This window comes from Floricoccus tropicus, assembly GCF_001832905.1.
GTDB classification, from domain to species: domain Bacteria; phylum Bacillota; class Bacilli; order Lactobacillales; family Streptococcaceae; genus Floricoccus; species Floricoccus tropicus.
Map to the genome: position 1 here is coordinate 1 of NZ_MKIR01000022.1, position 57,671 is coordinate 57,671.

General features: G+C 33.1%; 57 protein-coding genes (1 of these 57 running past the window's edge). 47 read left to right on the forward strand and 10 right to left on the reverse strand.

Translation table 11 applies throughout. The annotated features are described in order from the left end of the window. Positions 1-136: 136 nt before the first annotated feature. The 3 genes from BG261_RS06690 (at position 137) to BG261_RS06700 (ending at position 2,879) form a co-directional block, all read left to right on the forward strand. Positions 137-1,174: a glycosyltransferase family 4 protein gene (locus tag BG261_RS06690; RefSeq protein ID WP_070792487.1), complete on the forward strand. Its 1,038-nt coding sequence runs from the start codon at positions 137-139 to the stop codon at positions 1,172-1,174. Positions 1,175-1,185: 11 nt separating this feature from the next. After that, the gene (locus BG261_RS06695) at positions 1,186-2,520 is read left to right on the forward strand and encodes a glycosyltransferase family 4 protein (protein ID WP_070792489.1); all 1,335 of its coding nucleotides are present in this window, start codon (positions 1,186-1,188) and stop codon (positions 2,518-2,520) included. A gap of 134 nt (positions 2,521-2,654) precedes the next feature. Beyond that, on the forward strand, positions 2,655-2,879 hold the full coding sequence (locus BG261_RS06700; protein WP_070787461.1) for a YkuJ family protein: 225 nt from the start codon (positions 2,655-2,657) through the stop codon (positions 2,877-2,879). 25 nt (positions 2,880-2,904) lie between these two features. Here BG261_RS06700 and BG261_RS06705 read toward each other — a convergent pair whose 3' ends face one another. After that, on the reverse strand, positions 2,905-3,210 hold the full coding sequence (locus BG261_RS06705; protein WP_070792492.1) for a GIY-YIG nuclease family protein: 306 nt from the start codon (positions 3,208-3,210) through the stop codon (positions 2,905-2,907). Beyond that, positions 3,197-3,949 carry a tRNA1(Val) (adenine(37)-N6)-methyltransferase gene (locus BG261_RS06710; protein ID WP_070792494.1) on the reverse strand — a complete coding sequence of 251 codons (753 nt, stop codon included), beginning with the start codon at positions 3,947-3,949 and terminating at the stop codon, positions 3,197-3,199. Before BG261_RS06710 ends, BG261_RS06705 begins: the two co-directional genes overlap by 14 nt. 146 nt (positions 3,950-4,095) lie before the next feature. Here BG261_RS06710 and BG261_RS06715 point away from each other — a divergent pair, with 146 nt between their 5' ends. The 10 genes from BG261_RS06715 (at position 4,096) to BG261_RS06755 (ending at position 11,565) form a co-directional block, all read left to right on the forward strand. After that, on the forward strand, positions 4,096-4,722 hold the full coding sequence (locus BG261_RS06715; protein ID WP_070792495.1) for a lysophospholipid acyltransferase family protein: 627 nt from the start codon (positions 4,096-4,098) through the stop codon (positions 4,720-4,722). A 118-nt stretch (positions 4,723-4,840) separates the two neighbouring features. Then, a complete protein-coding gene (gene dnaJ, locus BG261_RS06720; RefSeq protein ID WP_070792497.1) occupies positions 4,841-6,013 on the forward strand; it encodes a molecular chaperone DnaJ in 1,173 nt (390 codons plus the stop codon). 117 nt (positions 6,014-6,130) lie between these two features. Beyond that, complete coding sequence (locus BG261_RS06725) at positions 6,131-6,658, forward strand: YqeG family HAD IIIA-type phosphatase (protein ID WP_070792500.1); 528 nt, start codon at positions 6,131-6,133, stop codon at positions 6,656-6,658. Continuing rightward, positions 6,640-6,963: a histidine phosphatase family protein gene (locus BG261_RS11685; RefSeq protein WP_083318292.1), complete on the forward strand. Its 324-nt coding sequence runs from the start codon at positions 6,640-6,642 to the stop codon at positions 6,961-6,963. The genes BG261_RS06725 and BG261_RS11685 overlap by 19 nt, the downstream gene beginning before the upstream one ends. After that, complete coding sequence (locus BG261_RS11690; RefSeq protein WP_083318293.1) at positions 6,939-7,139, forward strand: histidine phosphatase family protein; 201 nt, start codon at positions 6,939-6,941, stop codon at positions 7,137-7,139. Before BG261_RS11685 ends, BG261_RS11690 begins: the two co-directional genes overlap by 25 nt. A 250-nt stretch (positions 7,140-7,389) precedes the next feature. Then, entirely contained in the window at positions 7,390-8,085 is a 696-nt protein-coding gene (locus BG261_RS06735; RefSeq protein ID WP_070792502.1) for a lantibiotic protection ABC transporter ATP-binding subunit, read from the forward strand. After that, on the forward strand, positions 8,085-8,837 hold the full coding sequence (locus tag BG261_RS06740) for a lantibiotic immunity ABC transporter MutE/EpiE family permease subunit (RefSeq protein ID WP_070792504.1): 753 nt from the start codon (positions 8,085-8,087) through the stop codon (positions 8,835-8,837). The genes BG261_RS06735 and BG261_RS06740 overlap by 1 nt, the downstream gene beginning before the upstream one ends. Beyond that, positions 8,830-9,561, forward strand: a complete 732-nt coding sequence (locus BG261_RS06745; RefSeq protein WP_070792506.1) for an ABC-2 family transporter permease — start codon at positions 8,830-8,832, stop codon at positions 9,559-9,561. Before BG261_RS06740 ends, BG261_RS06745 begins: the two co-directional genes overlap by 8 nt. 1 nt (position 9,562) lies before the next feature. Further along, the gene (locus BG261_RS06750; protein WP_070792509.1) at positions 9,563-10,231 is read left to right on the forward strand and encodes a response regulator transcription factor; all 669 of its coding nucleotides are present in this window, start codon (positions 9,563-9,565) and stop codon (positions 10,229-10,231) included. After that, positions 10,210-11,565, forward strand: a complete 1,356-nt coding sequence (locus BG261_RS06755) for a sensor histidine kinase (RefSeq protein WP_070792510.1) — start codon at positions 10,210-10,212, stop codon at positions 11,563-11,565. Before BG261_RS06750 ends, BG261_RS06755 begins: the two co-directional genes overlap by 22 nt. A gap of 67 nt (positions 11,566-11,632) precedes the next feature. Here the strand turns inward: BG261_RS06755 and BG261_RS06760 are convergent, their stop codons facing one another. Beyond that, positions 11,633-13,117 carry an aminotransferase-like domain-containing protein gene (locus BG261_RS06760; RefSeq protein ID WP_233278909.1) on the reverse strand — a complete coding sequence of 495 codons (1,485 nt, stop codon included), beginning with the start codon at positions 13,115-13,117 and terminating at the stop codon, positions 11,633-11,635. A gap of 46 nt (positions 13,118-13,163) precedes the next feature. On the opposite strand from BG261_RS06760, the gene thiD reads away from it, so the two are divergent. The 19 genes from thiD to BG261_RS06855 all read left to right on the forward strand — a co-directional run bounded on the left by thiD (position 13,164) and on the right by BG261_RS06855 (position 31,768). Beyond that, entirely contained in the window at positions 13,164-13,976 is an 813-nt protein-coding gene (gene thiD, locus BG261_RS06765) for a bifunctional hydroxymethylpyrimidine kinase/phosphomethylpyrimidine kinase (RefSeq protein ID WP_070792514.1), read from the forward strand. 12 nt (positions 13,977-13,988) lie between these two features. Continuing rightward, positions 13,989-14,537, forward strand: a complete 549-nt coding sequence (locus BG261_RS06770; protein WP_070792516.1) for an ECF transporter S component — start codon at positions 13,989-13,991, stop codon at positions 14,535-14,537. Between the two features lie 145 nt (positions 14,538-14,682). Continuing rightward, the gene (argD, locus tag BG261_RS06775; RefSeq protein WP_070792518.1) at positions 14,683-15,816 is read left to right on the forward strand and encodes an acetylornithine transaminase; all 1,134 of its coding nucleotides are present in this window, start codon (positions 14,683-14,685) and stop codon (positions 15,814-15,816) included. A gap of 55 nt (positions 15,817-15,871) precedes the next feature. Continuing rightward, positions 15,872-16,924, forward strand: a complete 1,053-nt coding sequence (gene argC, locus BG261_RS06780) for an N-acetyl-gamma-glutamyl-phosphate reductase (RefSeq protein ID WP_070792520.1) — start codon at positions 15,872-15,874, stop codon at positions 16,922-16,924. Between the two features lie 21 nt (positions 16,925-16,945). Further along, positions 16,946-18,139 carry a bifunctional ornithine acetyltransferase/N-acetylglutamate synthase gene (argJ, locus tag BG261_RS06785; protein WP_070792522.1) on the forward strand — a complete coding sequence of 398 codons (1,194 nt, stop codon included), beginning with the start codon at positions 16,946-16,948 and terminating at the stop codon, positions 18,137-18,139. Between the two features lie 23 nt (positions 18,140-18,162). Further along, entirely contained in the window at positions 18,163-18,900 is a 738-nt protein-coding gene (argB, locus tag BG261_RS06790) for an acetylglutamate kinase (protein WP_070792524.1), read from the forward strand. Positions 18,901-18,916: 16 nt separating this feature from the next. Beyond that, positions 18,917-19,924: an ornithine carbamoyltransferase gene (gene argF, locus BG261_RS06795; RefSeq protein WP_070792526.1), complete on the forward strand. Its 1,008-nt coding sequence runs from the start codon at positions 18,917-18,919 to the stop codon at positions 19,922-19,924. A gap of 403 nt (positions 19,925-20,327) precedes the next feature. Further along, the gene (locus tag BG261_RS06800; protein ID WP_070792528.1) at positions 20,328-21,632 is read left to right on the forward strand and encodes a sensor histidine kinase; all 1,305 of its coding nucleotides are present in this window, start codon (positions 20,328-20,330) and stop codon (positions 21,630-21,632) included. Continuing rightward, positions 21,632-22,366, forward strand: coding sequence for a LytR/AlgR family response regulator transcription factor (locus BG261_RS06805; protein ID WP_070792530.1), 735 nt, complete (start codon positions 21,632-21,634; stop codon positions 22,364-22,366). The genes BG261_RS06800 and BG261_RS06805 overlap by 1 nt, the downstream gene beginning before the upstream one ends. A 194-nt stretch (positions 22,367-22,560) precedes the next feature. Next, a complete protein-coding gene (locus BG261_RS06810) occupies positions 22,561-24,171 on the forward strand; it encodes an ATP-binding cassette domain-containing protein (protein ID WP_070792532.1) in 1,611 nt (536 codons plus the stop codon). Between the two features lie 4 nt (positions 24,172-24,175). Further along, positions 24,176-25,165: an ArsR/SmtB family transcription factor gene (locus tag BG261_RS06815; RefSeq protein ID WP_070792534.1), complete on the forward strand. Its 990-nt coding sequence runs from the start codon at positions 24,176-24,178 to the stop codon at positions 25,163-25,165. Between the two features lie 120 nt (positions 25,166-25,285). Continuing rightward, positions 25,286-26,392 carry a ribosome biogenesis GTPase YqeH gene (gene yqeH / locus BG261_RS06820; protein ID WP_070792706.1) on the forward strand — a complete coding sequence of 369 codons (1,107 nt, stop codon included), beginning with the start codon at positions 25,286-25,288 and terminating at the stop codon, positions 26,390-26,392. A gap of 381 nt (positions 26,393-26,773) precedes the next feature. After that, complete coding sequence (yhbY, locus tag BG261_RS06825; RefSeq protein WP_070787483.1) at positions 26,774-27,082, forward strand: ribosome assembly RNA-binding protein YhbY; 309 nt, start codon at positions 26,774-26,776, stop codon at positions 27,080-27,082. 22 nt (positions 27,083-27,104) lie between these two features. Then, entirely contained in the window at positions 27,105-27,707 is a 603-nt protein-coding gene (locus tag BG261_RS06830) for a nicotinate-nucleotide adenylyltransferase (RefSeq protein WP_070792535.1), read from the forward strand. Beyond that, the gene (gene yqeK / locus BG261_RS06835; protein WP_070792537.1) at positions 27,700-28,290 is read left to right on the forward strand and encodes a bis(5'-nucleosyl)-tetraphosphatase (symmetrical) YqeK; all 591 of its coding nucleotides are present in this window, start codon (positions 27,700-27,702) and stop codon (positions 28,288-28,290) included. Before BG261_RS06830 ends, yqeK begins: the two co-directional genes overlap by 8 nt. 6 nt (positions 28,291-28,296) lie before the next feature. Continuing rightward, the gene (locus BG261_RS06840; protein ID WP_070792539.1) at positions 28,297-29,328 is read left to right on the forward strand and encodes an alpha/beta hydrolase family protein; all 1,032 of its coding nucleotides are present in this window, start codon (positions 28,297-28,299) and stop codon (positions 29,326-29,328) included. Positions 29,329-29,348: 20 nt separating this feature from the next. After that, on the forward strand, positions 29,349-29,708 hold the full coding sequence (gene rsfS / locus BG261_RS06845; protein ID WP_070792540.1) for a ribosome silencing factor: 360 nt from the start codon (positions 29,349-29,351) through the stop codon (positions 29,706-29,708). Between the two features lie 9 nt (positions 29,709-29,717). Continuing rightward, positions 29,718-30,455 carry a class I SAM-dependent DNA methyltransferase gene (locus tag BG261_RS06850; RefSeq protein WP_070792543.1) on the forward strand — a complete coding sequence of 246 codons (738 nt, stop codon included), beginning with the start codon at positions 29,718-29,720 and terminating at the stop codon, positions 30,453-30,455. Positions 30,456-30,634: 179 nt separating this feature from the next. Continuing rightward, on the forward strand, positions 30,635-31,768 hold the full coding sequence (locus BG261_RS06855) for a nucleotidyltransferase (RefSeq protein WP_070792546.1): 1,134 nt from the start codon (positions 30,635-30,637) through the stop codon (positions 31,766-31,768). Positions 31,769-31,793: 25 nt separating this feature from the next. On the opposite strand, the gene BG261_RS06860 is transcribed toward BG261_RS06855, so the two are convergent. Beyond that, a complete protein-coding gene (locus BG261_RS06860) occupies positions 31,794-32,432 on the reverse strand; it encodes a hypothetical protein (protein ID WP_070792547.1) in 639 nt (212 codons plus the stop codon). Between the two features lie 164 nt (positions 32,433-32,596). Here BG261_RS06860 and BG261_RS06865 point away from each other — a divergent pair, with 164 nt between their 5' ends. The 3 genes from BG261_RS06865 (at position 32,597) to BG261_RS06875 (ending at position 36,186) form a co-directional block, all read left to right on the forward strand. Next, positions 32,597-33,310, forward strand: a complete 714-nt coding sequence (locus BG261_RS06865; protein WP_070787491.1) for a YebC/PmpR family DNA-binding transcriptional regulator — start codon at positions 32,597-32,599, stop codon at positions 33,308-33,310. Positions 33,311-33,477: 167 nt separating this feature from the next. Further along, complete coding sequence (locus tag BG261_RS06870) at positions 33,478-34,098, forward strand: helix-turn-helix domain-containing protein (RefSeq protein ID WP_070792549.1); 621 nt, start codon at positions 33,478-33,480, stop codon at positions 34,096-34,098. Positions 34,099-34,215: 117 nt separating this feature from the next. Further along, positions 34,216-36,186, forward strand: coding sequence for a glycoside hydrolase family 65 protein (locus tag BG261_RS06875; RefSeq protein WP_070792552.1), 1,971 nt, complete (start codon positions 34,216-34,218; stop codon positions 36,184-36,186). Positions 36,187-36,422: 236 nt separating this feature from the next. Here BG261_RS06875 and BG261_RS06880 read toward each other — a convergent pair whose 3' ends face one another. From BG261_RS06880 to BG261_RS06890, 3 genes are all read right to left on the reverse strand, one after another. Then, complete coding sequence (locus BG261_RS06880) at positions 36,423-37,262, reverse strand: sugar ABC transporter permease (protein ID WP_070792554.1); 840 nt, start codon at positions 37,260-37,262, stop codon at positions 36,423-36,425. Positions 37,263-37,264: 2 nt separating this feature from the next. Further along, complete coding sequence (locus BG261_RS06885) at positions 37,265-38,587, reverse strand: carbohydrate ABC transporter permease (protein ID WP_233278910.1); 1,323 nt, start codon at positions 38,585-38,587, stop codon at positions 37,265-37,267. 101 nt (positions 38,588-38,688) lie between these two features. Beyond that, the gene (locus tag BG261_RS06890) at positions 38,689-39,951 is read right to left on the reverse strand and encodes an extracellular solute-binding protein (RefSeq protein WP_070792556.1); all 1,263 of its coding nucleotides are present in this window, start codon (positions 39,949-39,951) and stop codon (positions 38,689-38,691) included. Between the two features lie 445 nt (positions 39,952-40,396). Between BG261_RS06890 and BG261_RS06895 the strand changes: the two genes are divergently transcribed. From BG261_RS06895 to BG261_RS06910, 4 genes are all read left to right on the forward strand, one after another. Beyond that, positions 40,397-42,049, forward strand: a complete 1,653-nt coding sequence (locus tag BG261_RS06895) for a glycoside hydrolase family 13 protein (protein ID WP_070792558.1) — start codon at positions 40,397-40,399, stop codon at positions 42,047-42,049. A 347-nt stretch (positions 42,050-42,396) separates the two neighbouring features. After that, positions 42,397-43,656, forward strand: coding sequence for an efflux RND transporter periplasmic adaptor subunit (locus BG261_RS06900; protein WP_070792560.1), 1,260 nt, complete (start codon positions 42,397-42,399; stop codon positions 43,654-43,656). Positions 43,657-43,666: 10 nt separating this feature from the next. Then, positions 43,667-44,374 carry an ABC transporter ATP-binding protein gene (locus tag BG261_RS06905; RefSeq protein WP_070792563.1) on the forward strand — a complete coding sequence of 236 codons (708 nt, stop codon included), beginning with the start codon at positions 43,667-43,669 and terminating at the stop codon, positions 44,372-44,374. Next, positions 44,371-45,603 (forward strand): ABC transporter permease, encoded by a 1,233-nt coding sequence (locus tag BG261_RS06910; RefSeq protein WP_070792565.1) that lies wholly within the window; start codon positions 44,371-44,373, stop codon positions 45,601-45,603. Before BG261_RS06905 ends, BG261_RS06910 begins: the two co-directional genes overlap by 4 nt. A gap of 129 nt (positions 45,604-45,732) precedes the next feature. Here the strand turns inward: BG261_RS06910 and spxB are convergent, their stop codons facing one another. Then, positions 45,733-47,583, reverse strand: a complete 1,851-nt coding sequence (spxB, locus tag BG261_RS06915; protein ID WP_070792567.1) for a pyruvate oxidase — start codon at positions 47,581-47,583, stop codon at positions 45,733-45,735. A 204-nt stretch (positions 47,584-47,787) separates the two neighbouring features. Then, complete coding sequence (locus BG261_RS06920) at positions 47,788-48,963, reverse strand: MFS transporter (protein ID WP_070792569.1); 1,176 nt, start codon at positions 48,961-48,963, stop codon at positions 47,788-47,790. A gap of 127 nt (positions 48,964-49,090) precedes the next feature. Here BG261_RS06920 and BG261_RS06925 point away from each other — a divergent pair, with 127 nt between their 5' ends. The 4 genes from BG261_RS06925 to BG261_RS06940 all read left to right on the forward strand — a co-directional run bounded on the left by BG261_RS06925 (position 49,091) and on the right by BG261_RS06940 (position 51,588). Beyond that, positions 49,091-49,450, forward strand: coding sequence for a winged helix-turn-helix transcriptional regulator (locus BG261_RS06925; RefSeq protein ID WP_070787502.1), 360 nt, complete (start codon positions 49,091-49,093; stop codon positions 49,448-49,450). A 78-nt stretch (positions 49,451-49,528) separates the two neighbouring features. Next, positions 49,529-49,705 carry a 30S ribosomal protein S21 gene (gene rpsU / locus BG261_RS06930; RefSeq protein WP_002884573.1) on the forward strand — a complete coding sequence of 59 codons (177 nt, stop codon included), beginning with the start codon at positions 49,529-49,531 and terminating at the stop codon, positions 49,703-49,705. Positions 49,706-49,904: 199 nt separating this feature from the next. Next, positions 49,905-50,672: a helix-turn-helix domain-containing protein gene (locus BG261_RS06935; protein ID WP_070792571.1), complete on the forward strand. Its 768-nt coding sequence runs from the start codon at positions 49,905-49,907 to the stop codon at positions 50,670-50,672. A 175-nt stretch (positions 50,673-50,847) separates the two neighbouring features. Then, positions 50,848-51,588, forward strand: coding sequence for a helix-turn-helix domain-containing protein (locus BG261_RS06940; RefSeq protein ID WP_070792574.1), 741 nt, complete (start codon positions 50,848-50,850; stop codon positions 51,586-51,588). Positions 51,589-51,672: 84 nt separating this feature from the next. Here the strand turns inward: BG261_RS06940 and argS are convergent, their stop codons facing one another. Next, positions 51,673-53,364, reverse strand: coding sequence for an arginine--tRNA ligase (argS, locus tag BG261_RS06945; protein ID WP_070792576.1), 1,692 nt, complete (start codon positions 53,362-53,364; stop codon positions 51,673-51,675). Between the two features lie 168 nt (positions 53,365-53,532). Between argS and argR the strand changes: the two genes are divergently transcribed. The 4 genes from argR to BG261_RS06965 form a co-directional block, all read left to right on the forward strand. After that, complete coding sequence (gene argR / locus BG261_RS06950) at positions 53,533-53,985, forward strand: arginine repressor (protein WP_070792578.1); 453 nt, start codon at positions 53,533-53,535, stop codon at positions 53,983-53,985. Continuing rightward, positions 53,978-54,346 (forward strand): YlbF family regulator, encoded by a 369-nt coding sequence (locus BG261_RS06955; protein WP_070792580.1) that lies wholly within the window; start codon positions 53,978-53,980, stop codon positions 54,344-54,346. Before argR ends, BG261_RS06955 begins: the two co-directional genes overlap by 8 nt. Before the next feature lie 2 nt (positions 54,347-54,348). Further along, positions 54,349-56,937 carry a DNA mismatch repair protein MutS gene (mutS, locus tag BG261_RS06960; RefSeq protein WP_070792582.1) on the forward strand — a complete coding sequence of 863 codons (2,589 nt, stop codon included), beginning with the start codon at positions 54,349-54,351 and terminating at the stop codon, positions 56,935-56,937. A gap of 90 nt (positions 56,938-57,027) precedes the next feature. Beyond that, positions 57,028-57,671: the 5' portion of a hypothetical protein gene (locus tag BG261_RS06965; protein ID WP_070792584.1), read on the forward strand. Its footprint extends 289 nt past the window's final position; 644 of the gene's 933 nt are visible here — the first part of the coding sequence; its start codon is at positions 57,028-57,030; its stop codon lies off the right edge, out of view.

The following is a 57,671-nucleotide window of genomic DNA, read 5'->3' on the forward strand; positions in this document are numbered from 1 at the left end:
TCGCAGGTTCGAATCCTGTCTTCCCGATATTCAAAGAGTCTTCTGACTCTTTTTTTGTTATTATTATTAAAGTTTATGGTACAATTATTTTGTAGCAATTATAGATTCAAATCTATAATATTTAGAAAGGATTACTATGTTAGATATAACAATGTTTTCTAAGGCTGATTCAATTAAGGGTCAGGGTGTGGGAAGTGCTTATTTAGAATTAATAAATATGCTTAAAAATCATTTCCCTAATGAATTTAATGTGAAAATTAATAACTATTCGAAGGCTGATATTTCACACTATCATACAATAAATCCAACATACTATTTAACTACTTTTCAAAAAAAGAAACGTGGAGTGAAAGTTGGTTATGTACATTTTTTACCTGATACTTTAGAAGGCAGTATTAACCTCTACTCACCAATACAAAAATATTTTGATAAGTATCTTCTTTCTTTTTATAAAAAAATGGATGAAATTGTGGTTGTGAACCCAAGTTTTATACCTGCTCTTATTGATGCAGGATGCGATGAAAATAAGATTACTTACATTCCAAATTTTGTATCGAGATCATTATTTTATAGAAAAACTAGTGAAGATAATTTATTATTTAGAAAAAAACTTGGTATTGATAACAATAAGTTTATCGTTTTCGGAGTTGGTCAAATTCAAAAGCGTAAAGGAATTGATGATTTTATAAAGTTAGCAATGGATAATCCTGACATCCAATTTATTTGGGCAGGTGGCTTTTCTTTTGGTAAAATAACTGATGGTTATGATGAATATAAAAAGATTTATGATAATCCTCCTAAAAATTTACTTTTTCCAGGAATTTTAGATCGTTCTGAGTTGGTTGATTATTATAATATTGCTGATGTTTTTTTGTTACCTTCTTACAATGAGCTTTTTCCAATGAGCATATTAGAAGCATTTAACTGTGGTACAGCTGTAATGGTCAGAGATTTGGATTTATATAAATCTGTCATTGATGGATATTATATAGGTTGCGAAGATGTTCTTGATATGGATAGAGAAATAAAAAAATTATCTTCTGAACCGGAGGAGATTGATGCCTTATCAAGATTATCAAAAAAGGCATCCGATTATTATTCTGAAGATAATGTAGCCGGTATTTGGTTTGATTATTATACTTCAGTTTATGAAAAGCATAAAAATAACTTATAAGGAGTTTAAATGTGAAAATTGGTATTTTTTCTGATACATATTTTCCGCAAGTTAGTGGAGTTGCAACAAGCATTCGCACTTTAAAAGAACAGCTTGAAGAAATGGGAAATGAGGTCTATTTATTCACAACTACAGACCCACACTCTACAGATGCTGATGATCCGACAATTATAAGGTTACCTAGTGTTCCATTTATTTCGTTTACTGATCGTCGAGTGGTCATGCGTGGACTTTTTAGTACTTATAATATTGCTAAAAAATACGGTATTGAAATTGTGCACATCCAGACGGAGTTTGGTGTTGGTTTTTTAGGAAAATTTGTTGCTTCTCAGCTTGAAATTCCTATTGTTCATACTTTACATACTAAGTACGAGGATTATGTTCACTATATTGCAAAAGGGCATCTGATTCATCCTGGCATGATTAAATATATGATGAGAATGTTTCTTCATAATCTTAATTATATAATCTGCCCTAGTCAGATGGTCTATGATACTGTGAATAGTTACGGGGTCAAAATTCCAAAAAGAATAATTTCTACAGGGATTGATGTTACTAAGTATGATCGTCCAGACATTACGGATGAAATGATTTATGATTTAAGAAGTAAACTTGGTATCAGTGATGATGAAAAAATGCTTCTTAGTTTATCAAGAATTTCATCTGAGAAAAATATTCAAGAAGTTATCTCTGCAATGCCAGAAATTGTTAAAAGTGTCCCTGCTAAGTTAGTAATTGTAGGTGATGGTCCATATCGTCAAAACCTAGAAGAACTAGTTGATGATCTATCACTGAAAGATTATGTACAATTTACTGGTATGATAGATGCTGAAGAGACACCAATATATTATCGAGCTGCAGACTTTTCAATTAGTGCTTCAGTGAGCGAAACACAAGGTTTGACCTATACTGAGAGTATTGCCTCTGGAACTCCAATAATAGCTACTGATAATCCATATTTAGAGAGTGTCGTGAGTGCCCCTGCTTTTGGACATCTATATAAAAGTGATGAAAAATTGTCTGATGCAGTTATTATTGCTGTCAATGATACACCTAAGATGACAAAAGACTTACTTGATGATAAGCTATACAAGATCTCATCTGAATATTTTGGGAAACAAGTATATCAACTTTATATTGATACTATTATATCTTATGATTATAATGATGGTCGTAACTCGAAGGAAGAATCTTTTTCAGAATTAGTTTTGAAGACGCCAATTTCTATGGCAAAAGAAGTTGCAAAGGCACCAAAGCAACTTAGTAAAATGGCAAAGAAAGCTGGAAAATCACTTAAAATATATGGTGATGAAGAAAATGATGATATTGATAGCTCTGAATTGTAAAAATTCAGAGTTTTTTAATAAAAAACTCGTAAAAGCTAGAAAAATAAGCAATTTTTTACCTATCTTGCTGATATTGTTTAATTATTATGGTAAAATTATTAAAGATAAGAATTAATAAATAAGAGGTTTAAGATATGAAATCACATTTAGTGGCAATTATTAGCCGACTAACAGCTATGGCTGAAAGCGAAGGCGAAAAAGAAACACGTAATTTTGAACGTGAAGGTGTAGTTGTTGCCGAAGTAACTTTTGAAAAAGAAACTGAAACATTTACCCTTAAGTATGTTGAAACTAAGGAACTTGCAACTTTTGATAGCATTGACTTAGTAGCGATTGAACTTTTTGAATTACTTTACTAAAAATAAAAACTTTACTAAACAGCGATTACCTCTGTCTTGTAAAGTTTTTTTTATTTATTCCATGTTCAAGTAGGAAATTTTCCTTTTGCTTACGAGTTAATTTATTTTTAAACCAGTACTCTCTTTTTAATGCAGAATTTTTATCTTCAAATCCTTCCGAATATAAAAGTTTTACTGGGAGTCTCGCTTTGGTATATTTAGCACCTTGGCCTTTATTATGGGTCTCTATACGTTTATTAAGATTTGTAGTATATCCTCCATAAAAAGTTCCATCATTGCATAATAGCACATAAAAATAAGCTTTTATATTTGTTGATTTATTGTTTTCCATAATAAATTTCGAAAACTTCTTTCGTATAACTACCATCTGATTCATGTAATATCAGAGGTGCTAGTATTTGTTCACCACCAGGTCTACCATCTTTGATTGCATCTATTAGTAGGATATTTGCGTTCGCACCAGCTTTAGGATAGACGAACTGAATTTTTTTAGGTATTAATCTTCTCTCCCTCATCTTATCAATGATTTCAAAAAATCTATCTGGACGGTGGACCATAGCAAGATGCCCATTACTTTTTAATAATTTCTGTGAAACAGTTAATATTTCATCTAGATTTGTTGAAATTTCATGACGAGCTAATGTGTAGTGCTCATTTTCATTGATATTTGAATCAGGTTCTACTTTGAAATATGGTGGATTACAGAAGAGTAAATCTATACTTGACGGTTTTAGGTATTCTAGCGAATTTTTTAAATCATCATTGATCACGGTAACCTGCTCATCTAATTTATTTAATTGAACTGATCGACTTGCCATATCAGCGAGCCTTCCCTGTATTTCAATTTCATAAATTTTGGCTTGGGTGTTTTTACTAGCAAATAGTCCAACTGCTCCATTTCCTGCACACATATCAACAATAGTAGCGTTCTTTTTAGGGATTCTTGGAAATCTACTTAGAAGAACCGAATCTACTGAGTAACTAAACACATCTTTATTTTGAATTATTTTTACGTCTGAAGAATGAAGCTGATCAATACGTTCACCTTCTTTTAAAATTTGATTTGGCATGAAGCTATTATATCAAATTCTATCTCTAAAAGGTACATATCAAAAATTAATGACTGTAAAAAATATTTTATTGAATAATTTCATATTCGTTGTTTTTACATAAAAAATATTATAAAATAGGCTGACTAGAAAGATGGAGATATTATATGTTTTACGCATTTTTAAGAAATTTAGTAGCATTTTTACTTTATGCGGTGAATGGACGTCCAGAAGTTCATAATTTAGATAAACTACCAGATAAAGAAGAAAATTATATTTTAGTTGCTCCGCACAGAACTCTTTGGGATCCAGTTTATTTGGCTTTTCTTGCTAGACCAAAACAATTTATTTTTATGGCTAAGAAAGAACTATTCAAAAATAAGATCTTTGCTTGGTGGATAAAAAAATGTGGAGCATTTCCAGTAGACCGTGAAAATCCTGGTCCAAGTGCTCTTAAAATTCCAATTAAAGAACTTAAGGAAGGTAATAAATCATTGATTATGTTTCCTTCAGGTACACGCCACTCTGATGAGTTAAAGGGTGGAGTTGTAGCAATTGCCAAGCTATCTAAAGCAAGGATAATTCCTGCTGTTTATCAAGGTCCCTTAACATTTAAAGATTTATTCAAGAGGAAAAAAGTTAAAATGAACTTTGGTGATCCAATCGATATGAGTGATATTAAACGTGCTAATGCTGAAGGAATTGATATCGTAACTAAGAGAATCGATGAAGCTTTCAAAAGCTTGGATTATGATTTAGATCCTAATTATAAGTACATACCAGTGAAAAAATAAAAATATTAGCACTTGATATCTTTGAGTGCTAAATTTTTTGCTTTTAATGGTCAAAAATGGTAAAATATATATATTAAGAATAAATATAATAAAGTGATAGTGTAAAGAGGTAAGATATATGGCAGAAAAACGAGATTATTATGATGTACTAGGAGTTTCTAAGACTGCTAGTGATGATGAATTAAAAAAAGCATACCGTAAACTTTCTAAAAAATACCATCCAGATATCAATAAGGATGATGATGCAGAGGATAAATATAAAGAAATTCAAGAAGCTTATGAAAATCTAAGTGATCCTCAAAAACGTGCTGCATATGACCAGTATGGTTTTGCTGGAGCTAATGGTGGCTTTGGCGGTGGAGCTGGAGGTTTCTCTGGTTTTGACGGTTTTGATGGCTTCTCTAGCGGTGGTTTTAGTGGTGGCTTTGGCGGCTTTGAAGATATTTTCTCTAGTTTCTTTGGTGGAGGAGGCTCTTCTCAAGCAAGTGCAACAGCACCAAGACAAGGGGATGATCTTCAGTACCGTATCAACTTAACATTTGAAGAAGCAGTTTTCGGTGTAGAAAAAGAAATTAAATATAATCGTGAAGAAATCTGTCACACATGTGATGGAAGTGGAGCAAAACCAGGAACTGAAGCAGTAACGTGTCCAAAATGTGGAGGACGCGGTCAAGTACAAGTTGCTAGAGAAACTCCAATCGGACGTGTTATGTCAACACAAACCTGTGATGTTTGTCATGGTACTGGTAAAGAAATCAAAGATCCATGTCCAACATGTCATGGAGAAGGACGTGAAAAAGTTGCCCATACTGTTAAAGTAAAGGTTCCAGCTGGAGTTGAAACTGGTCAACAAATGCGTTTAGCAGGTCAAGGTGATGCCGGAGTTAATGGAGGACCATACGGAGACTTATACGTGATCTTTAATGTTAAGGAAAGCAAGAAATTCCATAGGGAAGGTAGCGAAGTTTATTATGACCTACCTATAAGCTTTATCCAAGCAACATTGGGTGCAGAAGTAGAAGTTCCAACTGTTCATGGTAATGTTAAATTGAAGATACCAGCAGGAACTCAAACAGGTACTAAATTCCGTTTGAGAGGAAAAGGAGCTCCACGCTTGAATGGAAATAGTAATGGTGATCAAACAGTCACTGTTAACATAGTTACTCCTAAGAAACTTAATGATGAACAAAGAAAAGCTCTTGAAGCATTTGCCAAAGCAAGTGGAGAAGGTGTAAATCCACAGAAAGAAGGATTCTTTGACAAAATAAAAAAGGGTTTCGAAGATCTATAAGATTTGAATAAATAAGTGATTTGTATTAATCAGGTAATACTGGTAAATGCAAATCGTTTTTTTATATATTTGAGCCCATATATTTACTGATATTTCAATTGATAGTATAATACGCATATGAATATTGAAAATTATAGGCCAGACTTTTTACTGGAAGCTGTTTACCAGCTAGATGCAGAGAGCTTGAAGAAACATAACATTTCTACAGTTATGGTAGATTTAGATAATACTCTAATAGCTTGGAATAATCCTGATGGAACACCAGAACTTCGAGCATGGCTTGAAGAGATGAAGAGAGAAGGAATTACAGTTATTGTTGTTTCTAATAATACTCATAGTCGTGTGGAGCGAGCAGTATCTAAATTTGATGTACCATTTGTAAGCCGTGCTCTAAAACCTTTTACGCGTGGAATTAACATGGCATTAAAACAACTTAATGAAAAACCTGAGAATGCAGTAATGGTTGGTGACCAGTTAATGACAGATATCCGTGCAGCTCACCGTGCAGGAGTTCGTAGCATCTTAGTTAAACAACTAGTTGAGAGTGACTCTTGGCAGACTAAATTTAATCGAGCACGTGAAAGACGAGTTTGGAAGAAAATCATTGAAAAGTATGGGGAACCAGAATGGAAGAACAGAATTTAAAAACAATCTATTTTGTTAGACATTCAATAAGAGATACTTCGATGCAAGAAGATGCAGGAGCGAGATTAACAGAAGAAGGATTAGACCTTGCTGAAAAGCTGAAGATCTATTTTATAGGTAAAGATATTAAAGAAATCTATACTAGCCCATATGTACGTACAGTTCAAACAATCACACCAACTGCGAATTTACTTTCTATTATCCCGGTTGAGGTCAATCAATTAAGAGAGCGTGAAATTGGAGCTTGGATTGATAACTTTTCAGAGTATGCCAGCAAACAATGGCAGATTTTTCCTATAAATTAGATAATGGTGAATCCCTGGAAGAAGTCCAAAAACGTATGTATGAAGCATTTAAGGGAATAAATTCCAAGTCAGAAGATAATTATATACTTTCTGGACACGGCACTTCCTTAGCACTTCTTTTTAACCAATTAACAAATGGTAATTTTGGTTATGATGAGTGGAAAGAAATGCAATGACCACATGTTTTTAAGTTGGTATATAATGTTGGGAAAAATGTAGTTGAATCCTTTGAGAGTGTAGAATTTCAAAATTAAATTATAAATAAGAGATGATGTTTAAGACATTGTCTCTTTTATTTTATGAATATAAAAGTATTTTTGACTTTTGTTCTTATGGAATTAAGATTTAAAAAAATATTTTCTTTTGATTATAATTTAGTTATTTTTCCTTTATATAATTCGTTTATAAAGAATGGAGGGCAAGGATATGGAATTATTAAGATTAGAGAATATCAGTAAGGAATATAAGAATCAAGTTGTGTTGAGAGATGTGTCTTTGACTGTTGAGGAGGGGCAAATTTATGGATTGTTGGGACCGAATGGAGCAGGAAAGTCAACTCTTTTGAAGATTATTACTGGGGTGATTCGTTCAAACGGTGGTCAAATGTTTTATGATGGGAAGAAGTGGTCGAAGTCGGATTTGAGAGACATGGGAGCTATCATAGAGAATCCTGCAATTTATCCAAATCTAACTGCGCGTGAGAATTTATTGGTTATGACTCTGTTGCTTGATATTGATAAAAGTCGTATTGATGATGTTCTTAAAATTGTTTCCTTAGAGGATACGGGAGACAAGTTAGCTAAACAGTTTTCACTTGGTATGAAGCAGAGGCTTGGTATAGCTATGGCTTTGATAAATAATCCTAAGTTACTTATCTTAGATGAGCCAACTAATGGGCTTGACCCAGTAGGGATTTTAGAATTGCGTGAGTTGATGACTTTATTAGCACAGAAAGGAATTACAATTATTTTATCTAGTCATATTCTGAGTGAGGTTCAGCATGTAGCAGATAAGATTGGAATTATTCATAATGGATACTTATGTTATGAAGGCTTAAATGATAAGGATAGTACTGACTTGGAATCACTATTTATGGACATAGTTGGTGGAGGAAAAATTTGATGTTAAAGATTTTAAAATCCGAGTGGTTAAAAGAAAAACGTTCAGCGAATGCAAAACTTCTTTTATTGGTACCTATTATTTTTACAATTTTTAATTTACTAATGGTTAGGATTATGGGAATAAATCCGGTGGGACAAAGTTATATTATGGCGACAGCCTTCAATTGGTATCCACTAATTATTTTACCGACGGTGATTTCGTTACTAGTGGTGAATATTACAAAAAAAGAAAAAGAAACTAATAAGATTAAATTTAAAAGTCTGGGTTTAGATTATAACAAGCAAACAGTTTCTAAAAATCTCGTGGTTGTTTTTGAACTGACAATTATGATTATTATTACTTCGATAATTGTATATTGTTTAGGTACTTTTCTTTTAGGAGAAACTATACCTACAAAGCAAATTATTTTAGCAAGCTTTTATTTATTTATTGGAAGCTTACCAATTCTTGGTATATCATTTTTATCCACTAATTATCTAAAGAGTCCGCTAATTATTATTTTGAATTTTATTCTAACCATTTTGGGCGCTCCTATAGCTACTGAAAATTACTGGTGGTTATATCCTTGGAGCTATAGCCTGAGGATGCTATGTCCAATTCTTGGTATTTATCCGAATGGTCTTTTTTTAGAAAAAGATTCTTACCTTTTTAATTCAACTGTTCTTTATCTGGGTACAGTAGTTAGTTTAATGGCTTGGTTTACTTGCCTTACTTTTCAGTATTTGATTGATTCAAGGAGAGATAATGTATAAAATAATTAAGGCACAATGGTATAAAACTTTTAGGACACCTGTTAGTATTATCTTATTAGTATGTCCTTTACTTTTTTCCCTTTTATTACTGTTATATTGTAAGGAAAGTACTTATGTTAAAGGTATTGAGCTTAATGTATTCTTTCTACTATTCACAATAGTTGCAACTTTTTCTCTTAGTTTCTTCATTCCAATGATTTATGAACCTGATAGGGAGGCTTGCTCTTATGCCAATGAACTAAGAATAGGTAGAAGTCGCTCTAGTTTATTCATTGGTCGCTTTATACTGATAATCATTCTATTAGCTATTATAGAAATTTTTGCAGTTATTTTATTTATTATGGGTGGAAATTTATTTTTAGATATAGATTTTAATTCTATTCAATTAGTAAATTATTTCTTTATTTTTTATTTAACAAGTTTTCCGATGATAATAATTTATCAATTTGTGACACTCAGGTTTAACTATGTTGGTAGTATTTTATTAGGTTCATTTATTAGTCTATCATCAATCCTTTTAGGTACTACAAATTTGGGAGAATTATTTTGGAAATGGCTTCCTTTCGTGTGGGGGATAAAGATAAATTCTATTTATGGAAATAATATTAGTGATGTAAATATTTATTTTTATCTTTTATTAAGCCTTGTTTTCACAGCATTCTTGATGATAATTTTCATCTTTTGGTATAATAGATGGAGTGGACAGACGCAATTGGAGGAGTAAGATGAAAATTCTAGTTATAGATGATGATATAGATTTATTGAAATTAATTTCCAATAGCTTAAAAAAGGATTATGAGGTAACCACTGAAATAGATGCAGAAAAAATTGATATTAATAAGATTGAAGATTATGATCTAATTTTACTTGATGTGATGATGCCTAAGATTTCTGGTTTTGATTTTTTACGGCAAAATCGAGGGCTAATTGATATTCCAATTTTGCTTTTAACAGCGAGAGATTTTGAGGAAGATAAAATTGAGGGGTTTGCAATAGGTGCAGATGACTATATAACAAAACCATTTTCTATTGGTGAATTAAGAGCAAGGGTTGACGCTCATATTAGAAGGGAAAAACGTGAAAAACATAGATGTTTAGTTGACCAAAAGATTTCCTGTGATTTACTTTCTATGATTTTCTACTTTGATAATGTACCAGTTAATCTCACTTCATCTGAGTATAAAATTTGTGAATTACTTTTAAAGAATAAAGGGCAAGTTTTCTCAAAGGAGAAGATTTATACCTCAGTATATGGTTATGATGCTTTGGGAGATAGTAAAACATCTATAACAGAGAGGATTAAAAAGATAAGGAACAAGTTTGAAGAATATGGAATTAGTCCTATTGAAACGGTTTGGGGAGTAGGTTATAAATGGGGAACCAAAAAAGTATAGGTCGTTTGATATTAAGGTATTCAATTATTGAATTACTTTACACAGTTTTTACTCTTATTTTGTTTGCTTTTCTTTTAAATTTTTTAGTTATTAAAAATATTATTTATCCAGCATCGTATTTGTCAGAGCAACTTCCTATAGTCGAAAAAAATTTTAAAAATAAAGATTGGAATGTAGAAGATATTCCTTATTTCTATGACTATAGATTAGTTGATGGTAACAAAATCATACAAACCATTGATAGTAAATATGATTCTTATATTAAAGAGGCTAAAAAAGATGGCAGTGCGATGAATTCTGCCTTATTTGCCAACAGAAAATTTGTTTATCTCAAAAATGGTGATAAAGAGTTAACAGTTAGTTTTCGTTTTAGTCCGATTTTTACTTCCAAAAAATTATATCAATTTATTCCTAACTTTGAAGAAACATACTGGTTAATATTTTTAGTAACTTGGATTATAGGTTTTTTATTATTAGTAAGACGTACTTCTATAATCATTAGTAGGGAGCTCGCTAAAGTATCACAGACAAATTCATATATTAAGCAAATGAGGTTAGATTATCCAAGGGAAAATAGTAAGTATAAAGAAGTGAGTGAACTATTATTCTCTCTTGATTCAATGAGTGAGGAATTGAAGAGGTCATTAGAATTACAATGGTCTATACAGGGTAAGGAAAAAGAGCTAATACAATCTGTAACCCACGATATAAGGACTCCTATAACTTTAATTAAAGGAAATTTGGAGTTATTAGAAGAAGAGTCGAAAAATCATGATAACGAACTCATAGAAGATATACAAAATGGTGTTGAGAGGCTTGAAGCATATGTAAGTAAACTTTCAAACCTCTCAAAAGAGATTAATTCAGTTGGGAAAAAGGAATTTATCTCTAAGGATGTAATTGACTACTGGAATAATAATCTAGTGAGCATATGCCAAACTAATAATAGAAATCTAAAAGTCTTGAATAAAGATACCAATTATAAGCTTTTGATTGATAAGGAAGATATTGAACGTGCCCTTGAAAATATTATTATAAATTCCATTGAGAATTCACAAAAAAGTAGTGATATTTTTATCTCATATGTTTCCAATGAATTGGGATATAAAATAGAGGTAGTTGATCAAGGAGAAGGATTTGATGAAGAAAGACTTCAATATTATACTGATAAATATTTTACAAGTAAATCAAATGACGGTACAGAACATGGACTTGGTTTATATATTGTAAATGATATTGTGAAGGAAAATAATGGGAATTTGATTTTAGGGAATGCTTATAAAGAAGGTAAGATACAAGGAGCAAAAGTAGCTTTGCATTTTATGATTACTTAAAAAGAGGTTAACATACAGACTTAAATCCTTTGAAAGTGTAGAATTTATATAAAAAAATCTAGGAGAATTATCTTCTAGATTTTAATTTATCTGTAATTCTTTCTAAAGCTTTAAAGAATTCTTGGATATTATTTTCTGTCAGTCGGGTATAATTCAGTCTGAAAGACTGACAGTTGGAACTGAATAAGAATGATGGTGCAATTAATACTTTTTCTTGAAGAAAGAGGTCCCAATCTTTAATTTTGAGTGGTTTACCAAGATATGTCATCCAATAGTAGAGTCCACCTTCAATGGACTGGAATTTCCAATCACTGCTGACCATACTAGCTTCTTTTTCAAAGGTGGTACTTTTTTTGGTAAGTTGGGATAAGAGTTTCTTCTGTTTACTTTGATAGTCTGGCTGGGTTAGGGCTGTAGTGGCTAAAAGTTGGGGGAAGATTTCTGTCTGGCTATCCATTCTTTTTTTGGCGCTAGCGAGGTTGTGGATGATGTTTTTTGGCGCTAAGAGCCAGCCTATTTTGATGGTTGAACCAAATATTTTTGAAAGGGAACCAAGATAGATAACGGTTTGCGGGGAAAGCTCCTTGAGTGTTGTTGGACTTTTATGGAACGCGAGCTCTGAGAAAACATCATCTTCGATAATGGGAACTTGATACTTGCTACAGACTTCAATTATTTCCTTGCGACGAATTAGTGGCATAGTGAGTCCTGTCGGGTTTTGATAGCTTGGGTTAAGATAGAGAAGTTTGATTTTTCGACTGATGAGAATTCGTTCAAGTTCTTCAGGTATTATTCCTTCATTATCTTGAGGAATTTCTATTAGGCGGATACCAAGTGAAGCGAATAGTGGAAGATTGGCTAGGAATGATGGGTCTTCTGTAGCAAGCATATCTCCACTTTCAAGTAGTGTACGCATGAGGAGGGAAATTCCCTGGGTTGAACCTGATGTAATAAGTAGATCTTGGATCGACATATCTATATGAAGGGTGTTTTCTAAATTTTTACTAATTACGTTTTTTAAGGGGATATAGCCTGTAATATCTCTTTTTTCTTTTTCTTGCATTACTTTATCCCATGATATTGCTGGAAACTGAAAATCAGGTATTATTTCTTTGGGTAGCTCTCCTGTATAGAGGTCAATACAATCTGAATTAGACTGAATCTCTTTTAGTTTTTGGATGTAGGGATCTTCCTTGAGAAAGGGGCTAGTCCATAGCTGTTGCCAATTGGCTTTTGGTGTTTGGCGATTAAGTAAAGGCCCACTTGCTACTTCTGTGCCACTTCCCTGTCGTCTTGTAATCCAACCAAGGCTTACAAGTTCATCAAGCGCGTGGGCAATTGTTGAGCGATTGACATTGTAGTCTCTTGCCAGTTTACGCTCTGGTGATAGCTTATCGCCTGCAAGAAGGTTACCACTTTCAATTTCTTGGATAATATGATTAATTATTTGCCTGTAAAAGGGTTCTTTTTTATTTTTATCAACTTGCCACATTATTTTTTCCTTTCGAAAATTGGATGGTATAAATATAAGCCAATTGGCTCTTTTAGTCAAGCTAAACTTTCTATATACTTTATAAAAAAGGCTAGGAGATGATTATATGAAAAAAGTATTAACAATCGCTGGTTCTGACTCAACTGGTGGAGCTGGTTTACAGGCTGATTTAAAGACATTTGAAGAATATGGAGTATTTGGATTTTCTTCAATTACTTCCATTGTTACAATGGATCCTGAACAAGGCTGGAGTCATGAAGTCACAGACCTTGGCGCTGAGTTATTAAGGAAACAATTAGTTTCAGTTTTTGCAGGAGAAGGAATTGATGCCCTTAAAACGGGTATGATGGCAAGTGAAGATAATATTGAGCTTGCTAGTCAGTTTATTAAAGAATACGATATTGAAAAAGCCGTCATTGACCCAGTTATTGCATGTAAGGGTACGGCTCAGATTTTACAACCTAAGAGTGTAGAAGGATTGAAAAAGTTCTTGATTCCAAATGCTTATGTAACTACTCCTAACCTTATAGAGGCAGGAATCTTGTCTGGTCTAGGAGATATTACAAGTGTTGAAGGTATGAAAGAGGCTGCGAAAATAATTTCAGAATTAGGTGCTAAAAATGTTGTTGTTAAGGGTGGACATCGTTTAGGAATTGATAAGGCACTTGATGTTTTCTATGATGGTCAAGATTTCTTTGAGCTTGAAAATGAACTTTACAAGACAGACTTTAACCATGGGGCAGGTTGTACCTTCGCTGCGGCAATCACCGCAGGAGTTGCAAAAGATTTAAGTCCGCTTGAAGCTGCTAAACTAGCAAAAGATTTTGTAGCTGCAGGTATTAAAAATGGAGTAAGAATTAACAAGTATGTCGGACACGTATGGCATGGAGCGTACAATAAGGCAGAAGATAGATTATAGGAGAAAAATTTAATGAGAGATAGAAGGATTCAAGATATAGTTTTAGTAGCGCTTTTTGCAGCCCTAACGGCGGTAGCGACAACAATTAAGATTCCAATGCCTACAGGAGCTTTTGTACATTTGGGAAATTCAGTATTACTGTTGTCAGTACTACTTTTAGGATATGTCAAAGGGTCGCTTGCAGGTGGACTAGGTTTCGCTATATTTGATATTTTAAATGGGTACGCAAGTGAAGCACCATATTTTATTTTAGAAGCATTTATTGTTGGTGGAGCTGCATACTTAGCTTTCTTATACTTCAAAAAGAATCCGACAAACGTTGGTCAATTAGTAATTATAGGTATTGTGACAGGCATTGCAAAGGTCGGGATGACATTTTTGAAAAACTTTGTTACTCAACTTTATCTTGGTCAAAGCACAGGTGCTGCAGCTGGCTTAGCTGTCGCTAAACTGCCAGCAACTTTAATAAATGTTAGTGTAACTATATTAGTTGTGGCAGTTTTATACTTCCCACTGAGAAATGCTCTTAAGAAGGTTGCACCACAAGTTGTTGCTAGTTAATTAACACATATATTATTTAAAAAGAATCTTATTTCCGATAAGATTCTTTTATTTATGCAAAAAATTAATAAATATTCAAAAATAGCTTGATAAACATGCACAAATGTTGTATATTTATACATAAAATAAAATATGAGGTGAATATATGGGAACTTATTTGTTTTCTAATTACTCAAAGAAACCTTTTGAAATTATGTCAGCAAAAGGTTCTTATGTAGTAGATAATTTAGGTAAAAAATATTTAGATCTAACTAGTGGGATTGGTGTTTGCAATCTTGGATATCGTAATCCAAAGCTTGAGAATGCCTTGATTGAACAATCTGACTTAATATGGCATATGCCAAATTTATATGTAAGTAGTCTACAAGAAGAAGTTGCACAGAAGCTATCATACAAACAGAAATATCTAGCTTTCTTTTGTAACAGTGGAACAGAAGCAAATGAAGCTGCCATAAAATTAGTGCGTAAATATACAGGAAAAACTGAAATTATAACATTTAATAATTCCTTTCATGGTAGAACTTACGCAAGTATGACAGCAACAGGTCAGTCTTCAATACACGATGGATTCGGCCCCTTACTAGAAGGCTTTACCTATATGACTTATAACGATACAAAGTATATGGAAGCTATTACTAGTGATACTGCAGCAGTTATGCTAGAGCTCGTTCAGGGTGAAGGTGGAGTTGTACCTGCTGACTATAAATGGATTCAAAATCTTAGCAAGGTTTGTAAAGACAACGGAGTTCTGCTAGTTATAGACGAGGTACAGACAGGTATTGGACGGACTGGTTCAACTTTTGCCTTTGAACAGTATGATATTGAACCAGACATTTACACAGTTGCTAAGGGGCTTGCTAATGGAATCCCAGCAGGTGCAATGCTAGGTAAAAAAGAGTTAGGAAGTGCATTTACTCCTGGAATCCATGGTTCAACTTTTGGTGGTAATAAGCTTGCGATGGCAGTGGCCAATCAGGTTTTAGATATCTTAGAAAATACATCGATTTTAGATCAGGTTAAAGAAAAAAGTAATTTTATATTTGAAGAGTTAAAAAATCTAGATTCACCTAAAATCAGTCAAATCAGGGGATTGGGTTTTATGATTGGAATCGAACTGAAGAAAGGATGTCTTGTAGAAAAAATACTTAGTGATTTAGAAGGAAAAGGGATTTTAGCTCTTCGAGCTGGTCAAAATACTTTGCGCTTACTTCCTCCTTTAACAGTAAGTCAGAAAGAACTTGAAGAAGGTCTTAGTTCATTAAAGGAAGTTTTAGAATAATATCGGCAGAAGCTAAGAATATATATTTTAAATAATAAATGAAATGGAGGTAGTTATGAAGGCAGCAATTATTGGAATAACAGGATATACGGGACTTGAACTTTTGCGACTGATGAATAAACATCCATTTCTTGAAATTGGTGGCTTATATAGCCACTCCTATGCTGAACAAAATTTGGATGATGTTTATTTTTATTTAAAAAACTTGGTTAAGGATAATCAACTAATAAAGGAATTTGATGCCAAAGAAATAATGGCTGACAATGATTTGGTTTTCTTTGCTACACCTTCAGGGGTTTCAAAGGATCAGGCTCAGATTTTCTTAGAGGCAAACTTTCCTGTAATAGATTTATCTGGTGATTATCGGTTGAAGGGCGCATCTGAATATGAAAAATGGTATAAATCTTCTGCAAGTCATAAAGATTATTTGGGTAAGGTTAATTACCAAGTAGCTGACTTGGCTCATTTAGGGACGAAAAGTATAAAGAACAGTTCTTATATTAGTAATCCTGGTTGCTATGCGACTGCAACAATTTTAGCTCTAACACCTTTGGTAAAGGAAAAGTTAATTGATTTAAGTTCAATCATTGTTGATGGTAAGTCGGGTCTTTCAGGGGCTGGTAAGAAACTAACCGAAACCAGTCATTATGTAACGGCGAGTGAAAATATGACCCTTTACAAGGTTCATGAGCATCAGCATATTCCTGAAATTATTCAGTACTTAAAAAATTGGGATAATGATTTACAGGCTTTACACTTTACAACGAGTTTAATTCCTGTAAAGCGAGGAATTTTCATTACAGCCTATGCCAAAGTAAAAAAAGGTGTTACAGAGTCAGATTTACAGCAAGCTTTTGAAAATATTTATGCTGAAAAATATTTTGTACGTTTACAAGAACAAGGTAGACTTCCAGAACTTAGACAGGTTACTGCTAGTAATTTTTGTGATCTTGGACTATCTCTCAATAATGATACGGGAGTGGTAACGGTTGTTGCCGTAATTGACAACCTTGTTAAAGGAGCGGCAGGACAAGCTATACAAAACTATAATTTGTGGGCTGGAATTGATGAGAAACTAGGATTGGAGGACATTCCTCTTTTCCCTTAAAAGTTATAAGAGGAATTATATATGGAAATAATAGAAGGTAGCATGGCAAGTCCAAAAGGATTTCATGCCTCGGGTTTACATTGTGGAATCAAGAAAAAGAAATTGGATATTGCCTGGATTTACTCAGAAGTTCCAGCGAGTGTCGCGGGAGTTTTTACAACAAATCAAGTAAAGGCAGCACCAGTAATTCTTGATAAGGAAGTTATAAAAAATGGGAAGATACAGGCTATAATTGCAAACTCTGGAAATGCTAATGCTTGTACTGGTAAACAGGGCTTTGAGGATGCACTTTCAATGCAGAAATTAGTTGCACGAAAACTTGAAATTGATTCTAGTCTGGTAGCTGTTGCTTCAACAGGAATCATTGGTCAAGCTTTACCCATGGATAAAATTGAACAAGGGATATGTGATTTATCTAAGAATCCAGAAAATGTTCACGGCTTTGAGAAGGCTATTTTGACAACCGATACTAAAGAAAAGATGATTACTATAACTGATACTATCGGAGGGAAGGAGGTAGTTATCTCAGCTTGTAGTAAGGGATCTGGGATGATACATCCTAATATGGCGACTATGCTTGGATTTGTGACAACTGATATTAATATAGATTCAGCTCTTTTACAGGAAATCTTATCAGAATTAACTGAGGTTACCTTCAATCAAATTACAGTTGATGGGGATACATCTACTAACGATACGGTCTTGATTATGGCAAATGGACTAGCAAAAAATAATCTGATAGTTAAGGAAAGTACAGATTATCAACTGGTCAAAGATCTTTTTAAATTTGTACTAACTTTTTTAGCCAAAGAAATTGCGCGTGATGGTGAAGGTGCAACTAAACTAATTGAGGTTACAGTTGAAGGAGCAAATAGTAGTCAAGATGCAAGAATGTTAGCTAAATCAGTTGTTGGCTCAATGCTCGTGAAATCAGCAATCTTTGGTCATGATCCTAACTGGGGAAGGATATTATGTAGTCTCGGTTATAGTGGAATAAGTTTTAACCCAGAAGATGTAAATATAGAATTGGCAGAAATTCCAGTTTTTAAAAGTGGACAACCAATAGATTTTGATCATAAAAAAATGCAAAAAGCTTTAGTTGTTGATGAGATTAAAATAGCCGTTCAAGTAGGAAGTGGAAGACACACCGGTAAAGCATGGGGCTGTGATTTGACCTATGACTATGTAAAGATAAATGCTCTTTATCATACCTAGTTAGAGTTTAAAGGAGAAGAAAAATGAAAACGATAGTTGTAAAGATGGGTGGAGTTGCTTCAGATAATTTAGATTTTGAGTTTTTCCAACAAATTAAATTGTGGCAAGCTCAAGGTCATAATATTGTCATTGTTCATGGCGGAGGTAACTATATTTCGCAGATGATGGAAAAAATGAATGTTCCAGTAGAAAAGAAAAATGGTCTACGCGTAACCAATCAAGTGGCTCTTGATATTGCACGCTTGGCTTTGCTTGGACAAGTTCAACCCATGTTGACAGGTCGTTTTCAGGCAGAACAAATTTCTGCCCTAGGATTAAATGCTGCCTCTGATAGATTAATTGAAGGTCATATTATAGATTTTCATAAGTTCGGTTATGTTGGTCAAGTGGATAAAATTAATATTTATCTTCTAGAAAATTTAATGGAGATTAGGCAAGTCCCAATTATTGCTCCTTTGGGTATGACAGAAGATGGTCAATGGCTTAATATCAATGCTGATGATGTGGCTGCACAAGTTGCAAGCCAACTTCAGGCAGATGAGCTTTATCTTTTGACCGATGTCCCAGGAATTAAGAAAGAAAATATATGGATGAAAAAAATTCCTACTGAGGAGATTGATGAACTTAAGGATAAAAAGATAGTTACAGGTGGTATGCTTCCTAAGATTGAGAGTGCCAAGAAGGCGCTTAAGGCCGGAGTAGGGGCAGTATTTATTAATAATTGTATTAGCAGTAAGGGTACTGAAATTGGCGCCTTTTAGAGTGAGGAGATGATATATGGAATTTCAAGGTAAGAGTTTTTTAGCGGAGAAGGATTTTAGTAAGCAAGAATTAGAGTTTTTGATAACTTTTGCTATTCATTTGAAAAAATTAAAAAAGTTAGGCGTTCCTCATCGTTATTTAGAGGGTAAAAATATTGCTCTTCTTTTTGAAAAGACATCAACTAGAACTCGTTCGGCTTTTACAGTAGCTGCTCTTGATTTGGGTGCGCATCCAGAGTTTTTGGGAGCTAATGATATACAGTTAGGAAAGAAAGAGTCGGTTGAGGATACTGCTATCGTGCTTGGTAGTATGTTTGATGGTATTGAGTACCGTGGGTCTAGTCAGCAGGCAGTAGAGGATTTGGCCAAGTATTCAGGTGTTCCTGTTTGGAACGGCTTGACTAACGAGTGGCATCCTACACAGATGATTGCTGATTTCATGACCGTTCAGGAAAACTTCGGTCATTTAGAGGGTGTTAATCTTTCATATATTGGTGATGGACGTAACAACATGGCAAATTCGCTGTTGGTAACGGCTAGTATTTTAGGAGTAAATATTAATATTGTTGCTCCTGAAGAGTTACAGCCTGATACAGAAATTGTAAATATAGCAAGAGAGTTTGCTAAAGGTTCGGGTGCAAAAATTCTAATTACATCAGATATTGATCAAGGGGTGAAGGGTGCTGATGTTATTTATACAGATGTTTGGGTTTCTATGGGAGAAGAAAGTGAGTTTGAAGATAGGGTGAAAAAACTTTTGCCTTATCAGGTAAATATGGATATGATTCAAAAAGCACAAAATGAAAATTTAGTCTTTCTTCATTGTTTACCTGCATTTCATGATACTGAAACTAGCTATGGTAAAAAAATATTTGAGCAGTTTGGTATTGGTGAAATGGAGGTTACTGACGAAGTGTTTAGAAGTTCATACGCCAGACAGTTTGAACAGGCAGAAAATAGAATGCATTCCATTAAGGCGATAATGGCAGCTACTCTGGGAAATATCTTCATTCCGAGCAATTGATTTCGCAATTATTTATTGTTAGACTATTATTAAATATCGAGCTGTTATTAAATTTACATAAATTTTGACCGTTTATGACGTTTTTCTTACCATTCATGAAAGTTCTATGTACTTATACAAGAATAAGATGTAGAATAATCATAAGGTGATAAGGGGAAATATTACTGGATATTTTAATAGATTCTCATATGTATCATGGCCTGATGCATATGGGTTGCATAGTCAAAGTCTATTGTAATCAATGGGATAGAATTTGGGGAGAGGCATGCTGGGGAGTGTGTCTTTTTTGTTGTCATAAAATAGGTAGTTAATGAATGTCAGTATTTGTTTGGATATTAAATAAGATATCCATAGGTTAAAATCTCTTCTACATGTTATAATGTTAGGAAAGAAAGGATTGCCTATGTTTGTTTTATCCGTAGTTACCCAAGTTATCTTATATTGGTCAATTTTTTATCAGATTTCGAAAATAAAGATTAAACCACTGTTTGTGGTAATCTCGGTTGCTTATTTTTTGGCCACCACATATTTTCTAGATGCTTTTAGTATTTTTGATATAATTCCTTTCTTTGGCATATATGCTTATTGCATGGAAGGTATTAAACAAAAATCTTTAGCTTACTTTTACGCAATTTATACAGCTTTTGCTTCTATATTGTTAACCAACTTTTCAGATGCAATCCTCTATGAGTTTGGCATGGGGAATTTCTATGATAAGCATTTTATGTTAATGGATTCTGTTACTTCACTAGTCCCGATATTCATTCATTACGTAATACTTAAAATTTCTCGTATTGACTTTGATCAAGTGGACAGTAATAGTCTTTTTATCAAGAAAAATTTACTTCTTCCAGTTAATATTATTCTTTCAATCTTTTATTTACTGATTATTTTCCTTTCTTATTATGAAATTATTTTGAGAAAGGCAAGTACTGCGTCGGAATATACCAAGTATATTTTGTTCCTAGAAATCTTTGGTTTCTTCGCAATTTTGGCATTTATAGGAAATAGGATTAAGGATTATTGGAGGATGCAGATTGATGAGGCTAGGGAGACACAATATCATAATCTCAATCTTTATATAAATGAGGTTGAAGGAATGTATCAGACTATTCGCGGTTTTAAGCATGATTATAGTAATATGCTTATAAGTCTTAAACAGAGTGTTGATTCAGGTGATATCTGTCAGGTACAAGAAACTTATGAAGAAATTTTGAATTCAGCTAATCTAAAATTGACTGGCAGGACTATGAATATTGCTGAGTTGGCTAATGTAGGAGATCCGGCTGTTAAGAGTGTTTTGTTTTGGAAACTAACTGAGGCTAGGCAAAAGCATATAGAGGTTTCAATAGAGATTAAGAAGTATATTGAAAAAATTGATATGGATATTTTAGATTTTGTTCGTCTGACATCCATTATTCTTGATAATGCAATTGAGGAGGCTGTGACGACTGCAAATCCCAAGCTGAATTTTGCTCTAATAAAAGAAGAACATGAGACAGTTATGGTAGTGCAAAATTCTTGGAATGTTAAAAATATTGCTATTAGTAGAATCTTTGAAGAAGGCTATTCTTCAAAGGGTGAAGGGCGAGGAACTGGTCTTTTCAATGTACGTCAAATTATCAATTTGTATGATAATACTTCAATTGATACTGAAATTGATAACCACTACTTTACGCAAATAATTTCAATTGGAGATGAAATTTAATGAATATTTTTATACTTGAAGATGACGTTTTTCAGCGTAATAGATTAGAAAACCTACTTGAATATTTAAAGACAGAAAAGGGATATGATTTACATATTGTAGCCTCCACAGAGAATCCAAGGGAATTAATAGATTTAATTAAAAATTCTTCTGAAGAAAATCTTTACTTTCTTGATATTCAAATTAAGGATGAAGATAAGAAAGGAATGGAAGTTGCGCAAATTATTAGGGGAATAGATGAGAAGGGAACCATTGTTTTTGTAACTACCCATTCAGAATTTGCTGCTCTTACATTTTCTTATAAAGTTTCTGCCTTGGACTTCATCGCAAAGGACTTAGATAACGTTAATTTTGATAAGCAAATTGAAGAAGTCATACAGTTTGTTGAAAAAAAAAATAAGAAAGATGAGCGAGAAATGCTCGTGATAAATACTAAGTTTAAGGACATACGTGTTCCTTTAGATGAGGTACTTTATTTTGAAACATCTTCACAGCCACATAAGCTTATTTTAATAACCAGTAAAAAGAGGATTGAGTTCTATGCCAAACTTAGTGATATAGAAGGAAAACATCCTAAACTTACTCGAACTCATAAATCTTTTGTAGCAAATATAGACAATGCTGTGGAACTAGATAAAAGTAATTTAACGATTAAATTCTTTAATGGAGAACAGTGCTATGTTTCACGTAGAAAGATAAAACAAATCCAAACATTAATTGATGAAAAATTATAAAACCACCAAAATTCTTGGTGGTTTTTGTATTTACTTAAAAAAATTAAATAATCACTGTTGACAAAAAGTAAAACTAGGATTATTATTTTGTATATACTTAAATAAATTAAGTTTTAACAAAATAATTTTTTTGATTATGTAAATAAACTTTGCAGAAAATTCACATTGACTACTAATTAGAAGGAGAATAGCATATGAAAAAGGGATTGAAGTTATTAAGGTATAGAAGTGTCAGGATTGCTGTATTATTCAAATTAATAGAGGCGTTTTTAAGTGTTCTAAGTTCATACTCATTGTCATATATTGTCGTTAGTAGTATGGATGAATTAGTAAAAAACGTAAGTTGGATATTGTTAATCTTTTTTTCATATGCTGTATCGATGTTTTTTAGTAATAAGGCACAAGCTCTTTCTGAATACTATGTAGTACAAGATATAAAGCAAAAAACTGATAAGTGGATGGCAAGTCTCTCATTTGAAAAATATCATAAAAAAGACCATGGTGAATGGCTATCTATTTATGTAAATGACGTGAATAGAGTTACAGAATTAACTCTCAATAAGTATTTTTCTATGGTTGAAAATTTAGCAGTAACTATTTTCGTTTTCCTATCATTGTTTTCTATTCATTACAGCATGGCAGTTATTGCATTAATATCCTTGCTTTTGATGTCCATTGTTCCTAAATTTTTCCAAAAGACACTTTCAAAGTATATTTTAGGTTTACAGGATTCAAAAGAAAAATATTTATCGAAAATGCGAGAACTATTGCAAGCATATGATACATTTCAAGAAAATACTGCTTTCCATCTTTTTTTTAGAAAGTCTCGTAGAGCCTCAGAGGATTTTTCAAAATTTGTTTTACAAACACAAAAGTTTACTTCTTTTATGAGTTCTTGCCTGACTTTAACTAATTCAATTGTTACAGTGGTTGCTTTGACTTTATTATCATATAATGTGATGTTAGGAAATGTTAAAGCAGGAGCATTTTTATCAGTCTCTGCATTATTTCCTTCCTTTGGAGCTGCAGTAATGCAGTTTCTTTCAGAAAAAGAATTTTATAATTCTGGTCAAAAACTCTATGATAGTAAGTTTTCTATGGTCAACAATGAAAACTTTAATGAAGAGTACTTTATAAAAGCTTATAAAGAAAAGGTACAAGATGACGAAATCGAATATAATTTTGAAAAGAAAACTAAAGATATTAATAGTATGCAACTAAATAGTATACAGTTGAAATATGATAATAAGACTATATCTTTCCCTGAACGAGTGGAATTTAAGAGCGGATTCAAGTATGCTATAATTGGAGAAAGCGGTTGTGGTAAATCAACTTTACTTAGAATTTTAACAGGTCAGGAAAAGAATTATTCTGGAGACTACGAGGTAAATCAAGAAATATTAGATGGCGTCCTATTTGATAATATGTCTTATGTGAATCAGACAACATTTTTACTTAATGATACAGTTAGAAATAATATTGATTTTGAAGGAACTGCTAGTCAAGAAGATCTTGAGAACATCTTAAAGCTGCTAAATCTTGAAAATATTAGTTTAGATCAAAAAATTGTTGACAACGGGAAAAATCTTTCTGGTGGTCAGCGTCAAAGAATATCTATAGCACGTGCGCTTTTAAGAAAGAAACCAATAATTATTCTTGATGAAGCAACAGCTAATCTTGATAAAGTAACTGCCAATAAAATTGAAAATTACATATTAGAAAAAGTTGATACAGTTATTATGATTAGTCATCATTTGACAAAAGATATAGAAGATAAATTAGATAAAATTATTAGATTGGGATGAAAATATGTCAGAGCATAAAGAAAAGAGTTACTTACTTGATTTTTTAGTTTCATTTGAACTTATGTATGAAGATTTAAATGATGATGAAGAAACAATTCTTGATAAGATAGTAGCACCGACCTACAAAAAGTTGGTAATGGAGTATATCTCTACTTTTTCTGAAAAGGATATATTTAAAAAATTTGTTTCAAAAGATTATAATATTTTATCTAGTTTGATGTTAAGTCAAAAAAATATTATAAATTTCGAACAATATTTACAAGCAATCAAGAAATTAGATAAAAAAGAGTTTAAGATTTCAGTTAGTAAGATATTTAAAATTGAAAATACAGATTTTCTCTTAAATGATATGGAGTCTCTAGAGTTATCATCGGAAGCGAAATGGGAACTTCTTCTATTACTAGAAAATTTTGATCAACTAAAAAATGATTTGGTACTCTCATTACAGCAAGAATATGCTATCTATTGTAGCTATGCAGATAAAATTAGTGATCAATATCCTGAAAAGATTGATGAACTTAAGGAACTATTTGAAAACGGTACTGAATTATATGATGTAGTATTTAAAGATTTATTAGCTTTAGATAAAAGAGATTTTGATGAGCTACAAGAATATTTGATTTTAAGAATCTCTGTGAATAGAGTCTTACTACAATATAAAAATAAACTAGTCGCCCTAGGGACATATGTTTATGATTACTTTTACGAAAAGAGTAAGGAAAAAGATCTTGAACTAGAAATAATGCAAAATGTGTTGAAAGTTTTGGCTGACCAAACGCGTTACGGCATTATTAAGTGTATTGGTAATGGAATAACGTCTAATAAGGAGATTGCAAGTATTTTTTCGATTACACCTTCAGGAGTTACCTATCAATTGAAATTTTTAGCTGATAAAGAAATAATCAGAAAAGATAATGTTACTAAGCAATATGTCTTAAATAATGAACTAATTAAATCAGCGTTAGCTACTCTAACGTCAGATTTAGATCTTTAAAAGTATAAAATAAGAATGCTGTGGTAATCAATCCTACAGCATTTTTATTTAGGAAATCTTCAAGTGGTTATGCATTAGTCTTTTTGCTATAATGAAAGTATGAATAATGAAGAATTAGATTTGAAAGATTTACGCTGTATTGGCTGTGGTGCTTTACTGCAAACTGAAAATAAGGAGTTATCAGGTTATACTCCAAAATCAGCCCTTGAAAAAGGTTTAGAGACTGGCGAACTTTATTGTCAACGTTGTTTCCGCTTGCGTCACTATAATGAAATTGCAGATGTTGAGATGACTGATGAAGATTTTTTGCGTCTCTTAAATGAGCTTGGGACAACAGATGCTTTAGTTGTTAATGTGATTGATATTTTTGATTTTAACGGTTCAGTTATTCCTGGATTACATCGTTTTGTGCAATCAAATGATGTTTTATTAGTTGGGAATAAAAAAGATGTTTTACCTCATTCAGTTGGGACTGGTAAATTAACTCAGTGGCTTAAGGAGAGAGCACATGAGGAAGGATTACGTCCAGTTGATGTGGTATTGACAAGTGCCTTTAACCAAAATGATGTGCGCAACCTGATGAAGAAAATTGATGAATACCGTAAGGGACGTGATGTCTATGTTGTAGGTGTTACAAACGTAGGTAAATCAAGTCTTATCAACTCAATCATCAAAATTGCTACAGGTGAAGAAGAAGTTATAACAACTAGTCGTTTCCCAGGTACGACTCTTGATAAGATTGAAATTCCACTGGATGAAGATTCTTTCTTGATTGACACACCAGGTATTATCCATCGTCACCAAATGGCACATTATCTAGGCAAAAAAGACTTAAAATTAATCAGCCCTAGTAAAGAAATCAAGCCAGTAACTTATCAACTTAACCCTGATCAAACACTTTTCCTAGGAGGTTTAGCACGTTTTGATTATATTAAGGGAGAGAAACAAGGCTTCACAGCTTACTTTGCACGTGACCTAAAACTTCATAGAACTAAGTTAGAGGGTGCTAGTGAATTTTATCAAAAACATGTAGGTGGTATCTTAACTCCACCACAGGCTGATGAAGTTGCTAACTTTCCTAAGCTCCGCCGTGTTGAGTTTTCAATAAAAGAAAAAACAGATTTAGTATTTTCTGGTCTTGGATGGATTCGTATGGCACAACCTGGAGTTGTAGCTTGTTGGGTACCAGAAGGTGTTGATGTTTTAGTTAGAAAAAGTATAATTTAAAGAATATTTACTTGAGAGCATACCAATTGGTATGCTTTTTTCGTTTAAAATGTTTTTCCATTTTAAGATAGCAATCGACATCGTTGATAAAATGAAAAAAATCAACGATTTTTCCATCTTAATAGTTACGGAATGCATATAATATTGACAATTTATGCTATACTTTATAATGAAACCCTTGAATTGAAGAAAATGTAAAAAATAAATAGTAATAAATTAAAAAACTTTTATTACTTGCGGAACTTTATAAAATTAACTTTTTGAACTAGAGAAAAAGTTATGTGCATATATGTATTGAATTGAGAAAATAATAATATTGTGGAAAACAAATTAAGATTTTAAAGGGTTTACTAAAATAAAGTAAATTAATAAGAGGTTATAATGGAATTAACAAGTAAACAAAAAAGTTTTTTGAAATCGGAAGCTCACCATTTAAGTCCGATTGTTCAAATTGGTAAAAATGGTATGAATAATGAGGTTAAGACTAGCATTCGTAATGTGCTTGATGCGCGTGAACTAATCAAGATTAGCCTACTACAAAATACTGACGAAACTGTGGAAGATGTTGCAGATGCGTTAGAAGAAATGGGATTCAATGTAGTTCAAAAAATCGGACGTATTGTTGTAGTATTTAAAGTATCTGATAGAAAAGAAAATCGTAAGATTTCAGCTAAAGTTAAAGCAATCTAAGAATAGGACAGGTGTAATTTAGATGGCAATTGAGCTTTTAACCCCTTTTACCAAGGTTGAACTTGAGAAAGAAAAAAATAGCAATCGCAGACAGATTGGGATCTTAGAAGGAACCTTCAATCCTGTTCATAATGCCCATTTGATAATTGCTGATCAGGTTCGTCAATCGTTAAATCTTGAAAAAGTTCTCCTAATGCCTGATTTTTCAGATAGTCAACATGTAATTAAGATGTTGGAACTTGCTCTTTTAGATTTTGAGCAAAGCAATTTAGGAATTGAACTTGTAGCTTATGAAAACCCAGTGACTTCACCCTATAATTTAATGAAAATTTTGACTGAGAGAAATCCTGATGTTGATTTTTATTATATCTTAGGTGGAGATAGAGTTGGTGAGCTTCCTAGTTTTTATAAGATTGATGAATTGGTGAAAATAGTTCAACTTGTAGGAGTTCAAAGACCAAAATATAGAATTGGAACAAGCTACCCACTAATCTGGATTGATGTACCAGTTCTTGATATCTCATCAACTTGGATAAGAGAACAAGTCAAGCAAGGTTTGAAACCAAACTATATGTTGCCCAACTGCGTTTTAGATTATATTTTAAAGGAAAATCTTTATGTCTAAATACTATCCAGAACTTGGATTAACAAGAGAAAAATTATTAAAAAAAGTTAAAGCTCAAATGAGCAAAAAGCGCTATGAACATGTTCTTGCAGTAGAAGAACAAGCTATTAAATTAGCAAAAATTCATGGTGTCGATGAATATAAGGCTGGTCTTGCAGGTTTATTGCATGACTATGCTAAAGAATTACCTGCTGAAGAATTTAAAAGACTTATCAAAAAATATGACTTGGACAAGGACCTCCTTAACTGGGGAAATAATGTTTGGCATGGAATGGTAGGTATCTATAAGATTCAAGAAGATCTTGGGCTTAAAGATAAGGAAATCCTTCATGCAATAAAAGTTCATACTGTTGGATGTAAGAAAATGTCTGATTTGGATAAGGTCGTGTATGTTGCTGACTACATTGAACCACATCGAGACTTTCCTGGTGTATATAAGGCAAGGTGCTTAGCCAAGAAGGATTTGAATGAAGCTGTTGCCTATGAAACTAGAGGAACAGTTAAACATTTAATTGATCGAGAAATTAAAATTTATCCGCAGACACTTGAAACCTATAATTACTATATTGATTATTTAAAGTGAAGATGAATGAGAAAACAAAGTAAAACTAATATAATAGCAGCCGGAACTACCCTAGTAGCCAGTGGCTTAGTATTTGCCTATCTTAAATATCTTGAAAGTAAGAAGAGGATAGATAAGAGGGCGAAAAGGAATTTTAAAAAATATATTTTTACTAATTTTCCCCAAGTTAATGATATTGAATTTGGTGAGTTTAAAAGTTCATCAGTAGTTGGCTATCAGCATATAAATACACACTTGGATGGTTATCAATTAATCAATCTATCAAGTAGAGATATCGAAGAAAAGGACTTTTCTATTCGTTGGATGAAAAATGAATTTCCAGATTTAAATCTTTCTTTTAAAGAAAACTCTAAGATAACTGATAGAGATTATAATGTACTATCTGATATGGTTTATTATGCAGATGGTAAAAAGGCAATTAAAGATGGTATACCAAAGGTTGATGTAGGGGATGTAATTCTTACATCTACTCAATATCAAAGTGAGCCATTTGAGGTGGTTTTGGCTGAAGATAATCAAGAAAATGGTATGCAAGTTATTGCCTGCAAACGAAATAATGATATTGTTATTTCTTATGCTGGGACAAATATTGACGATAATTTAGATGTGATTGCTGATGCAAGAACAATTATATTTGATGAAAAAATTCCTGATGAAACTAAGGACAGTCAATGGTTTACAGCCAAGAAATTTTATGAACAAGTGGTAGAAAAATTTCCTGATATGGAAATAAGTTTAACTGGTCATTCTCTTGGAGGTTATCTAGCTCTTGCAATAGGTGCAACATATGAGAGGCCTGCCACAGTTTTCAATGCGCCAGATCCAAGTCGAATTATAAGTGATGATGCTCGTTCTTGGATGAAAGAAAATAGTAAATTTTTAAAAAATTATCGTAATAACCTTGATTTGATTGGAAATTTTGGAGGAGATAAATGTGATGTGGGGGTCGTAATTGACAAAAACAGTGGGGCAGATCCTGCTGTAAATCACGGAATATCAACTTGGAATTTTGACCAGCAAGGAAATGTAAAAAAATAAAAAAATTAATGAGGAAAAATATGAATACAGACAAAATTATTGAAACAGTTGTTAAGGCAGCTGACGACAAAAAGGCTCTTGATATCGTTGTTATGGATATGAAAGAGGTTAGCGGAGTATCGGATGCTTTTATTATTATGGAGGCTATGAATACACGCCAAATCGGTGCTATCGTGGATAATATTGTGGACAAGGTTGAGGAAGAAGGTATTGAGGTTCATCATGTTGAGGGTAATCCAAATAGCGGTTGGGTCTTAATCGACTTACTTGATGTGGTTGTAAGTGTATTTTCACATGATGAACGTGGATTTTACAATCTTGAAAAACTTTGGTCTGATGCACCACTTATCGATGTGTCTAACATGATTGGAATAGATTAAGGAAGAAAAATGGCGATTTACGAAGATTTTGCGCGTGTCTATGATGATATTATGGACCAAAGTCTTTACGACGCATGGTATGAATTTACAGTTCGCCATATGTCAAAGGACACTAAAAAAATATTAGAGCTTGCTTGTGGAACAGGCAAGCTTTCGCTTAAGTTTGCAAGCGAAGGATATAAGGTTTACGGACTAGATTTTTCAGAAGAAATGCTGACGATTGCCTATAATCGTGCGGTTGACGCAGATGTTGATGTTGCTTGGATTGAGGGTGACATGCGTGACCTTGGTCAAATAGATACCTACGACTTGGTTACTTGTTACTCAGACTCAATATGCTACATGCCGAATCAAGAAGAGGTTCAAAAAGTTTTTGATGAAGTCTATGGAAGTCTAAATGAGGGTGGAACATTCATATTTGATGTTCATTCGATTCATCAAATTGATGATGTTTTTCCTGGTTATTCTTATCATGAAAATGATGAAGACTTTGCCTTCGTTTGGGATTCATATCCTGGAGAAGAAGAGCATTCAATTACTCATGAGCTAACTTTCTTTGTACAAGATGAAACTGATGGTAAATTTAATCGTCGTGATGAGGTACATGATGAAAGAACCTACTCAATCTACAACTATCAAATCATGCTTGAGAATGCTGGTTTCGATGATGTTAAGGTCTATGCAGACTTTGAAGATAAAGAACCGACAGAAGAAAGCGCACGCTGGTTCTTTGTAGCTAAGAAGTGATCCTAACGTTCTTCGAACGACGGTGTCGATAAGTCTAAAGTAACTATCTTTATAAATAAATCTAGTTACAAGACTTAGTCGCGATTCAACCGTTCAGATTTTGAACATCACTAATAACTTAGGTTAAAGATATATGTTAGCAAATAACAAATTGCTTTCAAAATAATGAAAGGGTCCATATGGAAGAAGGACAAAAAATAACGGGTATTGTAGCTGAATTCAATCCTTTTCATAATGGCCACAAATACCTTCTGTCGCAGGCAGAGGGTATTAAAATTGTCATAATGAGTGGTAATTGGTTACAGCGTGGAGAACCTGCAGTAGTTGATAAATGGTCACGAGCTAATATGGCACTTGAGAATGGTGCAGATTTAGTGATTGAGATGCCAGTACTTGCTAGTGTTCAAGCGGCAGATTTTTTTGCTAAGGGAGCTATTGATATTCTTAAATCACTAAAAATTAATAATTTGGTTTTTGGAACGGAGTCAGATTTAGATTACCAAAAGGTTTCTGACATCTACAAAACAAAATCGGAAGAGATGGAAGATTTTTTACAAACACTACCGGAAGATTTATCTTATCCAGAAAAAACACAACTCATGTGGCAAAAGTATACAGGTCTGAACTTTGATGGCAATACTCCCAATCATATTTTAGCACTTGCTTATATAAAGGCCCTTAAGGGCTATGAAGCGACTTTATCACCAGTTAGGAGATTGGGGCAAGGTTTTCATTCTAAGGAACTGACAGGTGATTTTGCAAGTGCTACAGCCATTCGTGATAGTATTGATCAACCAGAAAGATATTTTAACTTCGTCCCATCTTCTGTAGCTGACACTTTGAAAGATTCGCCCAAAGTTTCTTGGACAAATTTCTTCCCTTTGCTTAAATATAAAATCATTTCATCCGACATATCTAATATTTTACAAATGAATACAGAATTAGAAGTTCGAATAAAGAGGAGCATCGGTAAAGTCAATTCAATTGAAGAGCTAGTCGAAGAGGTCTACACAAAACGTTATACTAAGGCACGAATTAAGAGATTGCTAGTTTACATCCTACTTGACATAAAAGAGGGAGCACGTATTGTTTCGTCTAATAAAATTCGAGTTCTTGGCTTTACAGAGACTGGACAAAAGTATTTGAAGTCTATAAAAAAAGATGTAGAATTAGTTGCAAAAATTGGTAGTATTCCTTGGGATGAAGAAAGTCAAAAAGCAGATGAGATTTATATGCTTGCTGATACAAATATCCAAGAACAAAATTTTGGTAGAATTCCTTATAAATATAAAAAAACACCCATCGATAAATAATCGATGGGTATTAAAAATATAAATTTTATTTTTCTAATTCTTTAATTGAACTAAGAATTTCATTGTAACCTACCTTGTTTTTTTCATAATTTGATTTAAGAGACCAAAAAGTTACTCGAATATATGAGTCAGTACCTTCTATAACATATTCACTGCAAGTAAGATTGATTCCAGACTTTTCGGTATCATATGTTGCAAGTTTTGAATTTTGACCGTTTATTGGTTCAATATCGGAAAACTTAACTGGTTGGGTTTTTATTGTTGGATCCTCTGCAAATGAGTTTTCACCGAGAGTAGTGTAAGCATTCATATCTACAAAATCTGTCTTACTTTCTACTAATATTGCAAGGCCATTGCCTATCTTTGGATTAGTAGCAGAGAATGTGGCATCAGTCTCAGGATTATTTTTTTTATCTTCTTCTGTTGAATCTTTCCAACCTTTAGGAAGTGTAATTTGAAATTCTTTATCTCCACTTTGGTTTTTAAATGTTTCCACTTTGTTAGTTGGTTTGATCTGCTCTTCAGACTGACTTGTTTTTCCAGTCTTCTCATTTTTTTCAGATTTTATTTCTTTTTTAACATCTACAGGTTTATTATTCCAACATCCAGTTAAAAATGGTAGAGAAAAGCAACCTAGTAAAATAATAGTAAATATTTTTTTCATAAAAACTCCTTTAAAGTTGTTATCGTTTACATATATTTTAACATAATTTTTAGTTTCAACAACGACACTTTATAATTATGTAAATGATATAAAGAAAAAATTATTTTAACCTTTGCTTAAAATATGATAAAATATGTAAGAAATTAAGATATGGAGGTTCCAAAATGGGACGTAAATGGGCAAATATTGTCGCTAAAAAAACAGCAAAAGATGGAGCTACTAGTAAAGTTTATGCAAAATTTGGTGTAGAAATATATGTAGCAGCTAAGCAAGGGGATCCAGATCCTGAATCAAATGCAGCACTTCGCTTAGTTTTAGAACGTGCTAAACAAGCACAGGTTCCAAAACATATTATTGATCGCGCAATTGACAAAGCAAAAGGTGGGGCGGATGAAACCTTTACAGAAGGTCGTTATGAAGGATTTGGTCCTAACGGTTCAATGATTATTGTTGACACGTTGACAAACAATGTAAATCGTACAGCAGCAAATATCCGTACAGCATTTGGTAAAAATGGTGGTAATATGGGTGCAAGTGGTGCTGTGTCTTATATGTTTGATAATACAGGAGTTGTTGGTTTTAAAGGCGATGATACAGATGAAATATTCGAATATTTGATTGAACAAGACATAGAAGTACGTGACGTAGAAGCTCAAGATGATCAAATCATTGTTTATTCTGAACCAGAAGATTTCCATAAGACAATGGAAGCTTTAAGAGCACATGGGATTTCAGAATTTACTGTAAGTGAACTTGAAATGATTCCTCAATCTGAAGTTGAATTGTCTGGAGAAGATTTAGAAACTTTTGAAAGATTAGTTGATATTCTTGAAGAAGATGATGACGTTCAAAAAGTTTATCACAATGTAGCTGAATAATAATTAAACCAGAGAAATCTGGTTTTTTTTGTGTAAAATTTGAAAAATAGGTCATTTAGCTTTGTAAAGCAATCCTATCGTGCAATATTTTGTAAATTAAGTTATGCTATCTTTATCATATGTATAAAACGTTTTAAAGTAAATTTAGAAAGGAGAGAAATATATTTTTGGATATAGGTAATCAGATAAAAGAGAAAAGAAAAGAAAAAGGTTGGACTCAAGAAGAGTTAGGCAGAAAGCTAAATGTTACAAGAGCTGCTGTATCTAACTGGGAAGCTAGTAGAAATTATCCTGATATAAAAACAATTGTTGATATATCGGATATTCTTTCAATCTCTTTAGATAAATTGTTGAAAGGCGATGCAGAAATGGTTGACAAGATTGTAAAGGATAACAAGAAAATAAGAAAGGAAAGATTAATATTTTTCATTTTAACTTTTGTTTTATTTTTTATATTACTGATTATAACTTTTGATAGGTATAAGAATGTTGAACTCAGTAACTCAAATCAAATAAAACAAGTAGAGATTGATGGAGAGGATTTACAAATTAATACAAATTTGCCTCTTTACAGAAGTTTGACAGGATATTTTGTAAATAATAACAGGTATCATGAAGATACAATTCAAATTGAATTGACAAGCTCTATAGATTTTTCTCTTAAACATCAAGAAAAAATGAATATTGAACTTCAAAGTAATTTATCGAAAAAAATAAAATATATTGAAATTATAAATTCAAAAGGGGAAATATTTGAAACAGTTGAAACCAATAAATATATTGAATAATATTTGATGATTTTTAGTCCTACAATAATTTAAAAATGTATATAATAATAGATTTGTTACTGTGGTATAATTAATGTGTGATAATAGATATAATACTATAGTTAGGGAGTTGAAATAATGAATGAATTTACAGTAGGATTAGGTGATTTGGGAAACACTTCGATACAAAATGTTGAGACCCTCTTTGCTCAGGCAAACGGTGCTCTTGGGGTTAGATCTAGTCTTCCAATTTTAGATCCAGATAGTAACCCTGGATCGTTTCTAAATGCATATTATGAAAGTCATGACATCATTTATGGTGAAAATGCCTATGGTTATGCTAAAAAGCATGAGACAATGGTAAAACTTTTCGATATGAGAAGTATAGACATTGAAATACTAGGCGATGATAATTTAAAGCTTCAAAAAGAAGATATTAGTTTAGATATGGCAAAAGGTATCTTAAATGAAGAATATATTTATAGTACAATTGATGGTGAAAAGATAAAAATTGAATTAGAATCTTTTGCTAGTCATTTTGATCGAAATGTTTATGCTCAAAAAATAATAATAACTGCCTTGAATTTTTCAGGACAAGTATCTATTAATAAGAGTGTAAAGCATATACCAGCAAAAAAAGATGAAGATTTTGATCCAAGGGTAAAAGAAGCCAGTGTTAACTTAATAGTAGAAGAAAATAAGTATACGACTCCGAATAGTAATTTAAGTTTTTTCGTTAATTTTGATAAAATTAATGAGAATCTAGAAATTAATGAAGGTGAGTCTGTAACTTTTAAACAGATATATCAAATTTCTCGTGAAAATAAATTTACCAATCCTACTTATGATCATCTTAAAGAAAAACAAATAGAAATTTTTAACCGCTTCTGGGAAAGTTCCGATATTGAAATTGAAGGAGATGAAAGGCTACAAAAAGGTATTCGGTTCAATTTATACCATTTATTTAATTCAGCTGGAAGAGATGGACACAGTAGTTTTGGTGCTAAGGGATTAACTGGTGAAGGGTATGAGGGACATTACTTTTGGGATACAGAAATGTATTTGTTACCATTCTTTGTCTACACTCAACCTGAAATTGCCAAGTCGCTTTTAACTTACAGAACTAACATCTTGGATAAAGCACGTGATCGTGCTGAAGAGTTGGGCTTTAAGGGAGCTCTGTTTGCGTGGAGGACCATTGATGGACATGAAACATCAGCCTACTACCCAGCGGGAACTGCACAACTGCATATTAATGCTGATATTGCTTACGCATTTGAACTTTATGAAAAGGTAACAGGTGATTCGGAGTTTATTGAAAAATCGGCAGATGTTATATTTGAAACTGCAAGATTTTGGTATAGTTATGGCTTTAAGTCTGAGCGTGGTTTCGAAATACATGAAGTTACAGGTCCTGATGAGTACACAGCTTTAGTAAATAATAACTACTATACAAATAAAATGGCACAAAATAATCTTAATTATGCATGTAAATTGGCTAAAAGGATGAATGTTAATATAGAGGAAGCTGCGAAATGGGAAGAGGCTTCAAATGAAATGTATTTGGGTTATGATATTGAAAGAGGTATTACAAAGCAAGATGACTCGTTCCTTGATAAGCAAGTTTGGGATTTTGAAAATACACCTAAGGAAAACTATCCTTTACTTTTACATTATCATCCAATGACTATTTATAAATATCAAGTTCTTAAACAAGCTGATACCATCTTAGCTCATATGCTCTATGATGTTTCAAATGAACAGATGGAACGAGATTTTGATTTTTATGAACCATTGACTACTCATGACAGTTCTTTGTCAAAGGCAATCTATGGTGTGGTTGCGAGTAAAATTGGTCGCAGTGATGTTGCTTATAAATTCTTCAAAGAGGCTGCGACAATGGATTTAGAAGATCAACAAGGCAATTCAAGTCATGGAATACATGCAGCTAATATGGGAGGCTCATGGCTAGGATTACTATATGGTTTTGCTGGATTAAATATTAATAATGGTGAAGTGATAATACATAATAATTTGCCTAAAGAAATTAAGTCTTTGAAGTTTACGCTAACTATCAATGGTGAAAAACGAGAGATATTAATAAAATAGTATAAAAAAACTAGAGAATCTTGGAATTGAACTAGTAAATTGAGACTCTATAAAAAAAGCACCTTGTATGAAATTCATGCAAAATGAAAATCATAAGGAGGTGCTTTTACTATGAAAAGAATTATGCATAGTTACGATACAAAATTACGAGCTATAGAAATGAAACAAGAAGGTCATACTACTAGGGAAATTCAAAAAAAATCGAAGAATAACCTCGATTTTTTTTAGAATACATTTTAACCTTTAACACCACCTGATGTGATACCTTCAACGTAATATTTTTGCATGAAGATGAATAGGAGGGTAATTGGTACTGCTATGATTACGCATCCAGCAGTAAAGGTTGTGAACCAAGTATTGATTTTATCTTGAGTTACCATTGTAAATAAACCTATAGCGACTGTGTACTTTTCAACCTGGTCTCCAAGGATAACTTTGGCAAAGATAAAGTCCATCCATGGTCCCATAAAGCTCATAAGAGCTGTATAAACGATGATTGGTTTAGATAGTGGAAGAGTTATCTTGAAGAAGATATCAGCCCTTGTAGCACCATCAATCATTGCTGATTCATCGAGAGAATATGGGATTGTATCAAAGAAACCTTTTGCTATATAAAATCCAAGTCCAGCTCCTGCTGAATATACAATAACCAAAGCAGTAAGAGTTTGGTCAAGCCCCATTGCCTTCAATATGTAGTAAATTGCAATCATACTCATAAAACCAGGGAACATGTTAAGTACAAGTGCAAGTTTCAAAAAGCGATTACGATATTTGAAACGAATACGACTTAAAGCATATGACATTGCTACTATAATGAATGTTGATATTATACAAGTGAAAATAGCAACTATTAATGTATTCATAAACCATTTTCCAAATGGGAATGATGGATTTGCAAATAGATTTGAGTAATTTTTAAGTGTGAATGTTTTAGGAATTATGTACTCAACAGCCATTCCACCTTCACCACGGAAGCTAGTCATTACTATCCAAAAAATAGGGAATAGCCAGACAATAGCCAGAACGACTAGTGAGATATAAGTAATTGCTAAATTTCTATTTTTAGTCTTTTTCATGATTATAGCCCTTCCTTATATGAATTGGTTCTAGTATAAGCTAGTAAGCTAAATACTGCACTTAATGTAAAGATAAATATTCCGACAACTGAAGCTAAATTATAGTCGGCTGCTTCAACAGTAAGTTTGTATAACCATGTAACCAAAAGGTCGGTCTCACCGGCTTGATAGTATTTAGGGTTAGATGGTGTACCACCGGTTAGTAGATAGATAACATTGAAATTATTTATGTTTCCAATAAATTGTTGAATTAAAGTTGGTGTCATAATCAATAAGATTTGTGGGAAAGTGATAGATCTAAATATTTGGAATTTATTAGCTCCATCAATTTCAGCGGCTTCTAACTGTTCAGAAGGTAGATTCATAATAATACCTGTTGCTACAAGCATTGTTACTGGGATACCAACCCACATATTAACAAATATAATTGTAATTTTTGCCATTAAACCGTTAGTAAGGAACGGTATTGGAGCACCAATTAATCCCCATTTTTGTAGCAATGTATTAACAGGTCCCCAAGAACTTAGGAGATTTTTCATTGTTAATAGAGATACGAACTGAGGAACTGCCATTGTAATAACGAATAATGTCCTCCAAATTTTTTTACCTTTCAAACCTTTAGTATTTATTATTAATGCTAGTAAAATACCAAAGAAGAAAGTAGTAGCCGTAGCAAATACTGCCCAAATCAAAGTCCAAGATAACAATGGTAAGAATGTATTTGCCATACGTCCAGTAAATACATTAGCAAAGTTAGCAAGTCCAACCCACGAGAATAAATGCTTTGGAGGTAGATGTAAATGGTCATAGCTTGTAAAGGCTATTAAAATCATATATACCAATGGTAGAACTGTGAATATAACAACACCGATTAGAGGAATGGCCATTAATGTCATATGGAATCGTCCGTCGGCAAGTGTTTCAAAATCTTCTTTGAATGATGGAGCTTTAATACCAGCTTTATGAAGAACAAATAGCTTACGATTACTCTTAAGTCCACACCAGAAAACATAGGCATAGACTAGACAGAATATAACTGCTGCCAAACCAAAAATCATGAGCAACATAGAGTTATCTCCGTCAACAGTTACCTGCATTTCAATTCCGTCAACAACTTTTGTTTCAACACCTTGAGTATGTGTACCTAGGGTAATTAATCCATGTAAAGCTGGAATTACTTGTAATACAAACGAGATTAGGAAAAAAACTTCTGCTAATAGATATGCAAGTCCTTTAATTATTTGTTTATTACGAAGGTTGTTTAAACCAGAAATAATGAAAGATAACTTGGTGATCAAATCACCTTCTTTGAATACGGTTTTCATAGGTATGAAACTATGGTTAGTAGATGTATCCATAATAAATCCTTTCTATAAAAATAAGGGGCAGGCACGTATTTGCCTTGCGCCCCCTAAAAATTGTATGATTATTTTTGACCAGAGATATCTTTCATAAGTTGATCAAGTGAAGATTTATATTGATCAGGTTTAATTTTACCAGTATATGCACCAGACATAGTAGCAGCTGTAGAAGACCAGAAGTTTGTCATTTCAGGAATCTTAGGCATGATTACAGAGTAATCTTTACCAGACATAGTAGCTACTGCATTTGCTAGCTCACTATTTTTAACAGCATCAGACTCTTGAAGTTTTTTGTTTGTTGGAATAGTGCTACGAGTAGGTTCCTTGAATTGAGCATCTTGGAATTTTTCAGAAGAGAAGTATTCAGCCAATTTATAAGCTTTAGAAATTCTTTCAGTGTCCCCGTTTGCTGGTGCTTGGTTAACTGCAAATACTTGTACACCTAAGAATGATTTTTGTTGAACTTCTTGTCCACCAATATTAATTTTTGGATATACTGCAATACCAAGATTTTCTTTACCAACTGCTTCTTCAGCTTTATGGTAATCCCATGGTCCAGATTGAAGGGCAGCAATTTCACCAGATTTAAATTTAGAAAGTGCATCTTCACTAACATTTACAAAGTTTTTATTGTTCTTTTGGTCAGCAACCCATTGAAGAACTGCTACACCTTTATCATTGTTCCAGTTAGTTCCGTTTGGATCTTCTCCATTTGGTCCGAATAAGTCAAGTCCCATTGACATGAATAAAGGTCCCCAGTAGTAAGCATTAACTTCTTGAAGATTTGATCCACCAAACTTAGCTTTACTTGTTATACCTTCAAAAGTTTTAACATCATCAGCTGAAAGTTGAGTCTTGTTATAGTAATAAATTAATGATTCTACACCAAATGGGAAGGCATATTCTTCACCTTTATATGTTACAGCTTGAACTGCACTATCAATTTGTTCTTCTTTGATCTTTGTTGAAAACTGTTCAGGAATTTTTTGAAGTACACCTGATTCAACTAGTTGTCCAATATGATCATGTGGAGCTGCAAAAACATCAGCGGCTTTACTTGGATCTTTTTTGATATTTTCTTGAGCTTTTGAAGCGTCATTTTCAATGATTTCTAGCTTAACATTTGGATTTTCAGTTTCGAAGTCTTTAACATTTGCTTCGTAGAATTTTTTCGAGTCTGTTGGAACCCAAACTTTTAATGAGATTTTTTTATCTGAACTACCAGATGACTCAGCTTTTTTCTCAGTTTTTCCACCACAACCTACTAATAGAGTAGTAGCAGCCAACGCAGTAGCCCCTGCAAGAGCAAGCTTTTTCCAATTTTTCATTTAATAATACCCTCCTAATGTGTATTAAAGTTAATTTTTTTTGGCATATCATTTTTGATATGTCTTTCTAAGACTTATTATGCAATCGTTTTCACTGAAAGTCAAGTGTTTTTATGTGTTTTTATGTAAGCGATATAAAACCATTGCCTAAAGGCTTTTAAAATTACAAATAATTTGTTGCAAACGATTGCGAAAAAAGTAGAAAATGTTAAACTAAATTTAATTAGATTATTGTTTTATGGTTTGTGTTTTTGAATATCAATACGTGAAATTTGTTGATATTAGTAATATGTACAGAAATAAGTGATGGAATTTATTGTTAAATTTACTTATATAACTATAATTTTATTATTCAACTTTGAGTTTTAGATTTGAATTAATTAATAATAAGATAACATCTATATTTTTTATATAGTAAAATTTATTTAAAAGGAGATTTACGAGTATGAAGGGTGATTGGTTTAAATCAGCGGTAGGGTATCAAATTTATCCTAAGAGTTTTAAGGATACAAATGATGATGGTATAGGTGACATTGGAGGAATAATTGAAAAACTTCCATATTTAAAAGAATTAGGGATTGATTTTCTATGGTTAAATCCAATATATCAAAGTCCGCAGATTGATGGTGGATATGATATCTCGGATTTTTATGAAATTGATGAATCTTTTGGAACAATTGATGACTTGAAGGTGCTTTTAAAAGAAGCTCATGAACTAGATATTAAAGTTATAATGGATTTAGTAGTAAATCATACTTCTGATCAGCATCCATGGTTTATCGAGAGTAAAAAATCATTAGACAACCCATACAGAAATTATTATCATTGGGAGGATGCTAGTGAAGGGGAGCCACCAAATAATTGGATATCTTTCTTTGGTGGAAGTACTTGGACTTACGATGAAAGCACAAAACAATCTTACTTCCATGTTTTTGCTAAAGAGCAACCGGATTTGAACTGGAAAAATCCTAATATGAGGCATGAAATATATAACATGATTCGTTGGTGGCTTGAATTAGGTATTGATGGATTTAGAATAGATGCGATAAGTCATATTCAAAAGGAAAAATGGGATTTTAAAATTGTAAGTTTTGATGGTGATGATCCTTGGCAACCGTTTATGAATGTTCCTGGTATTGAAGATTATATGTTTGAACTTAAAGATATATTTGACGAGTATGATGCATTAACTGTTGGAGAGGCTAGTGGAGTTGAGAGCATTGAAGCTAATAAATGGACAGGACAAGATGGTTATCTTGACATGATATTTGAACTTGGTCATGCTGTAAAAAAAGAAGAAATCCCTGATACTGAGGTGAAAAATAAGGTAGATGTAAAAAAGTATAAAAAAGAAATTATTAAGTGGCAAGAAGATCTTCTTGAAAATGGTTGGAATGGGACATATCTTGAAAATCATGATAATCCACGCTCAATAGATATATATGGAGATGGAACGATAAAATCAGCCAAGCCTTTTGCAGTGCAGTATATGCTAATGAGAGGAACTCCTTTTATTTATCAAGGACAAGAGTTGGGAATGACAAATTATCCTTTTGATAATATTGACCAGATAGATGTACCTGATTCACATCATGCTTATAACAAGTTAATAAATGAAGGTTATTCAAAAGAATATGCCATACAAAAAGTTGGAATAACAAGTCGGGATAATTCTAGGACACCTATGCAATGGGATAATAGTTATAATGCAGGATTTACTCAAGGTAAACCTTGGCTTGTTATAAATCCTAATTATGATCATATTAATGCCAAAGATGCGATGAAAATGGAATCTTCATTATTTAAACTCTATCAAAGACTGATCAAGTTAAGACATGATAAAAAGACGATTTCTATAGGAAAAATTGAGTTTATAAATAAAGAAGATGATAATATCTTTGCGTATAGACGAGTAGTTGAAGGATCAGAAATTTTAGTAATTACAAATTTATCAAATGATACAAGTAAAATAAATCTAGAAATTGGTGAGGACTATATAGAAAGCTATGAGGAAGTAAAACTGGATCAAAAAAATCCTCGTAAACTGTTTAAAACTATGAATCTAGATCCTTGGGAATATAGGATATATGAAAAATAAAATTGTATGAATAAATTCTATTCAGTAAATTATTTGTATTAAACTATAAAATTTCTGACAAGCTTGCAACAAATTGTTGCAAGCTTTTTTAAAAGATGTTATTTCAAATTGTTTTAATATAATCTTCTTATAATCTATATTTTTTTAGAGGAATATAGAAAGGAGAAAATATATTATATATTGATATCTGTAAAGAGAAATGAGAATTAAAAATTACTTAGAGACTAAAATAAGATATTTTTTATAAAACTTACAAATTTGTAAGTTTTTACATTGTAATTTAGTATATAATGGTTATTATAGAAAATTGTAACTAGTAAATCTTGTCGAAAAGAATGGAGGATAATATGAAAATTTGGCAAAATAAAAAGCTAATGATTATTTTAGGAAGTATATTAGCTTTACTTGTAGTTGCCTTTATCGGGGTCAGAACATTTGGCCAGAAAAATAACAAGGCTACGCAGGTGGCTGATATGGGTGATAGTTATGGAATTAAGTATTTTGAAGTACCGGATGTTGATCAGGTATTCATTAATGGTATTGTTCAACCGAACCAAACACAGTCATTTCCTAAAAGTGATAAGAATACAAGTGAACCAGATATAAAGGTGTCTAATGGCCAAGTTGTTGACGAAGGGACAGTTCTTTTTACTTATGAAGATAAAGATGTTACTAAAGAAATAGAAAATCAACAAAATACCGTTAATAAATTACAAACAAAGCGTGAGAATACAAATGCAAAATGGAATAGGGCTTTAGCAAATGCTAACGAAGCTAACGCTTCCTCAAAAACAGATGATAAAGAAGGGGCAAGTGGCATTCAGTCATCTACTGGGATAAATGAACAGTATCAATCAGAAATAGATGGCATTGATGAAGAGATTGGCTTTGCAAATGATGCTGTAGCTGACTTGCAAACTAAACAATATATATCTACAAATGCTAAATTTAAAGGTCGTGTATCAATTCCTGAAGTTAAGGACGCAAACTCACCAATCCTTAGACTTACTTCAGAGGAATTATATGTTGCAGGTAAAGTTAGTGAAAAAGATTTACCAAAAATTAAAGTTGGACAACAAGCAACCCTTACATCAATATCAAATGGAACAGTAGTAACAGGTAAGATTTCATATATAGATGATAATCCACCAGAAAATAAAACGGAACAAAATCAATATGGTACTAACTCTTCACTTTCAAGCTATGATGTTAAGATAACTCTTGATACTTTAGAAGGTATAAAGAATGGCTATCATATTCAAGCCACAGTTGATGTAGGTAAAAAAGAAGCTGTGCAACTTCCTAAAGAAGCTGTCCATGATAGTGGGGATAAGAAGTACGTACTAGTTAATGACTTTGGTAATGTTGTTCGACGTGATGTTCAAGTTGGTGAAGAAAAAGATGGAAAAGTAACAATCAAATCAGGTTTAGAGTCTGCAGATCGAGTAATTGTTTCATCAGAAAAGCCAGTAAAAGAAGGTGATATTATTGGTGGAGGCGATGCTGGTCAAGGGGCTGCAAATGAAAATGGAGCTGCTGTAGAAGGTGGAGCACCAGACGCGGAGAAACAAGAGAAGGCATCTGAAGAAAAAACTGAAGGCAAATAAGGAGGTTTAAATGGAACAAGTTGAAAAACAACCTCTTATTAAGTTACGACATATAGAAAAAAGGTTTCCTGTTGGTAAAGAGCAATTACTTGTTCTCAAAGATTTAGATTTAGATATCTATCCTGGTGAGTTTATAATGATAATGGGTAAGTCAGGTAGTGGTAAAACTACTTTGATGAATATTATTGGATTTTTGGATAGACTAAGCGAAGGAGAATATTATTTTAATGGTACTGATGTTTCGAAACTATCTGAAAATAAAAAGTCTGAATTCAGAAATGAATTTTTAGGATTCATATTTCAACAGTTTTTCTTAATTGGTTCTTTAAATGTAAGTCAAAATGTTCAATTACCATGTGTCTATGAAGGGAAAAAGTCCGGATCAGAAAAAAAAGAGATTGCTGAAAAGTATCTCGGACTAGTTGGACTTGAAAGTAAGGCAAAATCGAAGGTTACAGAACTTTCTGGAGGTCAACAGCAACGTGTTGCAATTGCACGTGCACTGGTTAATGATCCTGTATTAATTATGGCTGATGAACCAACAGGAGCACTTGATAGTGAAACAGGGACTGAGATAATGAACCTTTTGACGGAACTTAATAAGCAAGGGAAAACTATCGTAATGGTTACTCATGATGCAGATATGACTAAATATGCTAGCAGAGTAATTCATATGAAGGATGGTCGCTTTTATGAGGAAGAGGAGGTAACTGAATGATTTGGAATCTATTAGTTAGTACTTTTCTAAGTTTACGTGCTCATAAGTTAAGAGTTTTGCTCACAATGATTGGAATAATTATTGGTATTACTTCGGTTGTTACAATTTCTTCACTTGGTGAAGGTATGAAAAAACAAGTTTTATCCGCTACCAGTGCTATGAATGCTGATGTAGTAAAACTTAAATATACCCCAGAAGGCGATGGAAAAAGCAATGGGGACTCTGGAGAATCTGATTTTTCATTTTCACGGATTGATATGAAGAAGGTTCAATCCATTCCAGGAGTTAAGACAGTTTATCCTCAGTATGGTGACGGGGGAATGGGAGATAATTTGAGTCTTTCCATGGACTACTTTGGAGCCCAGGCAAGTATTATGGTCACTTCGAACCGAGGGAATAATAAAATCCAATATGGTCGGGATTTTTCGGATGCTGATAGTGGTAAAGATGTGATTGTGTTGAATCCCGATATTTTTGAATACCAATTACAAGGTGATAACCCTGCTGATATGATCAATAAGGCTGTTTCTATCAATGGGTATATGTTTAAAGTAATCGGTATTTTAGAAAAAGTAAATTATGAGAACATGAGTGCTTCTGATGCAATGTCTATGGATTGGACAACCATGATGAGTTCCTTTGTTTCAAGAAGTGACTACAATAAACTAGCTGAGACTAAATCAATTTCAGGAATTAATTTTAAACTCAAAGAGGGTGCGGACAGAGATGCTGTTATTAATAAGGCGACTGAGATAATGACTACAAATCATCCAGATGTTAAAGGGGTGTTTAGAGAAGATGATCAAGATCGCCAAGCCCAAAAGCAAATGGAAGACAGTATAGGTAGCATAACAATGTTCCTACTCGCAGTGACTGCTATATCACTTTTAGTTGGTGGTATTGGAGTTATGAATATCATGTACGTGTCAGTCACTGAAAGAAAAAGAGAAATTGGTATTCGTCGTGCTATCGGTGCAAAACCAAGAGTAATATTACTCCAGTTTTTACTTGAGGCTGCATTTATTACTCTACTTGGTGGACTAATTGGTGTTGGTCTTGGTTACGGAATTGCTCGTATGATTGGACCAGCATTGAGTATTGTACCAGTAATTACGCCTAAGATTTTCTTGATTTCAACATCTGTTTCAATATTAACAGGTATAATATTTGGTATCATACCTGCCATTAGTGCTTCAAGGATGGATCCAATTAAAGCAATTTACAATTAATAATAAAAAATCTTGATTAATTTTTGATCAAGATTTTTTCAATACTTTAGTAGTTATTGTAAACGAAAAGGAAAAAGCATAATAGATGGGAATCTATTATGCTTTTAGAACGTGATTATTTATTTCTTATTATAATTCAACACCATATTCTTCAAATAATTCTGGAAGTGGTTTTAAATTTTGACCATCATATCTATCTAAGAATTCTCTTACTGTATATTCTTTATATCCAGCAGCTGTTTGAGTAGAAGGAGAAGCATCGTAGTTTTTGCTGACTGTTTCAACTAACTTACCATCTTCAATCTTAAGAAGTAAATCTTCTACTGGGATACTACGTTTATCAGTGATTTTAGCATCAATCAAGAATGGACGACCTGCTTTTGTAACTTCAAGTGCTTTATCAAAAGCTGCTGGAAGTTCTTTTGGAGAACGGACAGTGATTGATTCAACACCCATTGCTTGAGCAATCATAGCAAAGTCTTGATCTTCAATATAGATACCTGAGTAATCCATAGGAATATCATCTTGTTCACTCTTAATAAAGTTAAGAGAAGCATTAGATGTTACAACATTGATAATTGGAAGTTTGTATTTCTTTTCAGTGATTAAGTCTTGCATAACCATTGAGAATGCACCATCACCTGAAATGTTAAACACTTGACGATCTGGATAACTTAATTGTCCAGCAATAGCTCCTGGAACGCCTGATCCCATAGAAGCAAATAGAGCTGAGATAACCCATTTATTTTTAGGTGTTATATTTAAATGACGGAAACTGTTAATGATGTTATCACCAACGTCAATTGAGAATACTGCATTCGGTTCAGCAATACGATTGATTTCTTTATAAACAGCTTCAAATTCTAATGGTTCAGCATTGCGGTTTGTCAAGTAATCAAGATATTCTTTCCAGTTTGCCATATCAGCAACTGCAGCCTTGAAATAAGGACTTTCTTCAACTTTTTCACTGCGTTCAATTGCTTTTTCGACAAAAGCTGTAGCATCAGACCAAATACCTAAATCTAAGAAATGATGACGTCCAAATTGAGCACGATCGTTATCAATTTGAATAAATTTGAATTCATGAGTACGATATACTAGATTTGCAAATGGGAAGTCTGCCCCGATAGTGATTACTAAATCGCTAACAGCCATGATTTCATCAGCAGCTTTAGAAGCAGCACGGTTGGCAGTTCCAAGGTTACCTTCGTAGCTATCTGGAATTAATCCTTTAGCAAGACCTGTCATAACAATTGGAATTTGTAATTTCTTAGAAAGTTCGACAAGTTTGTCACCACCATTTTTAATACCGCGTCCTACGTGGAATACAGGGCGTTTAGCTTCTTTAACCATTGCTAAGAATTGATCTACTTCTTCATCAGTAGCTAAAGGACCAACAACCACTTTATTGTCAGTATTTGAATGTGAAGTATAAGGTACATCAGGAATTTGTACATAACCAAAGTCGTTAGGAATAACAACAACAGCAACGCCGTTATGTTTGTAAGCTTCACGAATTGCTTTATCAATTACATATGGAAGACTTTCTGGTGTCATTACCAAACGATTGTAGACAGCAACATCTGCAAACATCGGATTTTCAACGAATTCTTGGAAATAATTGTAATTCATATTTGTGCTTGGAACTTGACCGATTAAAGCTAGTACTGGTGCATGATCTTCTTTAGCATCGTATAGTCCTGTTAAAAGGTTAGTAGCTCCAGGTCCAGCTGAACCAAAACATACAGCGATTTTGCCAGTAAGTTTAGCATCTGCAGCAGCAGCTAATGCTCCAACTTGTTCATGACGAATTTGAATATAATCTATATTATCTTTTTCCAAATCCAAGGCATGCATAGTTGAGTTGAATGAACCACCGGGATATCCGTAAATGTGGTTTACACCCCATGATTCGATAACTCTAAGCATAGCAACGCTAGCTGGGACAGTTTTTGAAATTTCAGTATCTGTATTAGTCATACTAATGAGCTCCTTTTATAGTTTATACTATATTTTAATTTATAGGTCCGATAAACCTTACAGACATACTTTAGCACTTGGTGCAATCGTTTTCAAATATTTAGTCTGTTTTTCATAAATTATTACAGTTGGTAAAAAAATTAAAAGTGCTACACCCTTTAAAACTCTATATCCAAGTATAATTTTTTATACTAGGACATTTATTTATTGATTTTTCTTTTTTGCAAATGATACAAGAATTACAGCAATAATTACCAAAACCATTCCCATTAGCGGAGTAAACTGAAGTCCAAAAGTTGATGTAGTCTTAGCTCCAACTGTCGAACCAAGGCTAATCCCTATATTAAAGGCTGCTATATTAAAAGCTGAAGCAAGTGTAATGTCTTTAGGAACAAATCGTTCAGCCAGTTGAACTACATATAGTTGTAAACCTGGTACATTCATGAAGGCAAAAAGTCCTAATAAGAGAACGGAAATTGTTCCAATTATCATATTTGTTGATAATATGGCAAAATACATGAATCCAAGGCTGATAGCAAGTGCAATAAACATTTTGAAAAGAACATTTAAGGTGTTTTTGTTGGCAAGCTTGCCACCTATTGTGTTGCCAATGGCTACCATGATTCCGTAGACAACTAGGATAATGACGATTGCAGAGTTCGAGTAACCAAAGTATCTTTCAAGTATTGGAGAGATGTAGGTGTAAACCGCAAAAGTACCACCATATCCAAGTGCAGTAATTAAAAATGAAATTACTAAAGGTTTATTAGTGAAAATACGCTTAATACCCAGTAAATCAACCTTTCCTGGAATTGGAAGATTAGCTGGTACCAAGAACAAACTTGCTAAAAGTCCGATTAATCCAATGACAGCAATAAAAATAAATGACATATTCCAACTAGTTTGTTGACCAATATATGTTCCTAGGGGTACACCAGTTACAGTGGCAACAGTCAAACCAGTAAACATTATTGAAATGGCACTAGCACGTCTTGACTCGTCAACAAGGTCAGCAGCAATTACCGTAGATACTGACATAAAAATACCATGAGCAAGTGATGAAACTATTCTTCCTATTAAAAGAATAGAGAATGTTGGTGCAAAGGCAGCAATCAGATTACCTAAAATGAAGGTAATCATGATGGCAAGCATTAAAACTTTACGATTCCACTTACCTGTTAAAATTGTTAAAAGTGGGGCACCAATAGTTACACCCAGAGCATAGAGAGAAACAGTCAGACCAGCTTGATCAAGAGAAACTTTAAAACTATCAACAATCATTGGTAATAAACCAACACTTATAAATTCCGTAGAGCCGATAGCAAAAGCATTGATTGCAAGTGCTAAGAGCGTAAAATTAGGTGAAATTTTCTTATCCATAAGACCTCCAAAAAATAGTAGTAATTCAAGAAAATTTATTATATACTCTGACTATATATTATGGAAGTACCGACTTTAAAGTAATGTAGGTACCAAAAAGTAAGTTTTGTATGGACAAAGGAGCTATATGGAAAATAAATTTTACAATATAGGTGTAGAAGCTACTATGGATGTAATTGGTGGCAAATGGAAGCCAATTATTTTATGTAATTTAAGACACGGAGCTATGCGACCAAGTGATTTGATGAGACAAATCCCAAATATTAGCCAAAAAATGTTAACCCAACAGTTAAGGGAGTTGGAACAAGATCATATGATAGAGAGGAAAATCTATAATGTAGTTCCACCAAAAGTTGAGTATTCTTTAAGTGAGTATGGTCTAACTTTATCGCATATACTTGATCAGTTGTGCTCATGGGGTGAAAATCATGTAATTCATTTACAAGAAGAAGGTAAAAAAGTTAATTTAAAGAGCTTTGGAGATTGACAGTCACTATTAATTCTGTTAATATAATGTTTGTGCGTTTCAGACGCAGAAATTAGAAACGGGAAGTGGGTGAAAAATATGTCAAAAACTGTAGTTCGTAAAAATGAATCTCTTGATGATGCTCTTCGTCGTTTCAAACGTTCTGTAACAAAAGCTGGAACTCTTCAAGAAGCTCGCAAACGTGAGCACTACGAAAAACCTTCTGTTAAACGTAAACGTAAATCAGAAGCAGCTCGTAAACGTAAAAAATTCTAATCATTGAAATTTTTTGAAGATTTTAAAAGGTATCCATTGGATGCCTTTTTTATTTTATATTTACAACAAGTTTACACCACACAAACCCTCTATTTATAAGGTGATACAAATCATACCAATGAAAATAACATGATGGCACTTGAAATATCTAGGAAATATCTTATTCTGAATGTAGAATCAATTTAAGGAAGGGGTAGCTATGGATATCGGTGATAAAATTAAACAAAATAGGTTACAAAAAGATTTGACACAAGATGAACTAGCAAAAGTATTAAATGTATCGAGGTCAACAGTATCAAGCTGGGAAGTTGGACGCAATTACCCTGATCTTGAAACACTTGTAGCAATCAGCGATTATTTTAGCTTGTCTCTTGATAAATTAATTCGGGAGGATGCAGAAATGGTAAAAAGCGAAAGAAAGAAATTGAAGTATGGAAAGTTTTTCAAATGGGCAACACTTATTCTTTCAATTTTATTAATAGCCTATATAGGTATGAATTTTAGAGCGAAATATACTAATGACAAAATGAAAAATACCCTAATAAAAAATGGATGGTCCCAAGGAGCTGTTGATCCTATCAATGGTGGAAGCAACTGGAGTTTATATGAAGGTGAATATAACTATCAAATATATTTCATCCCAGAAACTACCCATCAAAATATTGTCGAAAAAAAGAATAAATTAACATCAGTTACCAGTAGTGGTTCAGGGGATGGATTAGTAATCATAATGTCTGATGGAATAAGAACAAATGGATATTCACTCATTATACATACAAAAGATGATACCGAGTTTATTATAATTGTCGATGAAAATGGTAATGCCATACCAGAACAAATAATGGATGTCGTTCCCCTACACTATAGAAGTGAGATTGAGGAATTTATCAAACAAAATAAGGAAAAAATTCAAAAAGTAATTAGTAAAACCATTGAAAAGCAAAATCAAGTTTTAGATAATTTATAATTTTTTGTAGGACAAAATCTATTTGTCCTTTTTATATTTACAACATGTTTACACCATACAAACTCTCTATTTATAAGGCGCCACAAATTGTGGACGGCTAATTTTTTTAATGTTAGTTTACATGTCTAGCTAATAGGATATACTAAACATATAATCATTTTGGAGAGGAAACATCATGGCAATTGGTAATAAGGTAAAAGAGGAAAGATTAAAAAGTAATTTAACCCAAGAAGAGCTGTCAAAAATATTGAATGTATCAAGGACAGCTGTTTCAAACTGGGAGGTGGGTCGTAATTATCCTGATCTTGATACTCTTGTAGAAATTAGCAATTACTTTGATATTTCTCTTGATACATTAATCAAGGAGGACACCGAAGTGGTTAAAGATGCAAGAAAGAAGACGAAACTCAGAAAGTTTTTCAAGTGGACGACAATTATACTATTGCTAATTATAGTGTCGTACATAGGTATGAATTATAAGCTAAGAAGTGATGAACAGAGATATAGAACAAATTTGGTTGAAAATCATTGGAGCGTAGTTAAAAGGTCACCACCTATGGATGCCAATTTATATGAGCTTAAAGAAGGTGAATATAAATATATGACAACTATAATTCCAGTAGGGCATATGGGAATCCCACTACAAGCATTTAGAGTGGATATTGTTACAAACAGAAATAATAGGGGACAGGTTGTTGACGTTGGGGATAATCGTACTGAAATTATAATTAATCCTTCAGATGAAAGTAATTCCTACTCAGTAATAGTTGATAATGACTTAAAGGTAATAGAAAAAGACATATCTTCATCTAAGAAAAAAGAAGCTGAACAATATATAAGTAAAAATCAAAAAGAACTTAAAGAGACTATAGAAGCAACAAAAGGCAAATTAAAACAAATTACAGGAAAAAAATAAGGTAGTTGGGAAATTTTCCCAACTACCTTTCTCTATATTATGCGAGCTGTTTCAAGACCTGACTAGTCGTCTCGTCTCTTCTTTTTACATTTCTTCTGGTGCTTCTACTCCAAGGAGTCTTAGTGATTCTTTTATTACTGTTGCTGTTGAGTCTGCTAAGGCAAGACGCGCTTGCAATCCTTCGTTTTCTTCTAATATTCTAACATGGGCATAGTATTTATTAAATGCTTGAGCCAGGTTAATTACATATTTAGAAATTACAGATGGTTCGTACTTGTCAGCAGCACGTTTAATGACATTAGGGAAGTCTTGGAGTAATTTAACAATTTCCCAAGAGTCTGAGTCGTTAAAATCAATCTCAACATCTGATTGAGCCTTATAATCTGCTTTTCTTAAGATTGATTGGATACGAGCATAAGTATATTGTACATATGGTCCTGTTTCACCTTCAAAGCTTAACATTTCTTCAAGGTTGAAGTCATAACCATTTGTACGCTCATTTTTAAGATCATAGAACTTAATAGCTCCTACACCAACCTGGTGAGCTACACGTTCTTTGTTAGGTAGGTCAGGATTTTTAGCATTTATTTGAGCAAGAGCACGTTCAATTGCTTCGTCCATTGTAGGTTCTAAGCGTATGATGTTACCTTTACGAGTTGAAAGTTTTTTACCATCACGAGTTACTAGACCAAATGATACATGTTCGATGTCATCGGCCCAATCATAGCCCATTTTCTTAAGTACTGCTTTAAGTTGTTTGAAGTGACCACTTTGTTCACCACCTACAACATATAAAGACTTAGCAAAGTCGTAGTTATCTTTACGATATTTGGCAGCTGCTATATCACGAGTAATGTATAAAGTTGCACCATCTGATTTTTTGATAAGAGCAGGATTTAATCCTTCATCATCAAGATTTACAATAGTAGCACCTTGAGATTCTTCAAGTAATCCTTTATCTTCTAAAATTTGCACAACTGCATCCATTTTATCATTGTAGAATGCTTCACCATTGTATGAATCAAAATCAACGTCCATCTTATTATATAGACGGTTGAATTCTTCTAATGATTCATCACGGAACCATTTCCATAGAGATAAAGCTTCTTCGTCACCATCTTCAAGTTTTCTGAACCAAGCACGCGCTTCTTCATCAATTTCAGGATTAGTCTCAGCTTCTTCATTGATACGAACGTATAGTTTTAAAAGTTCATCAATTGGATTTTCACGTACAGCTTCTTCATTACCATATTTTTTGTAGGCTACAATCAGCATACCAAATTGTTTACCCCAGTCACCTAAATGGTTGATACGGACAGGAGTATAACCAATTTTTTGGTAAATGTTAGCAAGAGCGTCACCAATAACAGTTGAACGTAAGTGCCCGATAGAAAAAGGTTTAGCGATGTTAGGGCTAGACATGTCAATAGTCACTTTAGCCCCGTGGCCAATATTTTGGTCACCGTAGTGTTCTTTTTCTCCAACTACTTGATCAACAACCTTAGTCGACACACTATTCTTGTCTAAGAAGAAGTTAACATATGGTCCAGTAGCAACAACTTTTTCCAAACCATCAGTATCAATTTTTTCAGCAAGATCGCTAGCAATAGCCTGTGGAGCCATATGCCTCGTTTTTGCTAGGGTAAAAGCAGGAAAAGCAATATCACCCATATCTGAATTTTTTGGTTTTTCTAGTAAATTTAGTATATCATCAAGCGAAAGTTCGCCATCAAGAGCTGTATAAATTTTCTCAGCAATTAATTTTTTGTCGTTCATTATATATCTCCTAATTTTTGCTTAGCTAGAAACATTATAGCACAAAAGACTTTTGATTTTAAGTTGTTAAACTCCTTTAGAGTGTATAAATATAAATAATTTTCCTAATTAATAATTTTAAATTAGTGAATGTTTATAAAATGTATAAAATTTAGTATAATTATAAGTATGAAAAAAATTGAAAGACATGAACTTATTAAGCAATTAATAAGAGAAAATAAAATTGAAACTCAAGAAGGATTGAGCCGTCAATTAGCTGAAAATGGGGCTGTAACAACTCAAGCTACTCTATCTAGGGACATTAGAGAGCTGGGTATTATAAAAAGCAGAACAGCTAATGGTTCTTTTTACGTATTATTAGATGAGCAGTCTAATAATGCTGAAGATATAGCACAATCGTATCGTAACCATGTTCTCACAGTATCAAGTGTGATGTTTATGGTAGTTGTGCACACACGTTTATCAGAAGCAGATATTCTTGCTAATATTTTAGATGATAGTGCAAACCCAGGTATTTTAGGAACTCTTGCAGGAGCAGATACTCTTTTGATAACCTGTGCAAGCATTGAAGAAGCTCAAAAACTACATAATGAAATAAGTAAGGCAATTGATAATGAGTAAGGAAGATTATGAACTAGCTTTAGAACAATTACGTAATAAGGTTAGTGATATTGACTATGTTCAAGAGTTTCAAAGGTTAGAAGAATTGATTAAGTCTGATAAAGAGATTTGGACTCAGGAAGAAAAAATGAAAGATTTGCAAAAAGAGGGAATTCTTTTTCAAAAAATAGATAAGCACCAAGCGTATGAAATAACAATGGGTGAGGCGCGTGCTATAGAAGAAGAACTTAATGCTAATCCATTAATAAGACAATACCGTTCTAAGCTTGAAGACGTAAGCGATCTTTTGCAATATATTACCGGTGAGCTAGAGGACAGAATTAATAGTAGATTACAGCTTATAGATGAGGAGGAAAATTGATAATGGCAACTGAAAAATTATCACCAGGGATGCAGCAATATTTAGAAATCAAGGCTGACTACCCCGATGCTTTTCTTCTATTTAGAATGGGTGATTTCTATGAACTATTCTATGATGATGCAGTGAATGCTGCTCAAATACTTGAGCTTACATTAACAAGCCGTAATAAAAACGCTGATAATCCAATTCCGATGGCGGGGGTTCCCTATCACAGTGTACAGCAATATATTGATAACTTGGTTGACCTCGGTCATAAGGTAGCAATTGCTGAACAGATGGAAGACCCCAAGCAAGCTAAAGGTGTCGTAAAACGTGAAGTAGTTCAAGTGATAACTCCAGGTACAGCAGTAGACGCCCTTGATGCAGACAAAGAAAACAACTACCTTACGGCAGTTGATTTTGATGGTTCTGTCTATGGATTCTCATATATTGATTTAACAACTGGTGAGTTTTATGTAACGCAACTAACTGAGTTTGCTGATGTTGTAAGTGAGGCAGCAAGCCTTCAGACTAAGGAAATATTATTTGGTTATGAAGCAACTGAAGGGCAGCTATCTGAACTAACTGCACGACTTAATGTCCTAGTTAGCCACCAGAAAACAATTATGGACAATATGGAGGAAGCTAGATTAATTCCCAGTATCCTACCATTAGTGGAAAAAAATGTTTCTCTTAAACTTTTAACTTATATTAAAGAAACACAAAAGAGAAATCTCAGCCATATTCAAGAAGTAAAAGTTTATGAAGTAACTGACTTCTTAAAGATGGACTATGCGACAAAAAAATCATTGGAACTTACTAGTAACTTTAAAACTGGTAAAAAACAAGGTACTTTACTGTGGCTTTTAGATGAAACTAAAACGGCCATGGGAACAAGAATGATGAAATCGTGGATTGATCGACCTCTGATTAAAAAAGAAAGAATTGAAGAGCGTCAAAAGGTAGTTCAGGTATTTCTGGATAACTTTTTTGAACGAGTTGACTTAGTTGAATCCCTTAAAGGTGTGTATGATATTGAGCGTTTATCAAGTCGTATTTCGTTTGGAAAGGCTACAGCACCAGACTTTTTACAGCTAAGAAATACCTTATCTCAAGTACCACAAATTAAATCAATACTAGAGGCTATAGCAGATCCTGCTTTGGATAATATAATCCAACATCTAAATGATATTCCGGAACTTAGAAGTCTTTTAGAAGAAAGTATAGCTGAAGATGCTCCAAGACTTTTGACCGAAGGTGGGGTAATCAAGGATGGCTATGATGAAAAACTTGATGAATACAGACAAACCCTCCGTGAAGGAACAGCTTGGATTGCTGAACTTGAGGCGCGTGAACGTCAAAACTCAGGTATCAATGGACTAAGAATTGATTATAATCGCAAGGACGGCTACTATTTCCATGTGACTAATTCGAATCTAGATCAAGTCCCAGATTACTTTTTCCGTAAAGCTACTTTGAAAAATTCTGAACGCTATGGTACAGAGGAACTTGCAAAGATTGAAGGCAAGATGATTGAAGCTAGAGAAAAATCTTCAATTTATGAGTATGATCTTTTTATGGCTATTCGTGATAGAGTAGAAGCATATATTTCGCAAGTACAGGCTTTGGCTAAAACTATTGCAGGACTTGATTGTTTACAAGCTCTAGCAGTAGTAGCAGAAACATATCAATATGTGCGACCAAATCTCCAAGTGAACGGAGATACTATAAACATTGTTGATGGCCGTCATGCTGTTGTTGAGAAGGTTCTTGGTCGTCAGGAATATGTTCCTAATAATATTAATCTATCTAAAGATGTCGAGATTCAATTAATTACAGGTCCCAATATGAGTGGTAAATCAACTTATATGCGTCAACTGGCTTTAACTGCAATTATGGCTCAATTAGGATCTTATGTTCCAGCTGAGTCAGCAACTCTGCCAATATTTGATGCTATATTTACCCGTATTGGAGCAAGTGATGACTTAACGTCCGGACAATCGACATTCATGGTGGAAATGATGGAAGCCAATAATGCTCTTCGTCTTGCTTCTAAAAATAGTCTTATTCTCTTTGATGAGCTTGGACGTGGAACGGCTACCTATGATGGTATGGCTCTAGCTCAAGGAATTATTGAGTATATCCACAATAATATCCATGCTAAAACATTATTTGCAACCCATTATCATGAACTTACTGAACTTGATGATGAATTAAATAGTTTAGAAAATGTCCACGTAGCAACGCTTGAGCAAGATGGTGATGTTACCTTTCTTCATAAAATTGAGAATGGTCCTGCTGATAAATCATATGGGATTCATGTAGCGAAAATTGCAGGACTTCCTAAAGAGTTATTAGCTCGTTCACAAGAAATTCTTGATAAGCTTGAAAATCAAGCACCTAGTCTACAAAATAAGGATGGTCTAGAAGATTTATCTCAAAGAAATATAGAAGTTGCAGAAGTTGTTAAAGAAGAAAGTGCTCAATTGGATTTATTTGGAGACTTTGGAGCAGATTCGGAATTGGTCAAAAAGCTCAGTGCTATTGATGTTATGAACCTAACTCCAATGGATGCGATGAACTTAATATGGGAACTTAAAAAAATGATATAAAAATTAGACTTTCATGAGGTGTCTATATCTTGTGAGCAAGCTTAATTTATGCTATTATGAAACAAAAATTAGGAGAAAAAGGGGAGTATAATGGCTGAGAAGAAAATCACTAGCGTTAAAGGTGAAGCTGATAAAGATAAGATAGTAAAATCTACAGCTTCAGAAGATAAACCTGTAAGAGCAAAGTCTAGTACAGCTAAATCAGAGAGTCAAGAAACGGTTGAAAAAACAGAAGCACCAACAGAAGAAGTTAAAAAAGCAAGTAAAGAAAAAGAAGAACCTGTATGGAAACCTTCAAAAGAGAACAAAGGAAAAGCTACTCAGTATAGAATTTTTGCAGCTCTATCATGGCTTGCAGCTATTGGAGCACAAGTCGCAAATATTATCTACTTGAGACAAAATGGTAGTGATATTAAACTTTGGATTCCATTATTAATCATTGCAGTTGATGCAGCATTTGCGGTTCTTGGAGGTTTCTTGTGGAAACGTTCTAATCAGATGGATCCACCAAGTGAAAAAAATAAGTTCCTTTTCTTCATGCAAAGTCAACTTGGTATGATTGTTGCTATCGTTGCATTTTTACCTTTAGTTGTGTTTGTATTCTTTAATAAAGATATGGATGGTAAACAAAAGGGTATTATTGGTGGTGTAGCTGTTATTGCTATGATTTTAGTTGGAGTGGCAGGTGCAGATTTTAATCCACCTTCACAAGAAAAATATGCAGCACAAGCACA

Coding starts and splice junctions, on each gene's coding strand:
- BG261_RS06690 (WP_070792487.1), top strand. CDS start 137: ATGTTAGATATAACAATGTTTTCTAAGGCTGATTCAATTAAGGGTCAG.
- BG261_RS06700 (WP_070787461.1), top strand. CDS start 2,655: ATGAAATCACATTTAGTGGCAATTATTAGCCGACTAACAGCTATGGCT.
- BG261_RS06705 (WP_070792492.1), bottom strand. CDS start 3,210: ATGGAAAACAATAAATCAACAAATATAAAAGCTTATTTTTATGTGCTA.
- BG261_RS06710 (WP_070792494.1), bottom strand. CDS start 3,949: ATGCCAAATCAAATTTTAAAAGAAGGTGAACGTATTGATCAGCTTCAT.
- BG261_RS06715 (WP_070792495.1), top strand. CDS start 4,096: ATGTTTTACGCATTTTTAAGAAATTTAGTAGCATTTTTACTTTATGCG.
- dnaJ (WP_070792497.1), top strand. CDS start 4,841: ATGGCAGAAAAACGAGATTATTATGATGTACTAGGAGTTTCTAAGACT.
- BG261_RS06725 (WP_070792500.1), top strand. CDS start 6,131: ATGAATATTGAAAATTATAGGCCAGACTTTTTACTGGAAGCTGTTTAC.
- BG261_RS11685 (WP_083318292.1), top strand. CDS start 6,640: ATGGAAGAACAGAATTTAAAAACAATCTATTTTGTTAGACATTCAATA.
- BG261_RS11690 (WP_083318293.1), top strand. CDS start 6,939: ATGGCAGATTTTTCCTATAAATTAGATAATGGTGAATCCCTGGAAGAA.
- BG261_RS06735 (WP_070792502.1), top strand. CDS start 7,390: ATGGAATTATTAAGATTAGAGAATATCAGTAAGGAATATAAGAATCAA.
- BG261_RS06740 (WP_070792504.1), top strand. CDS start 8,085: ATGTTAAAGATTTTAAAATCCGAGTGGTTAAAAGAAAAACGTTCAGCG.
- BG261_RS06745 (WP_070792506.1), top strand. CDS start 8,830: ATGTATAAAATAATTAAGGCACAATGGTATAAAACTTTTAGGACACCT.
- BG261_RS06750 (WP_070792509.1), top strand. CDS start 9,563: ATGAAAATTCTAGTTATAGATGATGATATAGATTTATTGAAATTAATT.
- BG261_RS06755 (WP_070792510.1), top strand. CDS start 10,210: ATGGGGAACCAAAAAAGTATAGGTCGTTTGATATTAAGGTATTCAATT.
- thiD (WP_070792514.1), top strand. CDS start 13,164: ATGAAAAAAGTATTAACAATCGCTGGTTCTGACTCAACTGGTGGAGCT.
- BG261_RS06770 (WP_070792516.1), top strand. CDS start 13,989: ATGAGAGATAGAAGGATTCAAGATATAGTTTTAGTAGCGCTTTTTGCA.
- argD (WP_070792518.1), top strand. CDS start 14,683: ATGGGAACTTATTTGTTTTCTAATTACTCAAAGAAACCTTTTGAAATT.
- argC (WP_070792520.1), top strand. CDS start 15,872: ATGAAGGCAGCAATTATTGGAATAACAGGATATACGGGACTTGAACTT.
- argJ (WP_070792522.1), top strand. CDS start 16,946: ATGGAAATAATAGAAGGTAGCATGGCAAGTCCAAAAGGATTTCATGCC.
- argB (WP_070792524.1), top strand. CDS start 18,163: ATGAAAACGATAGTTGTAAAGATGGGTGGAGTTGCTTCAGATAATTTA.
- argF (WP_070792526.1), top strand. CDS start 18,917: ATGGAATTTCAAGGTAAGAGTTTTTTAGCGGAGAAGGATTTTAGTAAG.
- BG261_RS06800 (WP_070792528.1), top strand. CDS start 20,328: ATGTTTGTTTTATCCGTAGTTACCCAAGTTATCTTATATTGGTCAATT.
- BG261_RS06805 (WP_070792530.1), top strand. CDS start 21,632: ATGAATATTTTTATACTTGAAGATGACGTTTTTCAGCGTAATAGATTA.
- BG261_RS06810 (WP_070792532.1), top strand. CDS start 22,561: ATGAAAAAGGGATTGAAGTTATTAAGGTATAGAAGTGTCAGGATTGCT.
- BG261_RS06815 (WP_070792534.1), top strand. CDS start 24,176: ATGTCAGAGCATAAAGAAAAGAGTTACTTACTTGATTTTTTAGTTTCA.
- yhbY (WP_070787483.1), top strand. CDS start 26,774: ATGGAATTAACAAGTAAACAAAAAAGTTTTTTGAAATCGGAAGCTCAC.
- BG261_RS06830 (WP_070792535.1), top strand. CDS start 27,105: ATGGCAATTGAGCTTTTAACCCCTTTTACCAAGGTTGAACTTGAGAAA.
- yqeK (WP_070792537.1), top strand. CDS start 27,700: ATGTCTAAATACTATCCAGAACTTGGATTAACAAGAGAAAAATTATTA.
- BG261_RS06840 (WP_070792539.1), top strand. CDS start 28,297: ATGAGAAAACAAAGTAAAACTAATATAATAGCAGCCGGAACTACCCTA.
- rsfS (WP_070792540.1), top strand. CDS start 29,349: ATGAATACAGACAAAATTATTGAAACAGTTGTTAAGGCAGCTGACGAC.
- BG261_RS06850 (WP_070792543.1), top strand. CDS start 29,718: ATGGCGATTTACGAAGATTTTGCGCGTGTCTATGATGATATTATGGAC.
- BG261_RS06855 (WP_070792546.1), top strand. CDS start 30,635: ATGGAAGAAGGACAAAAAATAACGGGTATTGTAGCTGAATTCAATCCT.
- BG261_RS06860 (WP_070792547.1), bottom strand. CDS start 32,432: ATGAAAAAAATATTTACTATTATTTTACTAGGTTGCTTTTCTCTACCA.
- BG261_RS06865 (WP_070787491.1), top strand. CDS start 32,597: ATGGGACGTAAATGGGCAAATATTGTCGCTAAAAAAACAGCAAAAGAT.
- BG261_RS06875 (WP_070792552.1), top strand. CDS start 34,216: ATGAATGAATTTACAGTAGGATTAGGTGATTTGGGAAACACTTCGATA.
- BG261_RS06880 (WP_070792554.1), bottom strand. CDS start 37,262: ATGAAAAAGACTAAAAATAGAAATTTAGCAATTACTTATATCTCACTA.
- BG261_RS06885 (WP_233278910.1), bottom strand. CDS start 38,587: ATGAAAACCGTATTCAAAGAAGGTGATTTGATCACCAAGTTATCTTTC.
- BG261_RS06890 (WP_070792556.1), bottom strand. CDS start 39,951: ATGAAAAATTGGAAAAAGCTTGCTCTTGCAGGGGCTACTGCGTTGGCT.
- BG261_RS06895 (WP_070792558.1), top strand. CDS start 40,397: ATGAAGGGTGATTGGTTTAAATCAGCGGTAGGGTATCAAATTTATCCT.
- BG261_RS06900 (WP_070792560.1), top strand. CDS start 42,397: ATGAAAATTTGGCAAAATAAAAAGCTAATGATTATTTTAGGAAGTATA.
- BG261_RS06905 (WP_070792563.1), top strand. CDS start 43,667: ATGGAACAAGTTGAAAAACAACCTCTTATTAAGTTACGACATATAGAA.
- BG261_RS06910 (WP_070792565.1), top strand. CDS start 44,371: ATGATTTGGAATCTATTAGTTAGTACTTTTCTAAGTTTACGTGCTCAT.
- spxB (WP_070792567.1), bottom strand. CDS start 47,583: ATGACTAATACAGATACTGAAATTTCAAAAACTGTCCCAGCTAGCGTT.
- BG261_RS06920 (WP_070792569.1), bottom strand. CDS start 48,963: ATGGATAAGAAAATTTCACCTAATTTTACGCTCTTAGCACTTGCAATC.
- BG261_RS06925 (WP_070787502.1), top strand. CDS start 49,091: ATGGAAAATAAATTTTACAATATAGGTGTAGAAGCTACTATGGATGTA.
- rpsU (WP_002884573.1), top strand. CDS start 49,529: ATGTCAAAAACTGTAGTTCGTAAAAATGAATCTCTTGATGATGCTCTT.
- BG261_RS06935 (WP_070792571.1), top strand. CDS start 49,905: ATGGATATCGGTGATAAAATTAAACAAAATAGGTTACAAAAAGATTTG.
- BG261_RS06940 (WP_070792574.1), top strand. CDS start 50,848: ATGGCAATTGGTAATAAGGTAAAAGAGGAAAGATTAAAAAGTAATTTA.
- argS (WP_070792576.1), bottom strand. CDS start 53,364: ATGAACGACAAAAAATTAATTGCTGAGAAAATTTATACAGCTCTTGAT.
- argR (WP_070792578.1), top strand. CDS start 53,533: ATGAAAAAAATTGAAAGACATGAACTTATTAAGCAATTAATAAGAGAA.
- BG261_RS06955 (WP_070792580.1), top strand. CDS start 53,978: ATGAGTAAGGAAGATTATGAACTAGCTTTAGAACAATTACGTAATAAG.
- mutS (WP_070792582.1), top strand. CDS start 54,349: ATGGCAACTGAAAAATTATCACCAGGGATGCAGCAATATTTAGAAATC.